Source organism: Halocatena pleomorpha (assembly GCF_003862495.1).
GTDB lineage: Archaea > Halobacteriota > Halobacteria > Halobacteriales > Haloarculaceae > Halocatena > Halocatena pleomorpha.
Map to the genome: position 1 here is coordinate 1 of NZ_RRCH01000006.1, position 44,161 is coordinate 44,161.

At 58.1% G+C, this 44,161-nt stretch carries 51 protein-coding genes, 3 tRNA genes and 3 pseudogenes; 29 read left to right on the forward strand and 28 right to left on the reverse strand.

Going from position 1 to position 44,161, the window contains the following annotated elements; translation table 11 throughout:
• Positions 1 to 546 precede the first annotated feature (546 nt).
• The 4 genes from EIK79_RS03875 (at position 547) to EIK79_RS03890 (ending at position 3,080) form a co-directional block, all read left to right on the forward strand.
• Positions 547 to 1,080, forward strand: a complete 534-nt coding sequence (locus tag EIK79_RS03875; RefSeq protein ID WP_124953833.1) for a CBS domain-containing protein — start codon at positions 547 to 549, stop codon at positions 1,078 to 1,080.
• A gap of 194 nt (positions 1,081 to 1,274) precedes the next feature.
• On the forward strand, positions 1,275 to 2,468 hold the full coding sequence (locus tag EIK79_RS03880) for a phosphoglycerate kinase (RefSeq protein WP_124953834.1): 1,194 nt from the start codon (positions 1,275 to 1,277) through the stop codon (positions 2,466 to 2,468).
• Positions 2,469 to 2,474: 6 nt separating this feature from the next.
• Positions 2,475 to 2,984: a GNAT family N-acetyltransferase gene (locus tag EIK79_RS03885; protein ID WP_124953835.1), complete on the forward strand. Its 510-nt coding sequence runs from the start codon at positions 2,475 to 2,477 to the stop codon at positions 2,982 to 2,984.
• 20 nt (positions 2,985 to 3,004) lie between these two features.
• Positions 3,005 to 3,080 (forward strand) — tRNA-Thr (locus EIK79_RS03890).
• A 98-nt stretch (positions 3,081 to 3,178) separates the two neighbouring features.
• Here EIK79_RS03890 and EIK79_RS03895 read toward each other — a convergent pair.
• Genes EIK79_RS03895 through EIK79_RS03900 form a run of 3 tightly spaced genes read right to left on the reverse strand, consistent with a single transcriptional unit; the run spans position 3,179 to position 6,533 of the window.
• Positions 3,179 to 4,465 carry a tRNA pseudouridine(54/55) synthase Pus10 gene (locus EIK79_RS03895; protein ID WP_124953836.1) on the reverse strand — a complete coding sequence of 429 codons (1,287 nt, stop codon included), beginning with the start codon at positions 4,463 to 4,465 and terminating at the stop codon, positions 3,179 to 3,181.
• 51 nt (positions 4,466 to 4,516) lie between these two features.
• A complete protein-coding gene (locus tag EIK79_RS18935) occupies positions 4,517 to 4,639 on the reverse strand; it encodes a hypothetical protein (protein ID WP_267900520.1) in 123 nt (40 codons plus the stop codon).
• Positions 4,640 to 4,688: 49 nt separating this feature from the next.
• A complete protein-coding gene (locus tag EIK79_RS03900; protein WP_124953837.1) occupies positions 4,689 to 6,533 on the reverse strand; it encodes an ArnT family glycosyltransferase in 1,845 nt (614 codons plus the stop codon).
• A gap of 128 nt (positions 6,534 to 6,661) precedes the next feature.
• Here EIK79_RS03900 and EIK79_RS03905 point away from each other — a divergent pair, with 128 nt between their 5' ends.
• The 3 genes from EIK79_RS03905 to EIK79_RS03910 are packed head-to-tail and all read left to right on the forward strand — an operon-like array spanning position 6,662 to position 7,914.
• Positions 6,662 to 7,315: a potassium channel family protein gene (locus EIK79_RS03905; RefSeq protein ID WP_124953838.1), complete on the forward strand. Its 654-nt coding sequence runs from the start codon at positions 6,662 to 6,664 to the stop codon at positions 7,313 to 7,315.
• 10 nt (positions 7,316 to 7,325) lie between these two features.
• On the forward strand, positions 7,326 to 7,460 hold the full coding sequence (locus EIK79_RS18940) for a hypothetical protein (RefSeq protein ID WP_267900521.1): 135 nt from the start codon (positions 7,326 to 7,328) through the stop codon (positions 7,458 to 7,460).
• Positions 7,453 to 7,914: a DUF7384 family protein gene (locus tag EIK79_RS03910; protein WP_124953839.1), complete on the forward strand. Its 462-nt coding sequence runs from the start codon at positions 7,453 to 7,455 to the stop codon at positions 7,912 to 7,914. The genes EIK79_RS18940 and EIK79_RS03910 overlap by 8 nt, the downstream gene beginning before the upstream one ends.
• Positions 7,915 to 7,937: 23 nt before the next feature.
• On the opposite strand, the gene EIK79_RS03915 is transcribed toward EIK79_RS03910, so the two are convergent.
• From EIK79_RS03915 to EIK79_RS03940, 6 genes and pseudogenes are all read right to left on the reverse strand, one after another.
• On the reverse strand, positions 7,938 to 8,582 hold the full coding sequence (locus EIK79_RS03915) for a non-canonical purine NTP pyrophosphatase (RefSeq protein WP_124953840.1): 645 nt from the start codon (positions 8,580 to 8,582) through the stop codon (positions 7,938 to 7,940).
• Positions 8,583 to 8,628: 46 nt separating this feature from the next.
• Positions 8,629 to 8,898 carry a DUF5808 domain-containing protein gene (locus tag EIK79_RS03920; RefSeq protein ID WP_124953841.1) on the reverse strand — a complete coding sequence of 90 codons (270 nt, stop codon included), beginning with the start codon at positions 8,896 to 8,898 and terminating at the stop codon, positions 8,629 to 8,631.
• Between the two features lie 78 nt (positions 8,899 to 8,976).
• Positions 8,977 to 10,557: a bifunctional N(6)-L-threonylcarbamoyladenine synthase/serine/threonine protein kinase gene (locus EIK79_RS03925; RefSeq protein ID WP_124953842.1), complete on the reverse strand. Its 1,581-nt coding sequence runs from the start codon at positions 10,555 to 10,557 to the stop codon at positions 8,977 to 8,979.
• Positions 10,558 to 10,581: 24 nt separating this feature from the next.
• Positions 10,582 to 10,896, reverse strand: a complete 315-nt coding sequence (locus EIK79_RS03930) for a 30S ribosomal protein S24e (RefSeq protein ID WP_124953843.1) — start codon at positions 10,894 to 10,896, stop codon at positions 10,582 to 10,584.
• Between the two features lie 45 nt (positions 10,897 to 10,941).
• Positions 10,942 to 11,990 (reverse strand): annotated as a pseudogene (locus EIK79_RS03935) (NAD(P)-dependent alcohol dehydrogenase).
• 78 nt (positions 11,991 to 12,068) lie between these two features.
• Positions 12,069 to 12,638: a thioredoxin family protein gene (locus EIK79_RS03940; protein WP_124953844.1), complete on the reverse strand. Its 570-nt coding sequence runs from the start codon at positions 12,636 to 12,638 to the stop codon at positions 12,069 to 12,071.
• A 284-nt stretch (positions 12,639 to 12,922) separates the two neighbouring features.
• On the opposite strand from EIK79_RS03940, the gene EIK79_RS03945 reads away from it, so the two are divergent.
• Positions 12,923 to 13,627, forward strand: coding sequence for a hypothetical protein (locus tag EIK79_RS03945; RefSeq protein ID WP_124953845.1), 705 nt, complete (start codon positions 12,923 to 12,925; stop codon positions 13,625 to 13,627).
• 138 nt (positions 13,628 to 13,765) lie between these two features.
• On the opposite strand, the gene EIK79_RS03950 is transcribed toward EIK79_RS03945, so the two are convergent.
• Positions 13,766 to 13,945, reverse strand: a complete 180-nt coding sequence (locus EIK79_RS03950) for a DUF7317 family protein (protein WP_124953846.1) — start codon at positions 13,943 to 13,945, stop codon at positions 13,766 to 13,768.
• A 115-nt stretch (positions 13,946 to 14,060) separates the two neighbouring features.
• On the opposite strand from EIK79_RS03950, the gene EIK79_RS03955 reads away from it, so the two are divergent.
• The 4 genes from EIK79_RS03955 (at position 14,061) to EIK79_RS03970 (ending at position 16,631) form a co-directional block, all read left to right on the forward strand.
• The gene (locus EIK79_RS03955) at positions 14,061 to 14,549 is read left to right on the forward strand and encodes an Lrp/AsnC family transcriptional regulator (protein WP_124953847.1); all 489 of its coding nucleotides are present in this window, start codon (positions 14,061 to 14,063) and stop codon (positions 14,547 to 14,549) included.
• Positions 14,546 to 15,691: a pyridoxal phosphate-dependent aminotransferase gene (locus tag EIK79_RS03960; protein WP_124953848.1), complete on the forward strand. Its 1,146-nt coding sequence runs from the start codon at positions 14,546 to 14,548 to the stop codon at positions 15,689 to 15,691. Before EIK79_RS03955 ends, EIK79_RS03960 begins: the two co-directional genes overlap by 4 nt.
• Before the next feature lie 370 nt (positions 15,692 to 16,061).
• A complete protein-coding gene (locus EIK79_RS03965) occupies positions 16,062 to 16,361 on the forward strand; it encodes a DUF7315 family membrane protein (RefSeq protein ID WP_124953849.1) in 300 nt (99 codons plus the stop codon).
• Between the two features lie 9 nt (positions 16,362 to 16,370).
• Positions 16,371 to 16,631, forward strand: a complete 261-nt coding sequence (locus EIK79_RS03970; protein WP_124953850.1) for a DUF7314 family protein — start codon at positions 16,371 to 16,373, stop codon at positions 16,629 to 16,631.
• Between the two features lie 131 nt (positions 16,632 to 16,762).
• Here EIK79_RS03970 and EIK79_RS03975 read toward each other — a convergent pair whose 3' ends face one another.
• The 4 genes from EIK79_RS03975 to hpt all read right to left on the reverse strand — a co-directional run bounded on the left by EIK79_RS03975 (position 16,763) and on the right by hpt (position 19,991).
• Positions 16,763 to 17,203: a DUF7313 family protein gene (locus tag EIK79_RS03975; RefSeq protein WP_124953851.1), complete on the reverse strand. Its 441-nt coding sequence runs from the start codon at positions 17,201 to 17,203 to the stop codon at positions 16,763 to 16,765.
• 24 nt (positions 17,204 to 17,227) lie between these two features.
• Positions 17,228 to 18,016 carry an NAD(+)/NADH kinase gene (locus EIK79_RS03980; RefSeq protein WP_124953852.1) on the reverse strand — a complete coding sequence of 263 codons (789 nt, stop codon included), beginning with the start codon at positions 18,014 to 18,016 and terminating at the stop codon, positions 17,228 to 17,230.
• Between the two features lie 24 nt (positions 18,017 to 18,040).
• The gene (locus EIK79_RS03985; RefSeq protein ID WP_124953853.1) at positions 18,041 to 19,366 is read right to left on the reverse strand and encodes a M28 family peptidase; all 1,326 of its coding nucleotides are present in this window, start codon (positions 19,364 to 19,366) and stop codon (positions 18,041 to 18,043) included.
• Positions 19,367 to 19,427: 61 nt separating this feature from the next.
• Positions 19,428 to 19,991, reverse strand: coding sequence for a hypoxanthine/guanine phosphoribosyltransferase (gene hpt / locus EIK79_RS03990; protein ID WP_124953854.1), 564 nt, complete (start codon positions 19,989 to 19,991; stop codon positions 19,428 to 19,430).
• Positions 19,992 to 20,266: 275 nt separating this feature from the next.
• Here hpt and EIK79_RS03995 point away from each other — a divergent pair, with 275 nt between their 5' ends.
• Positions 20,267 to 21,013 (forward strand): DsbA family protein, encoded by a 747-nt coding sequence (locus EIK79_RS03995; protein WP_185715499.1) that lies wholly within the window; start codon positions 20,267 to 20,269, stop codon positions 21,011 to 21,013.
• 19 nt (positions 21,014 to 21,032) lie between these two features.
• On the opposite strand, the gene EIK79_RS04000 is transcribed toward EIK79_RS03995, so the two are convergent.
• Both EIK79_RS04000 and EIK79_RS17935 read right to left on the reverse strand, forming a co-directional pair.
• The gene (locus tag EIK79_RS04000; protein WP_124953856.1) at positions 21,033 to 21,230 is read right to left on the reverse strand and encodes a hypothetical protein; all 198 of its coding nucleotides are present in this window, start codon (positions 21,228 to 21,230) and stop codon (positions 21,033 to 21,035) included.
• A 93-nt stretch (positions 21,231 to 21,323) separates the two neighbouring features.
• A complete protein-coding gene (locus tag EIK79_RS17935; protein WP_185715500.1) occupies positions 21,324 to 21,740 on the reverse strand; it encodes a type IV pilin in 417 nt (138 codons plus the stop codon).
• A gap of 194 nt (positions 21,741 to 21,934) precedes the next feature.
• Between EIK79_RS17935 and EIK79_RS18945 the strand changes: the two genes are divergently transcribed.
• Positions 21,935 to 22,063: a hypothetical protein gene (locus tag EIK79_RS18945; RefSeq protein ID WP_267900522.1), complete on the forward strand. Its 129-nt coding sequence runs from the start codon at positions 21,935 to 21,937 to the stop codon at positions 22,061 to 22,063.
• Positions 22,064 to 22,186: 123 nt separating this feature from the next.
• Here the strand turns inward: EIK79_RS18945 and coaBC are convergent, their stop codons facing one another.
• A complete protein-coding gene (gene coaBC, locus EIK79_RS04010) occupies positions 22,187 to 23,341 on the reverse strand; it encodes a bifunctional phosphopantothenoylcysteine decarboxylase/phosphopantothenate--cysteine ligase CoaBC (protein ID WP_124953858.1) in 1,155 nt (384 codons plus the stop codon).
• Between the two features lie 115 nt (positions 23,342 to 23,456).
• On the opposite strand from coaBC, the gene EIK79_RS04015 reads away from it, so the two are divergent.
• The gene (locus EIK79_RS04015) at positions 23,457 to 23,987 is read left to right on the forward strand and encodes a type II toxin-antitoxin system RatA family toxin (RefSeq protein ID WP_124953859.1); all 531 of its coding nucleotides are present in this window, start codon (positions 23,457 to 23,459) and stop codon (positions 23,985 to 23,987) included.
• Between the two features lie 15 nt (positions 23,988 to 24,002).
• Here the strand turns inward: EIK79_RS04015 and EIK79_RS04020 are convergent, their stop codons facing one another.
• From EIK79_RS04020 to EIK79_RS04055, 8 genes are all read right to left on the reverse strand, one after another.
• Positions 24,003 to 24,791 (reverse strand): plastocyanin/azurin family copper-binding protein, encoded by a 789-nt coding sequence (locus EIK79_RS04020; RefSeq protein WP_124953860.1) that lies wholly within the window; start codon positions 24,789 to 24,791, stop codon positions 24,003 to 24,005.
• Between the two features lie 51 nt (positions 24,792 to 24,842).
• On the reverse strand, positions 24,843 to 25,904 hold the full coding sequence (locus EIK79_RS04025) for a M42 family metallopeptidase (protein WP_124953861.1): 1,062 nt from the start codon (positions 25,902 to 25,904) through the stop codon (positions 24,843 to 24,845).
• A gap of 89 nt (positions 25,905 to 25,993) precedes the next feature.
• Positions 25,994 to 27,058: a polyprenyl synthetase family protein gene (locus tag EIK79_RS04030; protein WP_124953877.1), complete on the reverse strand. Its 1,065-nt coding sequence runs from the start codon at positions 27,056 to 27,058 to the stop codon at positions 25,994 to 25,996.
• Between the two features lie 107 nt (positions 27,059 to 27,165).
• Positions 27,166 to 27,240, reverse strand: a tRNA-Met gene (locus EIK79_RS04035).
• 59 nt (positions 27,241 to 27,299) lie between these two features.
• Positions 27,300 to 29,009 carry an ArnT family glycosyltransferase gene (locus tag EIK79_RS04040; protein ID WP_124953862.1) on the reverse strand — a complete coding sequence of 570 codons (1,710 nt, stop codon included), beginning with the start codon at positions 29,007 to 29,009 and terminating at the stop codon, positions 27,300 to 27,302.
• A 90-nt stretch (positions 29,010 to 29,099) separates the two neighbouring features.
• On the reverse strand, positions 29,100 to 30,467 hold the full coding sequence (locus tag EIK79_RS04045; RefSeq protein ID WP_124953863.1) for a glycosyltransferase: 1,368 nt from the start codon (positions 30,465 to 30,467) through the stop codon (positions 29,100 to 29,102).
• 283 nt (positions 30,468 to 30,750) lie between these two features.
• Complete coding sequence (locus EIK79_RS04050; protein WP_124953864.1) at positions 30,751 to 30,996, reverse strand: HAH_0734 family protein; 246 nt, start codon at positions 30,994 to 30,996, stop codon at positions 30,751 to 30,753.
• A gap of 127 nt (positions 30,997 to 31,123) precedes the next feature.
• Positions 31,124 to 31,378 (reverse strand): winged helix-turn-helix transcriptional regulator, encoded by a 255-nt coding sequence (locus tag EIK79_RS04055; RefSeq protein ID WP_124953865.1) that lies wholly within the window; start codon positions 31,376 to 31,378, stop codon positions 31,124 to 31,126.
• A 263-nt stretch (positions 31,379 to 31,641) separates the two neighbouring features.
• Between EIK79_RS04055 and pan1 the strand changes: the two genes are divergently transcribed.
• From pan1 to gcvPB, 9 genes and pseudogenes are all read left to right on the forward strand, one after another.
• Complete coding sequence (gene pan1, locus EIK79_RS04060) at positions 31,642 to 32,856, forward strand: proteasome-activating nucleotidase Pan1 (RefSeq protein WP_124953866.1); 1,215 nt, start codon at positions 31,642 to 31,644, stop codon at positions 32,854 to 32,856.
• Between the two features lie 72 nt (positions 32,857 to 32,928).
• A complete protein-coding gene (locus tag EIK79_RS04065; RefSeq protein ID WP_124953867.1) occupies positions 32,929 to 33,354 on the forward strand; it encodes a DUF7541 family protein in 426 nt (141 codons plus the stop codon).
• Positions 33,355 to 33,398: 44 nt separating this feature from the next.
• A complete protein-coding gene (locus tag EIK79_RS04070; RefSeq protein WP_124953868.1) occupies positions 33,399 to 33,635 on the forward strand; it encodes a DUF6684 family protein in 237 nt (78 codons plus the stop codon).
• A 171-nt stretch (positions 33,636 to 33,806) separates the two neighbouring features.
• A pseudogene (ctaD, locus tag EIK79_RS04075) lies at positions 33,807 to 35,566 on the forward strand (cytochrome c oxidase subunit I).
• A gap of 93 nt (positions 35,567 to 35,659) precedes the next feature.
• Positions 35,660 to 36,130: a GNAT family N-acetyltransferase gene (locus EIK79_RS04080; RefSeq protein ID WP_124953869.1), complete on the forward strand. Its 471-nt coding sequence runs from the start codon at positions 35,660 to 35,662 to the stop codon at positions 36,128 to 36,130.
• Between the two features lie 170 nt (positions 36,131 to 36,300).
• Positions 36,301 to 36,573 carry a DUF7520 family protein gene (locus EIK79_RS04085; protein ID WP_233737933.1) on the forward strand — a complete coding sequence of 91 codons (273 nt, stop codon included), beginning with the start codon at positions 36,301 to 36,303 and terminating at the stop codon, positions 36,571 to 36,573.
• 43 nt (positions 36,574 to 36,616) lie between these two features.
• Positions 36,617 to 37,006 (forward strand): universal stress protein, encoded by a 390-nt coding sequence (locus tag EIK79_RS04090; protein ID WP_124953870.1) that lies wholly within the window; start codon positions 36,617 to 36,619, stop codon positions 37,004 to 37,006.
• A 133-nt stretch (positions 37,007 to 37,139) separates the two neighbouring features.
• Positions 37,140 to 38,468 carry an aminomethyl-transferring glycine dehydrogenase subunit GcvPA gene (gene gcvPA, locus EIK79_RS04095; protein ID WP_124953871.1) on the forward strand — a complete coding sequence of 443 codons (1,329 nt, stop codon included), beginning with the start codon at positions 37,140 to 37,142 and terminating at the stop codon, positions 38,466 to 38,468.
• Complete coding sequence (gcvPB, locus tag EIK79_RS04100) at positions 38,465 to 39,904, forward strand: aminomethyl-transferring glycine dehydrogenase subunit GcvPB (RefSeq protein WP_124953872.1); 1,440 nt, start codon at positions 38,465 to 38,467, stop codon at positions 39,902 to 39,904. The genes gcvPA and gcvPB overlap by 4 nt, the downstream gene beginning before the upstream one ends.
• Positions 39,905 to 39,934: 30 nt before the next feature.
• On the opposite strand, the gene EIK79_RS18395 is transcribed toward gcvPB, so the two are convergent.
• Positions 39,935 to 40,243, reverse strand: a complete 309-nt coding sequence (locus EIK79_RS18395; protein WP_221621678.1) for a DUF7577 domain-containing protein — start codon at positions 40,241 to 40,243, stop codon at positions 39,935 to 39,937.
• Between the two features lie 105 nt (positions 40,244 to 40,348).
• Here EIK79_RS18395 and EIK79_RS04110 point away from each other — a divergent pair, with 105 nt between their 5' ends.
• On the forward strand, positions 40,349 to 40,549 hold the full coding sequence (locus tag EIK79_RS04110) for a hypothetical protein (protein ID WP_124953873.1): 201 nt from the start codon (positions 40,349 to 40,351) through the stop codon (positions 40,547 to 40,549).
• Between the two features lie 34 nt (positions 40,550 to 40,583).
• A tRNA-Gln gene (locus EIK79_RS04115) sits at positions 40,584 to 40,688 on the forward strand.
• Between the two features lie 77 nt (positions 40,689 to 40,765).
• Here the strand turns inward: EIK79_RS04115 and EIK79_RS04120 are convergent.
• On the reverse strand, positions 40,766 to 41,494 hold the full coding sequence (locus tag EIK79_RS04120; protein ID WP_124953874.1) for a GNAT family N-acetyltransferase: 729 nt from the start codon (positions 41,492 to 41,494) through the stop codon (positions 40,766 to 40,768).
• A 358-nt stretch (positions 41,495 to 41,852) separates the two neighbouring features.
• On the opposite strand from EIK79_RS04120, the gene EIK79_RS04125 reads away from it, so the two are divergent.
• Positions 41,853 to 42,548 carry an HD domain-containing protein gene (locus tag EIK79_RS04125; protein WP_124953875.1) on the forward strand — a complete coding sequence of 232 codons (696 nt, stop codon included), beginning with the start codon at positions 41,853 to 41,855 and terminating at the stop codon, positions 42,546 to 42,548.
• A gap of 8 nt (positions 42,549 to 42,556) precedes the next feature.
• Here EIK79_RS04125 and EIK79_RS04130 read toward each other — a convergent pair whose 3' ends face one another.
• Positions 42,557 to 43,225, reverse strand: coding sequence for a LysE family translocator (locus EIK79_RS04130; RefSeq protein ID WP_185715501.1), 669 nt, complete (start codon positions 43,223 to 43,225; stop codon positions 42,557 to 42,559).
• Between the two features lie 279 nt (positions 43,226 to 43,504).
• Here EIK79_RS04130 and tnpA point away from each other — a divergent pair, with 279 nt between their 5' ends.
• Both tnpA and EIK79_RS04140 read left to right on the forward strand, forming a co-directional pair.
• The gene (tnpA, locus tag EIK79_RS04135; RefSeq protein ID WP_124953876.1) at positions 43,505 to 43,894 is read left to right on the forward strand and encodes an IS200/IS605 family transposase; all 390 of its coding nucleotides are present in this window, start codon (positions 43,505 to 43,507) and stop codon (positions 43,892 to 43,894) included.
• Positions 43,891 to 44,161: pseudogene (locus EIK79_RS04140) on the forward strand (RNA-guided endonuclease TnpB family protein); the annotation flags it as partial. The gene tnpA and the pseudogene EIK79_RS04140, both read left to right, overlap by 4 nt.

Sequence of the window (44,161 nt, forward strand, 5' to 3'; positions counted from 1 at the left end):
GCGCGAACGAAGTGAGCGACCGTCTCGCGCGGGAGTGGTGGCCAACGGCCACCCGAGCGCAAAAAAGGTGGAGGGTCATCGCCGGCCCTCCAGTAATGGACATCCCACCCGATGCGCGTACCGCGATCGAATCGGCCGCCCGCACCGAGGACATCGCTGGCGCTGTTTAGTTTTCTGATACGATTCGACACCGTTACATGTCTCTGCTTCGTTCCCAATCATGGGTGTTCTGCGAGCTGAGAACCCCAGCGTCGGGTGGTAGTGACACCCGGCGCGTTTCCATGAACGCGCGGCCGCGGTGTGCTGGCGTTCTCGTTTATCGTTGCCTTCCCCTTCACACATAAAGGTACTGATGCAATGAGTAATGTCGTGTCAAACTGACAACTCGTTCCGCAAGAGACGTTCTCGGATGGGATCGATCCCGTCCGGCCGATGACCGACTCAATCTGTGACGCCGGCTGCGCTGAGCGAATGTGGAAACTACGCGTTCTTGTTTCATAATGTTATTGGATCACATTTTACTTCCTCTACCGACTACCTCTGGATATGGTCACACACGATACGGTTCGAGATGTGCTCGTGCCCGACTTCGTCGGCGCGAGCGAGAGCGATCCCGTCCCAGCGAGCGCCCGACTGTTACTCAACGAACGCACCGACCACCTCGTCGTGCTTCGGGGTACCGACCCGGTTGGTTTAGTGAGCACACACGATCTCCTCAGACGGTTTCTCACCGGCGACGCAGCCGACGCAACGCTCGGTGATGTCATGACGACCGACTACGAAACTATCACGCCAGACGTGTCCGTGGAGGCAGCCGCCGAGCGGTTCGTTGGTTCCGCACAGCCGCTACTCGTTGTCGAGAACGGCAACCTGATGGGACTGTTGACCGAGCGAGATCTTCTGACCGCTCCACAGGGAGATCCCTACGAAGAAGCGCTCCCGATCGATGAATCGGCGGACAACACCGACATCAACGCCGATGCAGCGAGTCAAGGGATCTGTGAAGGCTGTGGTGCGTTCACGCGATCGCTCACTGTTGCTGGCGGACGATCGTTGTGTTCGGACTGTCTCGACGTGTGACAATTGTCAGCGTCCAAAGACGAGCTAGATCTCGGAGGCACCATCCGAAAATCGGCGTTTGTGATAATATCCTGATAAACACGCATCCATCCACAGTCAATCGTTTACTCGTGGTCGAAATAAGATGTGTGACGTTCCGCGGAGATCGGGCAGCAAACACAACACCTTTCGTAGACCGCACAGGAACCTCGGGCATGATACGGACGCTCGATGATCTCGACGCCAGCGGGACAGCGGTAGGGGTACGCGTCGACATCAACAGCCCACTCACGGATGATGGGCAGTTGGCGGATGACGCTCGACTACGGGCGCACGTCGACACCCTGTCGGAACTCACGGAGCGTAACGCCCGCGTCGCTGTGCTCGCTCACCAGGGCCGGCCCGCGGGTGATGAGTTCATGCCGCTTTCCGCGCACGCTCGTCGACTCGACGAGTTGCTCGATGCGCCCGTCGAGTACATCGACGCCACGTTCTGCAAGGCGGCCCGAGACCGGATCGAGGCGCTGGAGAATGGATCGGTGCTCGTGCTCGAAAACACCCGGTTTTACAGCGAGGAGAACATGTCGTTCGACCCGGCGAGCGCAGCCGAGACCCACCTCGTTGACCGCCTATCGATGGTGCTCGATGTTTTCGTCAACGACGCGTTCGCCGCCGCGCACCGATCCCAGCCGTCGATCGTGGGCTTTGCCGAACGGCTGCCGAGCTTTGGAGGGCGGGTGATGGAGCGCGAACTCGAAGCGCTGGGTGAGATCAGAGAGCGCCCGTCTCCTCGGGTGTACGTTCTGGGTGGCGCGAAAGTCGACGACTCGATCGAGATCGCAGAAACCGTTCTCCAGTCGGGCATTGCTGATACGGTTCTCACAACGGGGGTCGTCGGGAACGCGTTCCTCCACGCCAGTGGGGTATCACTCGGAGCGGAGACAGCGTCTGTCGTCACCTCGCGCGCCCGTGATCGACTCGACTTGGCCGCGGACCTACTCGAACGGTATCCAGAGCGCATTCAGACCCCTGTCGATGTCGCTGTCGAGCGTGATGGTGAGCGCGTCGAGCACTCGATCGAATCACTCCCGGTCGAACAGCCCGCGCTCGACGTGGGACAGGAAACGATCGACGCGTACACTGAAGTGTTCGAAGCCGCCGGAACGGTGGTTCTCAACGGGCCGGCCGGGGTGTTCGAGGACGAACGATTCGCCGTCGGGACGACTGAACTGTACAGTGGTGCTACCGACGCCGGGTTCTCGATCGTGGGCGGTGGCGACACGGCGGCTGCGCTCCGTCAACTCGGATTATCCGGCTTCGACCACGTCAGTACCGGTGGCGGTGCGGCGCTCGCGCTGTTGACCGGCGAACAGCTCCCGGCGGTTACGGCGCTTGACTCCAAGACCTGATAACGGATGGACATCGACACGCCCGACCGGAACGAGGTGGACGTGCTCGCGGACCTGTGGGTGGCGCTCGCTCGCGGGCAACAGGAACACGGCTCACACCTCGCTGCAGAATCCAACCGCACGCCGATCCGGGAGTCGATTACGCAGCATCTGGTCACTGGTGGACTCCTCGTCGCTCGGGCCGACGACGCTGTCCATCGAACCGAGTTCGATCGGGTCACCGATGTCATCGGATTCGTGATGTTCAGCGCCCAGTCGGGACGGTACGAGGAGACAACGGCTGCCGGACTGATCGAGAACCTCTATGTGGTTCCCGACCATCGCGGAGACGGTATCGGCTCGTCGCTGCTCGTGGCAGCAGAAGAGTCGCTACACGAGCAAGGGATCGAGACGATTACGCTCGATGTGATGACAAATAATGCGGGTGCACAGCAGTTTTACGAGCACCACGGCTACACGGCACACCGGATCACGATGGCGAAACACGAAACCGATATACACTCAAAGGACGAGTAACTAATAGACAGATACACGCTGCCAAGGGAGCTTGGGTCCGGTCCAAGCACTCGATTTGTAATCGAGAATTCATGGGTTCAAATCCCATCCTTGGCTCTGCTGAAAACTGTCCTCAGATTTGTCGCTCTCAAGATTCCCGTACGACACAGCAGACTACATTATTGTACGACGATAAATACTCCTGACCGATCAATTCACTGACTGACGAAATATTCAGGCTGTTCGAACGGTTCAGTTTCGCCTTCGACGCCGGTCACGTCAAGCGCCGTCACGACGGCGTCCACGTCGAGCAGTCCCGTGAGGCTCGGTTCGGTTCGTCCCGCATCACTGCTGATGAGTTCTTTGACGTACAGGCCACCCTCCCCGTGGAGTTCGACCGTTGCGTGGCGCTCATCAGTTAGTTCTCCGTCGATATCGTACACCGTCCGCGTTCGATCGATGTCGGCCCGTCGGTGGTCGACGCGGTTGGGTGTGCGCTGTTCGATTGTCGCGCCTTCGAGCGCGTCGAGTGCGTCCTGGAACACCGCCGCGTCGATCGGCGTGTCGAATTTCACGTCCATCCGGTACGTCTTCGAGGCGTCCAGTTGCTTGACGCGTTCGACCATTTCGTGTGTGGCGGCCCGGAGTCCGGACACCTCGACGGCGTCGGCTTGTTCGTTGATCGCCGTTTCGAGCCGGTCGAGATCCACAGATCGCGTGCGCGGCTCGTCGATTTCGATGACGAACGGCCGCCCGTCCCCGAGCATCCGGGCGTCGACATCCTCGCGTCCAGCGCCGTGAAAGACCGCCTCGCTGCCGTCCATCGCCTCTCGGAGGACTGGTGCCGTCTGCTGTTCGACGCTCGTTCCGTACCGATAGCCCGTTCCGTCACACGCTGCACACTGTTCCCCTCGTCGCATGCCTGTCTGCCCACAGTCCGAACACGGCCACTTGGTTTGGGGCACATCGCGCTTGAGTTTGCGATACCGCCCGTAAACGAACGCCGAGTTCACCTGCAGTTCGATCTCATCAGTCGCCAGATCGAGAAGAACGAGCGCGTCGGGCCGCTCCAGATCGACATCGGCGTCGATCGCTGCCCCGATCCGCTTTCCGACTTCGCGGTTGAGTTCCCGTTTCAACGGTGCACCCGCGTCCGCGTCGAGTCCCACGTCCTCGCGCAACAGCCGATCGTTCTCTTCGAGCAGCGGCGGAACGCGGGTTCCGACCTGGTAAGTAGCGATCTCCCACCCCCTGAGCGCCGCAATCGCCCGCTCTGCGAATGAGTCCACACGGGCGGACTCGCCTTCACACACCCAACACGACGCCTCATCCGCGTGTGGCTCGTACGGATGATCGTCAACAAGAGCAACAGTGATCCGAAGCGAGCGGCCACGCTGGGAGTTCGTGAGACCGAACCCCCGATCAGCGACGAGTCGGCCGAGACAGGCGTCACACAGCGGACCGGTGTCCAGTGCCGCCCGAGTAAGCCCAAGAAGATCCATGGTGTTACTCTCACCAATCGCGCCGACGGCTTGTCCCTTCCGAGTCCAACCTCACACGACAGCGTCGTGTTCGTCCCGAGCGTGCTCTCTGAGTTGCTCGGCCGACTCAAACGTCATTCCACAACTGCATCGGTGTTTTATTTTCACCGTTTTGTCAGACCCGTTGCTAGCCATGTTTCCATCTTGGGCCACACCGCTTTGTACGTTATGTTTTTCCATGCCACTACAGTTCCTCCGGTGGTGGGGAGCAGGCACCAGTGCGTTCAAGGATCACGGTGTACTGATTCTGACCGAAATCCTGCGGATCGCCGTACTGAATCGACCGGGGATTCACGCCGACGCCGAGGAGATCCAGCCAAGCATTTTCCTTGGGCGTTTCATCGAGGAACGCCGGGCGAGAACCGAACGTTGCCGCGACGGAGTAGGGATGGGTGTCCTCAGCGAGCAACGCCCTGTAATACTCGGTCTGTCCCGACAAGGAGAGCCGTTCAGCCCGGACGCTCCAGTCATCCGGAGCGAGATGGAGAATACCGTTGTGATACGTGAGTTCGATGTACGCCGGACAACGGTTTGGCATCTTCTCTATCCATTCGGTGTAGGCCTCCCGTGCCACAGGATTGCCGTTTTCGTTCATGTGGTCATATGAGGGGCGACTGACGGTCATCCCGTGAGGGATGGCAGCCTCTTGGGGATCGGCCACGTACGTTTCGACCACCGCGTCCTCGTCGGCGTGTGTCCGGAGCCAGTCGGTTGCCTCGTCTCGGGGCTGGCTCGCGTAGCCGAGCACGCCGACACCGGCGTACACGCTGCTTGAAACCACGAGCACAGCGATGATCGGGCGCGCAAGTGAACGATTGTGATCGTGAAGGCGTGCCAACCACACCCCGACGAGGAGCACGACCAACGGGAACGTTAACAGGAGATGATGGGTTCGGATGTAAGACCAGCCAGCGAACACCAGAAGAAGCGTCGTGATACCGACTAGTGACAACACAACGCCGTTGGTTTCGGGTGATCGCTTCCGGAGTCGGGGAAGGTTCATCACCGTGCTGATGAGTCCCGCACTGAACAATGGCAATCCGAGCCCGTTGAGATAACCACGAAGAAGCCACCACCAGCTTGGTCTGTCGAGCCAGCCGTAAACGTTGCTCTTGTTCGACGTACCGCGTTGCATCCGGTGAATGATCCGTTCGATCCCGTCACCGAACACGCTGGGATAGCCGACGACGATGACCGTCACACCGATGATCAGTCCGAGACTCAGTAGGCCCGGCCGTATCAGCGCGTCACTCCACTCCGTCTCCGGTTCGAATCCGTATAGGACGTACGCGATGCCGAGCAAAATCACGCCAATGCCGGCGGTGAGTTTGAACGCGATGCCCAGTGCTCCGAACACACAGCCGGCCAGAAACACCGCCCGATCGCCAGTCTCGGCGTACCGAAGCCCACAGTACACGACGAGCAAGAAACACAGCAGCGCTGGAGCGTCCTCTCCGATTTCGTGGGCCATGACGAGGACCCCCCACGTGACTGTCAACAGAAGCGCCGACAGCCGTCCAGCCAGCCGGTCACGCATCGTAACCCCGATCCGGTAGGTGACGTAGACGCACGCGACGACCACCACGACGTTGATGAGACGCGCGAACAACAGTCCCCACGTCCAGATCCAGCGCGGTGTATCGAGCCAGTGTGCCCACAGGCCGACCGCTTGTTGCTCGGGTAGCGTCGTGAACGCCTCAAGCTGTCCGAATATGAGAGCTGCGGCGAACACCGGCAACAGGGCGACACCGAAGAGATAAAACGACGCTCCGTACGCTCGTCCCCGCGCAATCCCGTCGAGAAACGATTCAAGCGTCGGCTCTTCGACGTAGTACCCGACCGCAACCATCACGTTGTTGATGCGCCACCGCTCATCGCGTGTTGCGAAGTTCGGAATTCGGTGCCAGAACCAGAACCCCGCGAGCACTGTTGCCACTATAAGAATATACGGCAAATACGGATCACTTCTGAAGTCATCGATGAACTGCCGTTTCGTCCGCCCCAGCAGTTCACCCGTCGCACGCCACATACTGGCGCTTCAACGAGGAGTACATATAAACGATGTTAGTTTGACTTTTCGGCTCCACGACTTCGATTCCGATAATGACGGAATAGGTCGGACGAACGTTTTTATTATCAGTTGTTCTTTCCCACCGTATGAGGTTCGTAATTGTGGGCTACGGACGGGTTGGAATCAGAACCGCAGACATCCTTCGGTTAGAAGATCACGAGGTAGTGATCGTCGATACTGATCCAGAGAAGGTCGAGCGCGCCAAAGAAGAAGGGTTTGAGGTGTACGCAGGGAGTGGAGACGCGGAGTCAGTGCTGATGGAAGCCGGCGTTGAGTCGGCCGACGCGGTCGGTGGGTTGACCGGCGATCTGAACGTGAACCTCAGTGCGTGCGTTATCGCGGACCAATACGACTGTCGAACGGTGCTTCGAATCGACGACGACTACCACGCCGACATCTACGAGAAGTATGCCGCAGAGGTGGACGAAGTCGTCTATCCTGAGCGGCTCGGCGCGGCAGGAGCGAAAACCGCCCTCCACGGCGGTGATTTCGACGTGCTCGGGGCGCTGACGGAAAACCTGTCTGCCGGCAGCGTCACCGTCGGGGACGACGCAGCTGTCGTTGGGGAACGCGTCATAGGTGTCGATTTGCCCGGAGAGTCGCTCATCTACGCCCACGGCCGGGAAGACGAGTCAATGACGATCCCGCTCCCACAGACGACGATTGAGTCCGGGGACACGATCGCGTTCATGGCTGATCCCGATCTCGTTTCTGAGGTTCGCGGACTGCTCAGCGGCTGAGCACGCTTGCGTGACCGATGGACGTTTGGACGTAGAGAACGACTGGAAACGTATGGGCTGGGAAGCACTGTTCGACCGTGCCGAGGCGTACGACGTGTCTGTCGAGGAGATCGAGTCTGCGCTCAGTGCTCGTCGAGATGACTGAGATAACGCGAATCGTCGCTGACAGCGACGTGCTCACAGCGGATCTCCTCATCGGGGGGAGTGCCCGCGAGGCGCTTGACATCGTCCGGTCGCATTCGTGGCTCGAATTGGTAGCGAGCGATCCCCTCCTTGCTGACGCACAGGCAGTCATCGCGGAACTCGCTTCAGAGGAACTCGCCACGGTGTGGCACGAGACGATCGACGCCGAACGGATCGCCGTTGATAATCCATCCGGAGACCACCCAGCACTCGCCTCAGCGTACCACGGAAACGCGGCACACGTCCTTTCCTTTGATGATCGCCTCAGGAGTGCGAAAACCGGGATCGAGATCAGGAAACGAATGAAAGCGAGCGTCAAATCCCCCGACGCGTTCGTCGCCCTCTTCGATCCCGAACGCTTCTATGAAACCGCCTTCGACGAGCCGTATCCGGGACCGGACTCCGACTCGCGCTGATGGGTCGATCACGCTTGCCGATCTCAACGCTCCGCAAACCACTCGGAAAACGTGGCGAGCGCCCGCCCACGGTGTGAGACGGCGTTTTTCTCATCAGTGGACATCTCCGCGAATGTGGTGCCATCGTGTTCGAAAATGGGATCGTAGCCGAAGCCGCCAGTACCCCGTGGCTCGACGATCCGGCCGGGAATCACCCCCTCAAACAGTTTCACTGGTACGCCCGCCGTATCGACGGTATCGTCAGTCGTCGCGGTGGCGCGCTCCTCGACAGCCAGATCATCCCCGCGCCGACCCTGATCGACCGAGTCGGGCGTGGCCGAGAACGGCTCACCGTCGCAGTAGGCGATCACACACCGAAACGTGGCCCGACTCGCTCCGGCGTCGCGGGCGAGTCGGCCGACGCGCTCGACGCCCAAGGTGTCTTCTGCGAACGCGGAGTACGGACCGGGAAAGCCATCGAGACCGTCGATGAACAGGCCAGCGTCGTCAACGATCACCGGCTCACCGACGTGATCAAACGCCGCGCGCGCGCCGTGGGCGGCGATCGGAGCGAGCGTTTCGGACTGGATTTCGGGATAGTCGTAGTCGAACGCAGTCACTGCGTCGTCACCGAGATACTCGCGTGCCTCTCGAACCTTCCCGGGGTTCGTCGTCACGTAATGGAGCATACTAACCGCTCGAACCCCGCTCAGAAAATGACCATCGGTTCCCGGCTCAGTCAACGATGACTTCAACCGGCTCGTCGTCGCTCGATATCTCATCCTCCTCGCCGCTTTGCTGGTGGTAGAACAGAGCGCCCGCTACGGCGAGGACGATCCACGACCGCCAGTTGGAGAGGTTCAGCGTGTATCCGATCCCAAACGGCTTTTCGACCAACATACCTTCATCGGGTCGCCAGTAGGCCGACAGCATCCGACCGAGACTCGGACGCTCGAAATTGTATGGCACACCGAACAGTTCACCCGACTGTGGCTTATCGACCATAATCTGTGGTATGTCCGGCATGGTTAAACCATTTACCACAACCTATCACTGATTATTAAAATGCGTCAGCCGAGCGAGTTAGGACTGATACCGGCCGCGTCCCTCGATCGTCCGCAGTTGATCAATGACCGCCGGATCACCGGCGTCACGGTAGGATTCTTCGAACGCGCCGAGTAGTGGATCGGGAGTACTCGCGGTTCCAGCGATGCTTTGGGAGAACACGTGGAGATCCATCGCGTGATCCTCGATCGCCTCGGAGTAGTAGGCGAGTCCGAAATCGATGAGCCACGTTCGGTTGCCGACGCGGACGTTTCTGGTAGTGGGATCGCCGTGGACGATGTCCGCCGCGTGAAGCGTGGCGAGGAGACGACCCACATCCCGCACCTGTGCCTCGGTCGGGTCGTCTCGGAGGTCTGCGGTGCCGACGTGTTCAAAGACGATCCGAGGCTCGCGTTCGTCGATATCCCGGAGCGCTGGCGTTGACACCCCGAGCCGCCGCGCATCGCTCGTCACTCGGGCCTCCGCACGGGTACGCTCCCGACGAAGCCGCTCGTCGAGTTGGGGATGTCTGTAGGCCTTCGGCACCCGTGTTTTGATCACGTTTCCGTCGTCGATCTCGACGGTCGCCTCCGCACCGCGCTGAGGATCGTCAGTGACTGCGCTCGTTGTTTCTGTCGGACGACGATCGGAGCCAGTCCGCCACGTGACAGGCACCTCGTCAGGCCGAAAGTTCGGGCGCACTCGCGACTCCTCGATCGGGATGTCATCACCGGCAGCGGCCATTTTCGCCCCGAGCACCGCGATCATGCCGGCGTTGTCCCGGAGAAAGCGTGGTTCCGGGGCATAAAAGGACGCGCCTCGGGCAGCGCACATCGTTTCAAGCATGTCCCGAAGGCGGCCGTTCTGTCCGACGCCACCGCCGAGAACGAGTTCATCCGCCCCAGTCAGCGACAGCGCTCGTTCCGAGACCTCCGCGAGCATCGCAAAGATCGTTTCCTGAAGCGAAAAGCAGACATCCTCGATCGCCACGCCGTCGTCGTATGCCTCTTTGGCCGCGCTCATGATCCCCGAGAAAGAGAAATCCATTCCCTTGACCACGTAGGGCAGATCGGCGTATTCGCCGTCGGCCGCCGCGGCTTCGACCTTTGGACCGCCGGGGTGTGACCAGCCGACGTGGCGAGTGAACTTATCGATCGCGTTGCCGACACCGGTGTCCATCGTCTCACCGAGCACGCGATACCGACCGTTGTGATAGCCGAGAATGTGGGCGTTGGCACCGCTCGCATTCAAACACACCGGAGCATCGAACCCCGACCGGTGGCGACCGATCTCGAGATGAGCGAGCATGTGGTTGACGCCGACAAGCGGAACGTCAAGCGTTCCCGCCAGCGCCCGCCCGGCAGTCCCGACAATACGGAGACACGGCCCGAGTCCCGGACCCCGAGAAAAAGCGACAACATCGATCTCGTCGGTCGAATCGCGGGCGCGGCCAACCACCTCGGGGATCGCCTCGCGCATGTGCTCTGCGGCCTCGCGGGGGTGAATACCGCCGCTCTCCGGTTGATACTCGTCGGTGAAAATCGACACCGTTTCGGCCGTCGAATCGTACACCGCGGCACTCGCGGCCCACGCTGTTCCCTCAATACCGAGAACGCGCATCTGTTTCAGGTTCCAGCCGGCAGCTCAGGCCTCTTCGGTCTCAGCGTCCGATTCCATTTCAGCGCCGATCTTGTTTCGATCGAGCATGTACGACTGCTCGACATCTCGGGCGTGTTCGGCAGTCTGATACACTTTGGCGTAGCCGATGGTTTTGCGCATTCCGTATTTCGTGTCGAGTTTGTGAATAACAACCTCATCGGCGTCTTTGTTCAGCATGGCCGCAAGGCTGTCACGCACCGACAGCCGCGATGGTGTTGCGTCCTCGTGAACAACCCGAAACCGAACATCCGAACGGTGTAACATCGGATTATCCTCTTCGTTGATGATTTCGATGTCCATGTTACCGATACTTGCCTCCGAAACAGCTAAAAGGATTTCGAAGCACTAACCGTTCGGTCTGATAACGGCGCGGCCCTCGATCTCACCGTGTTCGAGTTTCTCTGCGACGGTATTGATCTCATCGAGCGGATAGTGGGTGGTGTGGAGCTCGACAGCACCGCGATCAACGAGCGCCATGAGTTCCTGTAACTCGGTGTACCGACCGACGAGCGCTCCGCGGTAGGCGAGTTCACCATCAACGAGTGCCTGTGCGGGTTGATGGACGTGACCACCGTATCCGACGACGTGGAAATCACCGCCGGGTGCGACGATGTCCGGACCAGTCGCAGTCGTCTCGTCGCTGCCGACGAAATCGAGCACCTGTGTGGCTCCCGTCCCATCTGTTATCGAATCGATGGCTGAGACGAGATTTTCCTCACCCGAATTGATGGTGTGATCGACGCCGAGGCGCTGGGCCAGATCGAGGGCGTCCTGTTTGATATCGACGGCGACAATCGTCGCGGCCGACATCGCCAAAAGACATTGGACTCCAATGTGACCGAGTCCACCGACGCCGATGACGACGGCAGTCGATCCGGGTACGAGTTCGGTGGTCGCCTTCTTCACGGCGTGGTAGGCGGTGATGCCCGCGTCGGCGTGGGGTGCAATCTCTGCCGGATCGACGCCATCTGGAAGCGTGATTACTGACCGTTCGTTGGTGAGCAGATACTCCGCAAACCCGCCGTCGGTACTCAGCCCAGGAAACGAAAGATTCTCACAATGCATGTCCTCACCCAATCGACACGCCCGACACACGCCACACGTCCGAACAGGGTGACAGATGACCTGATCACCTTCTACCACCGTTGTCACTCCTGCCCCCCCACTTCGACGACGGTTCCCGCGTTCTCGTGGCCGAGTGTCATCGGCAGCTCTTGGGGCACATACTCCGTCCACATCCCTTCGATGACGTGGTTATCGGTTTGACACCACCCCGCCCCCTCGGTCTCGATGAGCAGCGCGGTGGGATCGGTCACAACTGGCCGATCGATCTCATCGATGGTGAGCGCGGTGCTCATGTCGTCAGTGTAGTCGTGGAGGCGCGCAGCTTGCATGATACTGTGTAACAATCGGTGGGGGACGGGTAAAAAGTATTGTTGGTTATTATACACGATGGCCAGAGGGTCCGTCGGTCACTCTTTCCATTTGATCGAACAGCCCCGTGAGGGACGGAACGCCGTTTCGACCGGTTCGTCAGCGAGCACGGCGTCACTGACGGCGCGCATCTCAAAGCCAGGCTCACCGGATGGATCCTCGTCTGGACTCATCGCGTCGTCGAGTCGACCGTGGTATGCGAGCGTGAATCCGGCGTCGGTGTTCGAAAACAGGAATGGATCGGGTGTACACGTCGCCCCGTAGGCGCGGGCGACGGTTTGGCTTTCGTCACGGAGATACGCGTCGTATGCGATCGTTCCCTCCGAAACGAGTTCACGCATTCGTTCGAAGGAGTCACCGGGATACTCCTCGGCGTCGTTGGGGTTTATGCCGACGACCGCTACCTCCTCGTAATCGGCGGCGATCGCGTTCAGCGCGTCCATTTTGGCCTTCGCGTACGGGCAGTGGTTGCACGTGAACACCAGCAGTAGGGCCTCATACCCCTCGAAATCCGAGAGCGAATACTGTTCATCGTCCGTTCCCGGTAGTTCGAAATCCGGTGCCTGTTCGCCGCGTTCGAGTTCCTGTGTTGATTCTTCGAGTGCCATACGAGAACCCTTGGACCCGAGCGGAAAAAACGTGGGCGAAAAAAGCTGCTCGCTCCCGCTCGCGGTGCTGCGTTTTGTCCGCTCCGCCACCGCACCGCGATGCACCGCCACCGCACCGCGACCGCACCGCCTCCGCCTGCTAGCAAACATGTTTGTGAGTGGTGTATTCTGGAGATATCTGTGGGTGGAGACAATAGTTAGGACAGCAGACAGCATAGGGTCCTCTCTAGCTACCATACGAGAATAGTAAACACTCTTTTACTTCTACGTCAGAGCGTGTACTGATGCCGTTTACGCTCTACCATCTCGGTCCAGCACTACTGATCGGCCTTCCGCTTCGCCGCTGGATCGATCTCCTGACACTCTGCACTGCCAGCGTGGTTCTCGATATCTGGCCGTTGCTTGCGGGGTTGGGAGTGTTACCGGGACCGTACCACAGGGTTGAACACACGTATCTCGGCGGTGCTGTCGTCGCTGGTATGCTCACAGTCGGGATGGTACTGGGTGCGCACCAGTTCCCAACGCAGTTCGATCGATGGCGATCTGATACAGGCGGCCTCACTGGTCTCGTTGTTCCGGGGCTTATCGGCACGCTGCTTCACGTCACGCTCGATAGTGTTACTCATCCAACAATGGATCCGTTCACGCCGATCGCTGGCAATCCATTTTCCCACCTCTTCACACTTATGGAATTAACAATTGTTTGTGCAACTCTCTTGTTCATCTGTCTTGCGTGGCTCGTGCTCCTACACACAGCAAGAAGGCGTAGTTCTGAGGAGAGTTCAGGGTTGTTTGCGATCGGCCCACTGCACATGCTCAGCATCTCATCCAGACACCGGCTAGCTGGAGTCAGCATTGCCGGCCTCGGCATTATTATGCTTCTATTGGTCAGTCGTACCGACATTTTCATCGCGAAGGTCATATGGGGCGCGTCCGGCGGGATCATCCTGTTCAACGGACTGTACCTCAACGGCGTCCGGTTTCGATAGCAACGCAAACACGATGGTGGTGGCACACCCGACCCCTGTCAAATACAGTGGCATGATGCGCTCTCATCCTCAGGGAGGCTATGCAGAACGCTCCTCACAGAAAAATGCCGCTATCCACACGCGAAAACTAAAGGAGCGTTATTTCGCGGTCACGGGGTCGCTCGCCGGAGCCGTCGTCTCCCGAACGTCGACACCCTTGCCCCGAAGGCGCTTGTGCATCGTTTCCGGTGTCACACCGGCGTAGCCGGCCGCCTGTTCGAGCGTCAGCGTTCCCGACTGGTACAATGATATCGCAGCCACGACCGCGTGTTGGCGCATACTTCGTAATGTGTCCCAATACCCTATAAGTATACTGTGAGATTATATCTCATTATATGCCGTGGAATCCCATTGTGTAGCAAGGCTTTTTGCCAGCGTCATCGCCAATTCCGGCATGGACACACGCGCCGAACTGCTCGGTCTACTGCGCGAGAACGCCCGCTATTCCGTGAGCGATCTCGCGCGTCTCACTGGCCGAGACGAAAACGAGATCGAGGAAGCGATAGCCACCTTAGAACAGGACGGTGTTCTTCAGGGGTATCAGGCCGTCGTGGACTGGAGTCAGGCCGACTCGGAGCCGGTTCGGGCCACCGTCGAACTCAACGTTGCGCTCGATCGCGAGACAGGGTACGACGACATCGCACAGCGGATCGTGAAGTTCGAGGAGGTGCGTTCGCTCCGTCTAGTGAGCGGGGATTTCGATTTCGCCCTCGATGTCGAAGCTGATTCGATGGGTGCGGTGTCCCGGTTCATCAGCGAACAAGTGGCTCCAGTGCCGGAAGTCACCCAAACGGTTACCCACTACGTGATGGAGAGCTACAAAGAAAACGGGATCGAATTCGGTGACGGGCACGACGATGACCGCCTGTCAGTCACGCCATGACGGGACCGTCGATCGCTGAGCGCGTTCGTCAGGTTCCCCCCTCGGGGATCCGTCGGTTCTTCGAGTTGGCCGAGGAGATGGATGACGTGATCTCCCTCGGCGTGGGTGAACCGGACTTCACGGCTCCCTCGCGGGCGCGAGAAGCAGCTATCAGTTCCATCGAGCAGGGACGCACCTCGTACACGGCCAACCGGGGGAAGCGAGAACTGCGCGAGACCATTGCAGATCACATCGGAAAGTGGGATCTCACATACGATCCAGCCGAGGAGATCCTCGTAACGGCAGGGGCGAGCGAAGCGCTCGATCTGACGTTTCGTGCACTCGTCGATCCAGGCGACATCGTCGCCGTCGCACAGCCCTCGTACGTCTCATACGTTCCGAGTGCCATTTTTGCGGGCGGAACAGTACGGCCTGTCCAAACGAAGGCCCAAGACGAGTTTGTGCTCACTCCTGAGGTGCTCGAAGAGGCCGATGCTGGGGATGCCGATCTGCTCGTACTCTGTTATCCGAACAACCCAACCGGCGCAACGATGACGGAAGCGGAACTCGCTCGGGTGGCCGCGTTCGCCCGCGAGCACGATCTCACAGTGCTCTCCGACGAAATCTACGCGGATCTCACGTACGCCGGAGAACACACTTCCATCGCCAGCTTCGAGGGGATGAAAGAGCGCACAGTGGTGTACAACGGCTTTTCGAAGGCGTACGCCATGACGGGACTCCGATTGGGGTATGCGCTCGGACCAAGCGAAGTAATCAACGCGATGAACCGCGTTCACCAGTACACGATGCTGTCAGCACCAACGACCCCGCAGTACGCCGCCATCGAAGCCCTCCAATCGTGTGATGCGTCCGTCGAAGCGATGCGATCACAGTACGACCACCGACGGAAGTTCGTGCTCTCGCGCTTTTCGGAGATGGGCATCGACTGCTTCGAAGCGACCGGTGCGTTCTATGTCTTCCCAGAATGTCCGTGGGACGACGCCGAAGCGTTCGCCCAAGCGCTCCTCGAAGAACAGAACGTCGCCATGGTGCCGGGGACGGCGTTCGGGGACAGCGGCTCGGGGCACCTCCGTGTGTCGTATGCGACCGGATTGGAGGAGCTTCGAACCGCGATGAACCGCCTCGAACGGTTCTTGGAGTAGTGCATCCGCTTCTAGTCCTGTCTATTCCATTACTAGCCATGGAATACGTATCAATCGGATATCTTTAAGGAATATTCACCCATTACAGGAAGAGCTTAAATACAACCATCGTGGTACTTTGTGACACAATGAGCGATGAAACGCTAAAGGACATATCTCACACACCACCAGCGGGAGAGTCGGTTGAACGGGTATGGACCCGAGGAGACGAAATGGACGCCGAGTGACATCCTCGCCCGTCCTAAAGGACGGGGCTTCCTACAAGGGAAGCCTCACGTCGAGGGAGATGATGCGGGGTAGCGATCGACAGCGGAGATAGTTGGGGGTTCGAAGTGGGGAAGTCAAGTGGCCCGGCCGCGTCAGTTCTCGTATGGCCAACACCAACGGATCCGAGCAGTCGACAGAAGACGGTGACGTGATCGTCCCGCTTTCGGTGTACAAGATCGTTACCGTTTTCTCGACGCTCATTGCCGGGGCCGCAGTCGTGGCGGGGTTCGCTGTGTTGGATACGGCGACCCAGCAGGCCCAAGCCCCTGCAGACGAGATCAACGTTCCGCTCGCCCTGCTTGGAATCGCGGCGATCGTCACCGGATCGGCGGTGTACGTCTTCTCAACCCGATTCCGGACCGCTGGGATGGGAATGGGAAACGCTAAAGACGACGGTGACTAACAGCCGATAATGGCCGACGAATTCATGAAGGGGTTCGCCATCCTCACAACTAGTATGCTCGGGTGGATGGTTATCGCTGGCTGGTACAACACGCCGAGCTTCACTGAGTCCCAGCTTTCGGGGCCAGCACCGGAAAATCTACAGATGCTCGATCAGCTCGCGCTCACATTCAAAACCGGGCTGCTGTGGTTCGCCCTTCTGGGCGCGCTCACGTTCTGGGTACTCATCCCCGCCGGGCGAGAGCTGCGAAAGGCGATGGCTACCGAGTGAGAGCAGTTGTATCGGCTCGATCCACACCGACTCCGTCTTTGAAACTTGGTTGTCGACAGCGGTCGAAACACAACATTCAGGAATAATGTCCAGCCGTGGTGACAGCGCGGATCGCGTTGCACACCACCGAGTCACACGATCTGGGACCAGTACGGTTGGATGAGGAAAAACACACTGAGGTATCCAGCGTATAAGACAACCAACAGGGAAGCAACGATCGCGCCTTTCGGGCGTTCGATCGGGAGTTCCTGTCGAGCTTCGACCTTTCTGGACTCGAATTCGAAGAAATCAGTGAGAGCCATACCGAGTACGAGCGTTGAGATCACGATACCGGCGTGATACTCAAGCGTCGTATAGTAGAACACACCGAGTATGAGCAGTAGGTTCGTCCCGAGGAGCACGGGGTGGCGTTTGATCGCTTCTGCGCCGCCTGATTCGGCCTGACGAACGACCGTTCGATGCCCGACAGCACGAGCTATGACGTTCACCACTGCAAGAACGAAAAGCACGTGTTCGATCTGCGGACCGATGATCGTGTCGATCGGACCGAACAGCGAAGCCGCTAGTACCATACCTACATCGGGGGGGTGCTTCCATTAGAGCCTTTCCAATCCTCGTTGGATGTCGATCGTTTCGATCGACGCCACCGACTGCAAACGGAGGGACTCTGCGGGTGAAACGGTTCCGACCTGACGACCATCAACGCGGAGTTCGACGGCCGTATCGTTTCGATCGACAGTGAGTCGAACATCCGACAGCGAGACCACCCACTGGTCGGCGTCGATCGAAAACGGCGCGATGGGAACGACCACACCGACGCCGGTTTCGGCCGCGACTCGTGGACCACCGGCGTCATGGGCGTAGCCGTGGCTTCCGGCGGGAGTAGCAATCACGACGCCGTCGGCTCGAACGCTCATGATCCGCTGCCGGCGCTCACCGTGAGTAGCGACAACAGTGTACTCCGAAATGCGCGCCGATTCGACGGTGACCAGTGTCACGTCCGCGAGCGCGTAGACGCGCCCATCGGGTCGGTCGATGCCGATCACCGGGTGAGTGACAGTGAGCTGCCGGGGATCGGTGTCTGGGTAGTCATCGGTTCGGTTTCGATCGGACGAAAACAGGTCGAGTAGCCAGGGGAGTTCCGTTTGCAGTCGGTCTCTGGAGATCGAACTGAGACCGGGCGTATCGATATCGATCGGCAGGATGGGGACTGACGGATCCGGAATGAGCGACCGGAGTGCCGCGTCTTCCACAACGATAATGAACGCAGGATCGGCGTTCTGTCCGGTGGGACGATCGACGAGCGGAGTCCCGCCATTGGATTCGACCGCGGTTACTATCGGCTCGACCGCATCGCCGACGATACCAACTCGTGGGTCGGTCATCAGTAGCGTTGTTGGTCCGCCTCGCTAAACGACTTTCGAGGACTCATCTTCCGGAAGATCACCGATGAGCGCCAGCCCCTCTGCTTTATCCTCTCGCCGTAAAGCCGCGATGATATCCGATCGTGGTCGGTGATCGAGTGTTGTGTCATCGCGTGCGAGCAACACGAGGAGTTCAGTGACGAGGATTGCGCTCTCGCGGAGCGTTCGTTGTTCCAACTTATCGAGTGTGTCCGCACGAGTGTGCCCCCATCCTCGGCCTCGACTCTTAGTTTCGCTCCGGAGATGCAGTCCGGGAACACCACCCGCAAGCACGAACGGCCAGTGATCGCTGTGAGGGTTTTGGTGTGGGATTTTTGAGATCGGATGATCGAATCGATCTGCGATCTGATCGAGGGCGTCAGCGAGTCCGGCAAACCCATGGGTGAACGCCGAAATCGTTCGATTCCGTGCGACGCCGTCGTTGTTCACGACGGCTTTGATCCGATCGAGATCAGCCTGGCCGGCTTCGTGTTCGGACCCACACAGTCCGACTTCCTCTGCACCGAACGCAACGAACCGCACCCGCGTTTCGAGCTCGTCTTCGCGCATAGCGAGCGCGGCGGCGAGTTCGACGACCATGGCCGTCCCCATCCCGTTGTCCATCGCTCCCTCAGCGATGTCATGGGCGTCGAGGTGGCTCGTAACGAGGATCTCCTCGTCTGTGTCCGGTCCGACTACGGCGTGAACGTTCTGACTGGTCGCGGAACCGACGTTGGCGGTGACATCTACCGTAACTTGCTCGTCTTCGAAGCGTCGGATGAGCCGTTCACCAACCTCCGTGGACACGCCGACGGCAGGGATCGCACCGATCGGTTCAACAGGCGTTCCGACGCTGCCGGTCGGGGCGAGACAGCCCTCGATGTGATTTTTGAAAACGAAGCCGGCTGCGCCCGCGTCAACCGCGCGGTAATACTTCTCGCGGCGGTGAATGAACCGATCGTACCACTCCGGGACAGTGCTCGACACCAGTACGATCGATCCGCTCAGGTCGGTCTCGAAATCAGTGGGGAGACCGTACCCCAGATCGACCAACTCACCGGTAGCGCTCTCGGCGGGGCTGCGCGGTAACGCGATGCTTTCGTGGTGACGACCGCCCGCGCGGACGGCGCTTGATTGTCGCTCCCATCCGTGAATATCGAACGCATCGAGACGGACATCCCGCGCACCGACCTCTGTGAGCGCCTCGCGGGTCGCCACGGCCGCCTCGCGTTCACCGTCGCTGCCAGCCATCCGGTTGTCGATGTCGACCAGCCGTTCAAGATGATCCCACCCGACAGTGCTCGTAAACGTCGTACCGATCCAGTCGGTCATACGGTACACACGACAAACACGATGATAATCAGTGCGGTGACCGCATTCGAACCGCGAAAAGCTATCCGTCGCCGTTTTCGTCGACGATCACAACCGAACCGGAGACGACATCGACGTTAATCAGCGTTTTCACGTTGTGGTCGTCCATCTTATTCTCTCCGCCGACCTTTTTGATGACCGCAACGATGTCCGCGATGTCTGCGCCGATCTCTTCGAGTGCGCTGGTGATGCTGTGGAGCGTTCCCCCCGTTGACAGCACGTCATCGAGCAACAGCACCCGATCGTCGGGTTCAACGTCGTTCAGGTACATCTCGTTTTCCGAGTAGCCCGTTACTTGCGCGAGCGAAACTTCGCCCTCTAACCCGTACTGGCGCTTCCGAATGACGACGAGCGGGATATCCGTCATTAACGACACGGCTGTCGAAATGTGAATGCCCATTGCAGCTGGTGTCACGATCTTGTCGACGCCGTCGAGATCCACCTTTCGGATGATTCCGATGACGATTTCCCGGAGCAACTCCGGTTCCAACATCGGAACCCCGTCACTGATCGGATGGACGAAGTATTCGTACTCCCCCTTTTGGATGATTGGCGCGTCCCGAAGCGACTGAGAGAGCCGTTCCATGCTGCCCGTACATGGTGAAGACGTAAAAGTACAGCTTGTTGTAACTCCGTTCGATATCCGTTCTCACATATCGAGCGTTGGTCGATTTTGTTGTGTCTGAATCGTATGACTCGGGTGACAGAATTTCTGTGTTCGTCAAATAGGGATAGAATGTAACACAAGAGTTAGAGGGGGACACTGACACTGGGATGTATACAGGAACGGCGATTCAACGTCGCTCCGAACCAACAATGTCCGATATTCGATCGAACCGGAGACGGACAGTGCTTCGTAGTATGAGCCTCGTGCTTGCTAGCAGCGTTGCGGGCTGTATGAGTCTCCTGGGCGATAATTCGGATGGATCGATCCCTGAGCAGACGCCGGCGATCAACGAGGCGACCGAATCGACGGTAGCCTCACCGAACGGTGCGGCACCCTACATGCAGCCGGCGAGTGGGACGACCGACTACGGCGTTGCATTGGATAACAGTCCCGTGATGGGATCGAACGACGCGCCGATCGATATGTACTACTGGAGCGATTATCTCTGTCCGTTCTGTTCGAAGTTCACACTGAACATCCATCCGGAGATAACCAGTACCTTCGTTGCAGAAGGATCTCTGCGGGTCGTCTTCTTGCAACTACCGAACATCGGACCGAATTCCCTGCCGGCTGCCCTTCTCTCGAAATGCGTGTGGAACCAGGTTGTCGACAACGACCCCAATCGGTTCTGGACGTGGCACCGTACCATCTTCGAACGGCAGGGCGAAGAAAACAGTGGATGGGCCGACATCGAGAACCTCCTCACAATCACAGACAGCGCCGGTTTCGATACCGATCCGCTCAGGGACTGTATTCAAAATCGACAGGACAGCATCAAAGAAGAGATTCAAGCCGAAATCGATACCGCCGATCAAGCGCACATCAAACGAACGCCGGCGTTCGTTTTTGTAAACTATAATACGGACACTACACGGAAGATCACTGGCACCCAACCGTACAACGCGTTCGAAAGTACGGTACAGGCGATGAAAAACGACTGAACTGATCTGTCGTCGCTTGTCACAAATCGTGTTCGACCTCCTCTTGGTCTGCTTTTTGGATGATGATTTTGTCTTCGCGGACCCGGACAAACACCTCATCGCCGATCGACATTCCTGCGACCGTTAACTCGTCCTCGTGTAGATTGAGGTGAGCGTTGTGGTACTGACCGTCTGCATCCTTGGTCCCACTGGGACTGAGTTTCTTCTTTCTCACCATCGGACTAACCGTTAGCCATTGTCGGGGAAGCGTCCATTTAACTCTTTTTAGGCGATCTCATCTAGATATTTTCCATTTCGTTCGTGGTCTTACTTACGGCATCGTGGAATGGAACAGTGTCGTAGTTCTATCGCTAGTTGGACTGCGCCAAACGACGAGGATTTCAGTACCACTGTCGACGCTCCCGGTGTAGATCGTTTCACCCGCCGTGTATGCCTCGTCGGATCCACCCGGCTCAAGTGCTCCCGACCCGATCGACGATCCATCGAGAACGATATCCATGGTTCGAACAGCGAGTGCATCCCCGCTATCGTGGCGAAGCGTCACCTGTTCACCGTTGACGGCGAGATCGAGTCGGGCTTGGGGCGGTTGTTCCTGTTCGCCCCCAAGCCCGAACACGAACGCACCGATGACTGCCGCCAGTATCACAGTTATGGCGACCATCACGATTACACCGATAACTGGCGATACCCCCCGTTCCTCCCCGTACAGCAATTGTTTCGTTCTCATTGTATCGATGGCTTCGACGTATGGTCCGCCCCCCGACAGACACCAAACAGCCGAGAATCGCGCGACACAGGAGAGATCCCAGTCGGCCCGTGACGATCTGATACACGGACTGGCTGGATCGACCTCGCAACGCGTCGATCCCCTCCGTTTGCGTTTCGATGCCTCTTCAACCCAAAAGGGTGATCGCACATGCGATGAGGACCCACTCACCGTTGCGAGTTGAAACGACCGACTGGGACCGTAAAACGTCGCTCCAGAACCGAGTCGACCCGAGTCGACTCGATCGCAACAGCACCGTCGCGTTCCGAAAGGGGACACGATGAGCGTGTCGAAGGATGAATCGATCCGTCGCATGTGCAAGGCTGAGTGCTCCCGTTTTTCAATATAAACCTTTGTGTCTCGTTCAGTGAGCACAGCCGTCTTTTTGGCGTCAGCGTTGCAACCGATCAGCGCAGTTCGGCAACGAGTCGGTCAACGACGGTGAGACCGAGTCCAGTTTTTGATCCAACGTACTCCGTATGGTCGTTTGGCCCGACGAGCAGCGCACGAGTTTGTCGTTCACCCAAAACAGTCGTGTCGTTTGCGACGACAAAGGAGAGGTCAGCCCGGTTGAGTGGACCACGAGCTGCGTCGATCAGATCGTCGTCGTTACCACCGCTTTCGAGTTTGAATCCGACAATCGGGAGCTCCGGATGCGCATCACGGACGGTGTCGATGAGTTTCGGTGTCGGTTCGAGATCGATTGTCAGCTGCTGACCCGACCGAACCTTTTCCGAGCGTGTTTCTGTGGTGTAATCGGAGATGGCTGCCGCCGAAACGAGCGCGTCAGCCATCGGAACGTGGCGTTCGACAGCGTCGATCATTTCGTCCGCGCTCTCGACGTGCTCGACAGCGGCATACGATACGTCGTCTCCATCGTGGACCAACGTGACGTTCCCGCCACGGACGTAACACGCGCGCGCGATAGCTCGCCCAGTGCGTCCAGACGCGCGGTTCGTGATTGTCCGGACCGGATCGATCCGCTCGGTCGTTGCACCACTTGTCACGACGATGTGCTTGCCAGCTAGTGGATCAGCTCCCGTCTGCTTCGCCAGCGACAACACGATCGAATCGTCGGCGGCGATCTTGGCCTTTCCTTCTTCGATGCGGGGAGCAACGAACGTCACACCCCACGATTCGATCCGTTCGATGGCTTCGAGGACGCCGGGGTGATCGTACATGGGTTGGTGCATCGCTGGGGCGACGACGATCGGAATGTCGGTTCCGAGCGCGGTTGTCACACACGTCGTCACCGGCGTGTCGTCGATAGCGGCCGCGATCTTTCCGATCGTGTTTGCCGTCGTGGGTGCGATGAGTACCACATCTGCCCACCCGTCGTGTCCACACAACTCGACGTGTTCGACTGATCCGGTGATCTCGGTAACAACAGCATGATCCGTAGCGAATTCGAGCGCCCATGGATGGATAATGCCTTGTGCGCTCTCGGTCATCACCGTTCGCACGGTCGCCCCACACCGCCGGAGTTCGTGGGCAAGTTCGACGGTTCGAACCGCCGCGATCGACCCAGTCACACAGAGCGCGACGTTCACTCCTTCGAGCATTGTTCAGTCATGCGTGCTAAACTGTTGTAAATGGTCCCTCTTGCGGGATCGACTCGACAGCAGGCGCACATCGAGAGAACAGTATACTTAGGAGGATGGCAGATAGACAGGAAGTGTGGACGCCGTTGAAGCCAGCACCGTAGTGTATCTGCCGCCCGAGGAGGTGTACGAGTTTCTCGTGGATTTTCCACGGTACGCGAACTATTCCGAGCACATCACTGAAGTCCGCCAGTACGGCGACGGGAAAACGGGGACGACGTACGATCTCGTGTTTTCGTGGTGGAAGCTGTCGTACACCGCTCGTTCGGAAGTCACTACACTCGATTCGCCTACCCGCATCGATTGGGAACTGACCAAAGACGTTGACGCCCACGGCTACTGGAGGGTCGAACACATACCGGAGCAAGCACCGGACGATGAACCAGACGCCTCGGAGGTCCGCCTTCGAGTGGAGTTCAACCCCCATTCAGCGAACAAAGACGCGATCGATCTGCCTGCACTCGTCTCGCTTGATTGGGTGATCGAAAAAGTGACGCCGAAAATCGAAGGGGAGGCGAGAACCATCGTTCGGCGGATCGTTGCCGATCTCGAAGGCGAGGAGCGACCCGTAGAGGTCGATATTCACGCTGCGCCCGATTCTGTGTGACCGGCCCGGCGTACGCTACTGCTCGTAGTCGCCGCCGTACCGAAGGAAGAAGTACGCCAGCCCCAACGTCGAGACCATCGTGGCGAACGTCGCAACCCCGAGGTTTTTCGTGCCTTGGCTGACAGCCGGCGTGACGGGACCGGCAGGCTCTTTCCGTGGCACCTGACCGACGGCGAGCGCGCCCAACATTCCTTGGCCTTTGTGCGGTTGGCAGAAGTAGGGGATCACGCCCTTTTCATCGGCAGTGTACTCGAAGGTGCCTTGGCCTTTGGTCTCGCTTTTGAATTGGCCATCCTCGGCTTGGACGTTGTGGCCGGGGCCCTTCCACTCCCAGATGATCTTCGTGCCGGGATCGACGTGGACCGCCACCGGATCGAACTCGTTCGAGTTGTCCGGACCGACCTTGATAGTGACTTCGCTTTTGCCAGTCATATCAGTTGTGCTACCGTCACCCTGCCAGCCGTTCGCGTCCTCCAGATACCCACCGTAGTCGATCGGACCGGAGCCACCACCGCCCGACCCACCGCCGGACTCGGTGGTTCCATTGCCCGTCTGATTTCCGGTTCCAGTTCCGTTGCCGGTCTGGTTCCCGGTTTGGTTTCCTGTCTGATTGCCAGTCCCAGTTCCGTTGCCGGTCTCGTTACCGGTCGGTGTTCCGGTTTGGTTTCCTGTCTGGTTCCCGGTGGTGTTGTTCCCTCCTTCTTGGGCGACCACAGTGCCGCTCGCACCAGCGACGCCAGCGGTTGCGGAGACGCCGGTCATCCGTAGGAAGTCGCGGCGGTTCATTCCCTCGTCCGTAGTCATGGTGGGGGCTAGGCAACCGGCCGTAGTGAATACTTTGATTCTCCTATCGGCTTACAGGCGGTAGTCGTGCTCGCCGGTTTCGCTCTTCAAAAAGGCCGTCAAGAGGTCGATTGTCGCGGTGAGGTCGGCGTGGTGGACGCTCTCGGTAACGGTGTGAAGATACCGCGTCGGCACGGAAATCGCCCCAACCGGCTTAGCTCCGTGCGTGGTTTGGAACCCAGCGGTGTCCGTTCGTCCACTCGGGAGAATCTCCAGCTGGTGTGGGATCTCCGTCTCTTCAGCGACCGACTGGAGCCGACGGTGGACCTTCGGGTTCGTGATGACGCCCGAATCTTTGAGTTTGATCGCCGTTCCCTCACCTAGTTCAGTGACGTGTTCTTTCGCTTGATGAGTAGGAACGTCGTTTGCGACGGTCGTATCGAGCGCGATGGCTAGATCTGGATCGAGATCGACACCGAGCGCGCTCGCACCGCGCAGTCCGACTTCCTCCTGAACGGTGGCAGCAAAGTGAATCGTCACGTCGGGCGCGGTGAGCTGCCGGGCAGCGGCCACCATCGCACAGACTGAGACGCGATTATCGATCGCCTTGCCCGTAACGTGGTCACCGACCTGCCGCGTGCTCTGGTCCATCGTGATGAGATCACCGACGTTCACGCGCTCTTCAACGGTTTCGGCGTCCAATCCCAGATCAACGTACACGTCCTCGATCGACTGCTCGTCTGAATCATCGCCGTCCGTGTGTGGCGGCGTCGATCCGATGACGCCCGGTAGATCGCCGTCGTCGGTGTGGACAGTCACCCGCTGGGCGCGAAGCACGCGCGGATCCCAGCCGCCGAGCGCGTCCATCGTGAGAAATCCCTCATCATTGATGTGCCGAACCATGAACCCGATCTCGTCCATGTGTGTCGCCACAACGACGTTGTAGTCACTCGTGCCGTCAAGCGTTCCGATCACATTGCCCATCGCGTCGGAGCGAACCGTGTCCGTCGCAGCCGACAGCTCCCGACGAACGATCTCCCGAATGCGGTCCTCGTATCCGGGGACACCACTCGCTTCTGTCAATTCCACCAACAAATCGGTATCAAATTCGAAGTCCGTCTCGAACGCACTCATATTCCCCCATTAGATGAGCGTTCATATCAGGGTCCCGTATCGAATATGCATCACACTACGAGCAATTGAGAAACGAGAACGCTATCGGTTCACACGTTGCGGTCGATCACGAAGCGTGTGAACGCGGCGAGCTGGTCAACGATATCGGGATCGAGATCAAGTTGCTGTAGGCACGCACGCGCATCATTTGATAGCTGTCGTGCCTTTTCACGGGCGTAGTCAACGCTACCGGTTTCATAGAGGAGATCAACGACCGCCTCGATCTCCTCTGTGGTGTTCTCTTCGGCCCAAAGAATCTCCTCCATACGCGCGACCTGTTGGGGCGAGGCGTTGTTCGCGGCATGGATGACCATCAGCGTCTTTTTCCCCTCACGGATGTCGTTTCCGGCGGCTTTGCCGAACGCTCCGCCATCTTCGTCGCTCGTCTCGATGTCGAGTATGTCGTCACCGATCTGGAACGCGACGCTCATCAGCTCAGCAAATTCCCCGACGGTTTGCTCGGTTGCGTCGTCCTGCCCCGTGACGATGGCAGCGAGCCGCGCGACGATGCGCCCGAGACAGCCGGTTTTGCACGCACACATCTCCAGATACTCCGCTTCCGTGATGTCAATGGTCTGCTTGTTGTGCCAGTAGATATCCATACCCTGCCCGAGATGCGTCCGATTGAGTTCGTGCATCAACATCTCGTAGGCGGACAGCCTGCGCTCAGCAGAGAGATCAGCTGGGTTGTGGGTGAGAATCTTCAACGGGAAAAAGTACATAGCGTTTCCCGCGTTGAGTGCGACATCCTTCCCCGAAATGTGGTGCAAAGCGGGCTCGCCGCGCCGCATATCTGCCTCGTCTTCCACATCGTCGACGATGATCGTTCCGTTGTGGAGGATTTCTGGGATACATGCGTACTGCAGATATTCGTTGGGATCCTCACCGAATCCCTCGACCAACAGTAAAAATACGATAGCTCGCCACCGTTTCCCACCCCGATCAAGGAGGTTCCAAACGGGATCAGACAGGGCACGCTGGATGCCGTTAGAATCATATTCGTAGCGTGCTGAACCGAAGAACTCCGAGAGATACTCCTCGTCGATGGTTCGTGGTAGCAAACGCTCGATCTCCCTGTCAACGACCGGCCGCCACTCTTCAAACACCTCCCGCATACCCTGCCCCACTCCGTCCTCGTTCAAAAGCATCGTTATTTCTCTCCGCCAATGAGTGCAGCAGGACGTTCGGGACCGTGATGACAGAAACAACGAGACCAGAAATATAGCGGGAGGTAGATTTGAACTACCGATCTCCGGGTTATGAGCCCGGCGGAATCTCCTGGCTATCCCATCCCGCTACTGTCTGTTACTTCGGACACGGTAGTAAGGGTTATGATTCGATCGCCGTCTGGTACACCTACCCACTCCCCCGATAGGTGATCGGTTGATCGTTCAATAATAAAGAACGGTTCGATGTGGTGTTCGAGCCAGTGGTGTTCGAGCCAGTGGTGTTCGAGCCGTTAGGAACCGATGTGTCGGTATCGGCGTTGGTCAGTTCGAATACGGCCACACCAGGATTTTTATACTGAAGCGAATATCTCTCTGAGGCGTTCATCGAATGGAACAGCCTTGGATTCGCGCTGTACTCATCCCCGTGGACAGTGTACACGTCACGGGGGATGTACACGTAGTCAGGATGGCGGTCTGAAAGGCCGAACAGCACGTTGAGACAGTTGACGTTTGAGCAGGTGGCGATATCACGAAACAGTTCGTACTCAGTGTAGTAGCCCGACGTGGTTGTCCATTCTGCGCCCCACGGGCTGAGGATCACCGTCCGTTCGGAGTAGTAGGGCACCCACTCGGCGGCGTCACTGAGAACCACGAACGTCTCGTTCGGTCCTGTATCGTTTTTGATCCACTCCACTGCTCGGAGATCGTCGTCGTCGACCGTCTGTGGCTGCGTCCGACTGTCGTCGTGAACGGTCGTCAGTTCACTGCCCGCAAACCCGATACCAGTGCCGACCGCGCCGATGACGAAGATGATCGCCAATCCGATCGAGATAAACTTCTTGTAGCCGGTCGGAACCGGAACTGACAGATTATTCACCGTAACTGATATCGCTGGAACGATGACCTCGACGATGAGGAGAGCGCTCAGTATGGAGCCAGCCACGAAAGTGAACCGCTGTTTGCCGATGACGTAGCTGGCGAGCACCATCCACGTCGGAAGGAAGTACCGTCTCCGAAACAGAGCGTACACCCCGCCCGCGAACGCGACGACGTAAAACGGTGTGACGATATCCATATCCCAGATCGGGTAGACGAACTGTGACGCAAGGCGGTCGGGACCGCCGAAGAGTCCAGTGTGTGTACCGCTTGCTGAGAGGTAGATGTCCAATCCGTGGGTGGTTACGACCTGAACCCACCACGGCGCGGTGAGCACGATTCCCCCGATAGCGACGACGGCACCCGCGAGCAGCCCACGCCACGTTCGATCGTAGAAAACGAACAATAGAAGATAACTCCCGCCGAAAAACACCGTGTACACAGGATGGGTGAGCATCGTCAAGGAGAACAGCACCGTGCCGAACAGCACCCACCGTCGGTCACCGCTTTGGAACAGTTTCACCCCGACGTACATCCCGAGTAACGTGAACAACACGGCAACGGCTCGGACGATCCCTCCTGCCGAGATGTGCCACCGGAGCACTGGCGGCGTGACGGCGAAAAGCATGGTCCCAATACCGGCCGTCTGCGGCGAGCCGACCAGCTCTTTCGCAAGGTAGTAAAACGGAATCAGATACACGATCGCTATCGCACCCGGGGCGTACAGTTCGAGCGCCACGGGATCAACACCCGTGACATCGGTGACGATAGCAATGAGATAGAACACCAGCGGTGGATACGCGAACGGGATCCCTCCTGTGAGGTAATAGGGGATCCGTTCGGGCAACGCGTACCCGTTCTGGATGATCTCCTCAACGAACTGTAGGTATAGACCACCCTCATACGCCGGATGGGTGTGGGTCAGAAGATACGCGACGTACACGCCGCTGCCGACGAGCAACGCAGTAGCGAGCCAAAAACGATCATTGAATCGAGAACTAAGTATCATCCTATCGCTCATATGAGACCTTCGCTTCCGATTGCGTTCACGGTCACTTTCTCGTTTCGATTCGCTGTGACGTTCTCTCCCAAGCGACGAACGCAGGAGAGCTCACCGGGGATGACTCTGACTTTGGTCCGACCGCGAGGTAGTCACGTAGATGCTGTCTTTGTCGAGAATGAACTCGTCAATGAATGCGGCCACGAACACGGCGGACTGGAACACGAGATACGGCCAAAGAGTGAACGCAGCGATGTATTCGGAAAGGTGGTGCGACTCTCCATCCCGCCAATCCTGTAAGAAGATGATATACGATACGATGATGGGAGCGATCGATATGAACGTCCATATAGCCCAGCCATTGGGAATGAGCGTCGTCGTCGAAACGCCGGACAGTCCATTGAACAACGGCATTGGGAACACAAGAATGAACAACACAGGAAGAATCGCGTAAACGAAGGTGTACACGGCGTCGATCTTCTTCCGGGTTGAGACCGCCCGCTCCTGGGGCAAAAGCGGGAGATACCGAACTGCTACCTGCATCCAGCCCCGCGCCCACCGTTTGCGCTGATTCCACCACGCAGACAGCGTCGCAGGGTTCTCTTCGTAGGTGATCACCTGCGGATCGACGTGCAGTTCCTTGCCGAACTGATGGATCTTCGAAGACATATCGATGTCCTCAACGAGAATCTCCTCATCGAACTCACCGAGTTCGTCGAACACCTCCGCACGGAAGAACGCCTGTCCCCCACCGAAGATGGTGAATCCGTCCACTACCTCCCGAGCGAACAGATCGGCCTTCTCAGCGATGTGGCGCTCAACAGTTGCGTGGAGCGCCAACAACGAGTCTGTCGGATTGTGTCCGTAACATCGCCCTTTCACACACCAGGTGTCGTCGTCCGCGAGGAACCACGCTACTGCGCGCCGGATTGCGTTGGGTTTGAACTGGTGGTCGGCGTCAATACTGGCAATGATGTCTCCAGTGGCGTGTTTCAGAGCGTAGTTCGTTGCCTTAGCCTTTCCACCACCCGGCTCATCGCGCTCAACAGCTACGAATCGGGGATCGTCGTCGGCAGCTTGCTGGGCGATTTCGGCGGTTCGGTCCGTCGAGCCCGCTTCATAGCAGAGCACCACCTCCAACTTCTCTTCTGGGTAGTCCACCTGCTTGCACGCCTCAACCGTCCCCGGCAACACCGGTTCTTCGTTGTAGGCTGGTATCACCACTGATACAGTGGGTAACGCTGCGTCGTCGTTGATTTCCGGCGGATCCGCTCTCGAAAACGCGAGCACTGCAGACAGAAGCGTTCGTCCAACGAGTCCGATCAATCCAACCAGCAACACCGTATTGAGTACGCTACCGTATCCCTCAACGTACGGAATCGGGAGCAAGATGCCGACAACGAGTAGCCCCGTTATCGTCGCATACGTCGTCATTTTTTTGAGAGATAACGACGTCTCTTCGACCGTCTTGACTTCCATAGGAAAGAAAGCAACCGCTTACCTAATAAATCAGTGAAATCGTTCCGGTTCGTTGCATGCTCGAAGCGTCGTTGCAGACCGTTTCGTCACCTCGTATAAGTTTTCTAAGATAAGAATGTCCGCATCGGCGTACATCCACAGACGCCAAGGTACCACGGATAACCACCTATTAATGCGATTACGGTGTCGATAAACACCGACGAATATGATCTAGTACTGATATTATACAGAGATGTGTGAATGATCGTGACGATACCGCCCAAGAAATATCAAAAATTATATATTAGCTGTGAACGACAACCGTTTCGGAATCAGTGTGGTCAGTCTCTAAGTACATTGGAATGTACTCACGACGCTCGTAGGTTTCACGCTCGTCCTCCGTTCCAACCGTACACCACAACTGAACCCGTTCGGGACCGTGCCAGTCGCCTTGTCGTTTCACCGAAAAACAGACGACCTCCTCCTCGTCGTACTCGATGACTGCGTCTTTTCGGATGCCGGGATCCCCATCGATGATGAGATGCTTCATGTTCGTTCTCGATCCAGCGTCGGATTAAACTTTACCAAGGAGAATTCCGGTATTCCACGCAGACTGAATACGACGGCCGCCCGCCACAGCACCGTGTTGATGGAGAAATCCGCCAACAAGAGGCGTTTCACTCCGTTCTGAGGCTGTATACACGTTTTCTGGCGTCGGTAAAGGAAAACCGTGAGTGGACGAGACCGATCTCATCCAGTTGCGAGACCGCATATCGAACCGTCCGCGTCGGCAACAGCGTCTCTTCAGCGAGTTCCTGCTGAGTGAGCGGTCCGTCGTATTCGAGTACCTTCGCTACCAACTTCGCACTCGGTGGACAGTCCTGCAGCGTCCCTCCACCGATCTCTTCGTCTCGATCCTCTGTGGCGCTCATACCGTCAGTTAATAATGCAACTATGTAATATTTTCCATTTCAAAATTACCAATAGTAATCTGGAAATGGACATTCGTTATCAAGAGCGAGAGTCAACGAGGATGTCGCCTCACTGTCGTTCGATGCTCTCAGTCTGATATTAGAGCGCTGAAGGACACCTCTGGAAGACCGTCGTGACTGTGTTCAGGTGCTCCTCGATACTGACCAAATACGGTGTAGACGACCCGAAACCTCTTATGAGAACGACCGCTACTCCTGTGTAGATGACCGACATCGTTGACGACGTCGAGTGGCCTTACGAACCCGACGCGTCACAACAAGAAAAGATCGAGTCACTTCAAGAACGGCTCGAAATACTTGAAGGGCAAAACGAGGAGATGCGGGACGAACTCCTCGACGCAAACGCTAAGAAAAACAAATACCAGCAGAAGCTGGAGCGGCTGACGCACGAGAACAAGAAGCTCAAACAGTCGCCGCTGTTCATAGCGACGGTACAGGAGATCTCCGAGGACGGTGTCGTGATCAAACAGCACGGCAACAATCAGGAGGCGCTCACTGAGGTTACGCAGGAGATGCGCGAACAGCTCGAACCTGATGACCGCGTCGCGGTGAACAATTCCCTATCGATCGTTCGTGTGCTCGACGCTGAGACCGACGTTCGCGCGCGGGTAATGCAAGTAAACCACGAGCCAGAGGTGGCGTATGAAGATATCGGTGGTATCGGTGAACAGATCGAGGAAGTCCGTGAGACTGTCGAGTTGCCGTTGACCAGTCCGGACCGGTTCGACGCGGTGGGGATCGAGCCGCCGTCGGGGGTGTTGTTGCACGGTCCACCAGGAACAGGTAAGACGATGCTAGCCAAAGCGGTCGCCAACCAGACCGAAGCGACGTTCATCAAGATGGCTGGCTCGGAGCTCGTCCACAAGTTCATCGGTGAGGGCGCGAAGCTCGTCCGGGATCTGTTCGAACTCGCTCGCCAGCATGAGCCAGCAGTGTTGTTCATCGACGAGATCGACGCGATCGCCGCAAAGCGCACCGATTCGAAAACCTCCGGGGACGCTGAAGTCCAGCGCACCATGATGCAGTTGCTCTCGGAGATGGACGGCTTCGACGACCGTGGTGAAATCAGCATTATCGCCGCCACCAACCGCTTTGACATGCTTGATCGCGCCATCCTCCGTCCCGGACGGTTCGACCGCCTCATCGAAGTCCCGAAACCGGATCACGAGGGCCGAGAGATGATCTTCCGCATCCACACCCGTTCGATGAACGTTGCGGACGACGTGGATTTCGAAGCGTTAGCCGACGACACCGGAAACGCCAGCGGTGCGGACATCAAAGCGATCTGTACCGAAGCAGGGATGTTCGCAATCCGCGACGACCGGAAAACGGTCTCCCGTGCGGATTTCGAGAACGCGTGGGAGAAGATCAACGACGAGGAAAACGGCGGTAACGAGATCAGCCAGACGTTCGCCTGATCGTTTTTGATTCCGATCGCGTGATAGGTGTCGTATCGACGTTCATTTGAACGCGTGTTCCGTAGCCGCTGTATGGACGATCAACCGGGATTGAGCGATCAGTACCGGATGTCGAGTCCGTGGCCGGTTTTCGTCGCGCTTGGACTCGTCCTTTCGGAACTCGGGGTGCTGTTCGGGATCATTCCGCTGTCCGTTGGGGGATTGCTGTTGTTCGCGGGATCGACTGCAGGCATTCTCACCGAATCCGGCTACACCTCCGATCTGTGGCGGGTCATGGGTGGCATCGGTGCGGTGCTGGTCGTGCTCGGTGCGATACTCACCGGGACGCAACTTGGGCTATCCGCGCCTAGTGCGATCGTATCGGAGTTGATCGCCGCGTTCGGTGGGCAGCCGAACGGAATCATCATCCGAGGAGTGTCGATCGTCGCTGCAGGCGTGATTACAATCGGTGTGGGTGCTATCGCGCCGTTCGTACAGTCGGATATAGAGACACCGTAGCGAAAAATCGACACTCTATTTACCCATCCACCCGGAAGCCCGATATGGCATCGAGCGTTTTCGACCGTGAAGCACTACTCGATCTCACGGTCAACATCATCCCGCTAGGTATCCTCTTGTTTTTCATCGCGGTGTTCGCCATCCTACCGGGATTCGGGTACGATCCGTTCGTAACAACAATCCAGATGAGTTTGTTAGTGATCCCGTTCATCGGACTGGCAGCCCTCACGTACGTCTCCGGGAAGGCGATCACACAAGCAGAACGAGAGCTCGAAGAGTGACCGTCGCGGGTGTCCAAGACACAACGAACTGGATCGAATGGGCAGCGTGAGAGGGTCGTAGCGAACGAGTGTGGCAGGAAGCGCCCCGTGATAGTTCCATAACCTTTCTAATCACCCGGTGCCGATAGGTCGTATATGGACCTATCAGCACAGCTCGCGCTGACTGTTTTGATGGGGTTATTTCTCGCTGCTGTAGCGATGGCCCTGTCGCGCATAGAGGACTGGCGGTCGTACACGCCGCTTGCGGGCGGGGGAGCCGCAGTAGGCGGGGAGACGGGATACGTCTCCAAAGAGAAACCCGCCGGACTCACGCGTTGGTTGACATCAGTCGATCACAAAGACATCGGGATACTGTATGGTGTGTTCGCAGTCATCTCCTTCGGGTGGGGTGGCCTCGCCGTCCTGTTGATGCGAGCGGAGCTTATGACGCCCGCGATGGATGTGCTCGCCGGACTCGGTGGTGAGAACTTCTACAACGGGCTGATGACCAGTCACGGCATCACCATGCTGTTTCTGTTCGGGACGCCGGTGATCGCGGCGCTCGGAAACTACTTCATTCCGTTGCTCATCGGAGCCGACGACATGGCGTTTCCCCGGATCAACGCGATCGCCTTTTGGCTGCTGCCGCCGTCTGCCCTCCTCATCTGGGCGGGCTTCTTCCTCGATCCGATGACGGGCGGGGCCATTCAGGCGTCCCAGACGAGCTGGACGATGTACCCACCGCTTTCGGCCGCACAAGCCAACCCGGGTGTAGATCTGTTCTTGTTGGGACTGCACCTTTCGGGTATTTCGACCACGATGGGCGCGGTCAACTTCATCGCAACCATCTTCACTGAACGCGCTGAGGACGTGAACTGGGCCAACCTCGACATCTTCTCGTGGACGATGCTCACCCAGTCGGGACTGATCCTGTTTTCATTCCCGCTGTTGGGGAGCGCGCTGATCATGTTGTTGTTGGACCGCAACTTCGGGACGACCTTCTTCGCCGTCGAGGGCGGGGGACCGTTGCTGTGGCAACACCTGTTTTGGTTCTTCGGCCACCCCGAAGTGTACATCCTCGTCTTGCCGCCGATGGGGGTAGTGAGCCTCATCCTCCCGAAGTTCTCGGGGCGGAAGCTGTTCGGTTTCAAGTTCGTCGTCTACTCGACGCTTGCCATCGGTGTGCTTTCCTTCGGCGTGTGGGCACACCACATGTTCGCGACGGGATCGATCCCCGCATCCGGCTGAGTTTCATGGCGGTGTCAATGGCGATCGCCATTCCGAGTGCGGTCAAGACGTTCAACTGGATCACCACGATGTGGAACGGTGATATCCGGTTGACGGCACCGATGCTGTTCTGTATCGGCTTCGTCTCGAACTTCATCATCGGTGGCGTGACTGGGGTGTTCCTCGCGTCCATTCCGGTCGACCTCATCTTACACGACACGTACTACGTGGTCGGTCACTTCCACTACATCGTCATGGGCGCGATCGCTTTCTCCGGCTTTGCGGCCATGTACTACTGGTATCCGATCTTCACGGGTCGCATGTACCAGCGGACGCTCGCTCGATGGCACTTCTGGCTGTGGATGCTCGGTTCCAACATCACCTTCTTCGCGATGTTGCTGTTGGGCTATGAGGGTATGCCGCGCCGGTACGCGACGTACACACTTTCCGGAGGCGGTCCGTTCTCGGTGATCATCCAGAACCTCCACGTGATCGCCACCGTTGGCGCATTCCTCATGGCTGTCGGAACGGTCATTTGGCTGTGGAACTTCGTTGTCTCGTGGTACGAAGGGCCAAAGGCGGGCGAAGATCCGTGGGATCTCCGTGAATACGGCATGGAAGCCCGTGAATTCGAATGGCACGCCAACCGGATCAAAACGACCGTCACTGATGGCGGTGAGGAGGAACTCCGGACCGACGGCGGAACTGAGTCTTCCGAAGAGTAATCCGGCTTCCAGAACCGACTGATTTTCCTCGTGAATGAGAGCGAGCTTTCGAAACTCGAACGGATGAGACGCACGTCTCTCCGAGCGGATAGCATGAGAACGCCGGATATTCGACAGGCGACCGTCGAAGACGCTAATGCACTCGCGGCAGTGTACCGGAGTGCGTACCAAGAGAACCGTGAACTCGGATTTCCCGCAAGCGCGGGGTCTGTATCACCAGTTACCGTCGCGGATTGGATTCGGGAGAATGAGGTCTCCGTCGCTGCGATTGACGGCGAGATTGTCGGCGGTGTACGACTCGAACGGGAAACAACGCATCGCGCAAAACTCAGCCGGTTCGGTGTTCACGAGGAGTACAAGGGTGACGGGATCGGAAGTGAGTTGCTTGCGCACGCGGAGGAACAGGCCGCTGACCGTGGCTACACGACGATCCGTCTCACGACCCCCGAGAGACATCCTTATCTCCCCGTTTTCTATCGGAATCGCGGATACGAGAAAACGGGTGACCATCCGCTCGACAATCGTTCCTACGACGAGATCATCATGGAAAAACAGCTTCGGTAGCCGTTAGGTCCACACCTCAATACGCGGCGTTTGTGATGAGTACGATGCCGGTGATAAACATCAACACAGCGATCACAGCGAGGACGAGGATGAGGAGATCCTTTTCGCGCATACGGTGGGTTGTAGACGCAGGACAAAAGGCTAATCGTACCGGTGGTCGTAGCACTACCGTGAGTCACGACGGTTCTGCCTACGACGGCCAGCGATTCGTCATTGGCATGTATCTCGTTATCGTCGGTATCGCCGCTCTGGCTGGATACATCATCGGCACACTCCGAATCGAGGGAATGGATCCCGAGCTGTTTGGAGTCCTCCAGCTCCCCCCGACGGCGATCGGGATGGCCCTGTATGGAGGGATCACAGTCGGAACACTACTAGGTGTGTTGTTAGTCGTGATGATCGTCGTTTCAAACCGGTATGCTGATCCCGACGGAGGATCGTGATTCTTTCCCCGACGTTAAACGACAGTGACCATTGTGTTCGTTCATGTATCACATCGTTACAGGGATCGGTCCCGAGGATTCACAGGTTTGCTCGAAGGTGAACGCCATCACTGAGCTGCCCGCTGTCTCCGAGTCCGTTTCGGTGACGATCGTCCACGTGACTGACGAAGAAACCGATCTCCTGACGATTCCGACGGTCGCGGCGGCCCACGAGCGCCTCACCGATCACGAGATCGACGTATCACTGCGTACTGCGGACGGAACGCCCCTGAACGCCGTGCTCTCGGTGGCCGACGACGAAGACGCGGACCTCATCTGTATCGGGGGACGCCACCGCTCTCCGGCGGGTAAAATGCAACTCCGCAGCGGCTCAAAGGCGGTCGTGCTCAACACCGACCGGCCTGTGTTGATCGCCGGGAGCGACGAAGAGTAACACTATTTAATACGATGGTCTCCGTGTGTAAAAATCACCCATCACGGAACATCCGCAAAATCGCGGGTCTGATATGCCCGGGCGCAAAATTCTCCCCTACTGGGGTGTCGACGGACACCGATCGACGCACACAATGACGAACCACGATACCGGCAGCCCCTTCGCACCACACACACCCTCTGAGACGGCAGCGATGCTCGCTGCCGTGGGGGTGGACAGCGAGGAGGAGCTGTTTGACATTCCGGAGAACGTACTGTTCGGCGGCGAGTTTGGCATCACTCGTCGGTCAGAACAGTCAGTGATCGAAGAGACAACAGAACTACTGGGCGAAAACGACGATCTGACGGAGTTTTTGGGTCGTGGCCATTACGACCACTACGTTCCGTCGTGGGTCGACCACATCGCAGACCGATCAGAGTTTCTCACGAGCTATACGCAGTATCAACCCGAAATCGCTCAGGGATTCCTGCAAGCCTTGTTCGAGTACCAGTCGATACTCGTCGAGTTAACGGGACTGCCCATAGCGAACTGCTCGATGTACGACGCCGCCACCGCACTCGGGGAGGCCGCAACCCTCACAAGTCGCGTTCGCACAGCGACAGGCGAGACAGTGCTCGTTCCCGAATTGCTCGATGCGCGCCGTCGGGACGTGCTGGAGAACTACGTGGCTGGAACCGAGTTGAACGTCGAGACGTACCCGATGAACGACGGGAACGCTGACCTGACAGCGCTCGAACGCCGGATGGACGAAGACGTTGCGCTGTTGTACGCCGAAACGCCGACCGTTCGAGGCACCATCGAGGAACAACTGTCCGAACTCGGCCGGCTCGCACACACAGCCGACGCCCTGTTCTGTTTAGGAACTGATATTGTCGCGCTCGCGCTGGTAGAAGAGCCTGCAGGCGTCGGTGCGGATATGGTCGTCGGAGAGGCTGGTTCACTCGGACTGTCCACCAGCTACGGGATGGGTCTTGGGCTGTTCGCGTGTCGGGAGCAGTTCCTGCGGCAAGTACCGGGGCGGCTCGTCGGTGCCAGCACTGACGAGACCGACAGACGGGCGTACACGCTCACGCTTCAGACGCGGGAACAACACATCCGACGAGAACGCGCGACGAGCAACATCTGTACGAATCAGGCGTGGGTCGCACTCCGCACCGCGATGTGTGTCGCGTCGCTCGGTCCCGACGGACTGGTCGAACTCGCAAACGACTGCGTGAGTGGGGCGCGAGAACTCGCTGACAGACTGAACGCCATCGATGGCGTTACAGCCCCGGTACACGACCGACACCACTTCCGAGAGTTCCTCGCTCGCGTTGCGGACGCACCGGATGTACGAAAACGACTGGAGACGCGCGGGTTCGCCGTTCACGCCATCGACGACCACCATCTACAGGTGTGTACGACCGAGACGAACGCGGACGAACGCGGCCGTCTCTGCACAGCCATGGAGGACGCCGTATGAAGTACGACCAAGCGCGGTGGACCGAAGACGAGGATCGATACGAACCACTGCTCGCAGAAAAGCGATCGACAACGGTCGATGTCGGCGGAACGGAGTCGGCGCTCCCGGAAGATCTAACGCGCGACTCGGTCACGCTGCCCGATCTCTCCGAGCCGGAGCTGACCCGACACTACACCCGGCTGTCAGCGATGAACTACGGGATCGAGAACGGGCCGTTTCCGCTCGGTTCCTGTACGATGAAGTACAATCCCTCGTTCACCGAAGATGTCGCAGCACTCCCGAGTGCGAGCGTTCATCCTGATCGATCCCAAGCAAGCGTCCAAGGAACGCTCGAACTCCTGTATCGATTGCAGGAGTATCTCGGCCGGATCGGCGGGATGGACGCGGTTACCGTACAACCGCCGGCAGGAGCGGCAGGGGAGTTCACCGGGATCCTCGTCGCCAAGGCCTATCACGACGCTAACGGCAACGACAGGACCGAGGTGATCATTCCGGACAGCGCCCACGGAACGAACTTCGCCAGCGCCGCACTCGCAGGGTACGACGTGGTGAGTCTCCCCGGTGGCGAGGACGGGCGGGTCGATCTCGACGCACTCTCGGCGGCCGTTAGCGAGGATACCGCCGCGCTGATGTTGACGAACCCGAACACGCTGGGGCTGTTCGAACGCGATATCACTGAGATTGCGGATATCGTGCACGACGCTGGAGGGCTGTTGTACTACGATGGCGCAAACCTGAACGCGCTGCTCGGACGAGCACGCCCTGGTGATATGGGCTTTGACGTGATGCACTACAACGTTCACAAGACGTTTGCGACGCCCCACGGTGGTGGTGGACCTGGAGCTGGTCCCGTCGGCGTTACTGAGGAGCTCGCGGAGTTCCTTCCAGAGCCGCGGGTGAGACAGACGGACGAACACGGTAACGACTTCGAACTGTTCACCCCTGAGCGGTCGATCGGACGTGTTCACGGCTATCAGGGCAACTGGCTCGTGTTGCTCAAAGCCTACGCGTACATCGCCCGGCTCGGTGACGCCGGCCTTCGGGACGCGAGCGCCAAGGCGGTGCTGAACGCGAACTACCTCGCCAGTCAGATCGAATACGAGGTTCCGTTCGGGCCGTTCCACCACGAATTCGTTGCCAGTGCGACGAACGACGCCGCCGACGTGGCCAAACGGATGCTTGACCACGGTGTCCATCCACCGACGACGAAGTGGCCCGAAGCCGTTGAGCAAGCACTGATGACCGAACCGACCGAAATCGAAAACCGACGAACACTCGATCAGCTCGCAGAAGCGTTCAACGCCGTCACCGCCGAAGACGAAAACACGATCGAGACAGCACCGCAACGCACCGCCGCCCGACGGATCGACCAAGCCGCTGCCGCCAGAACCCCGCGACTATCGTGGCAGGCGCTGGCCGAACACGACAAACAGTAGAGCGAGACCGCCGAATCACGGCTCCGGGGATCACTCCCATCCTATCGCTGGGAGGCGACGAACGCAGTTCCGACAGTACGTGTAGATCGGATCGTTTTCCGTGCCGCAGTGAGGACACGTGATCAGCGCCGGGTCAATCTCCGAGGACGAGGTGCCGCCATCGAACGACAGCATCGGCTGTGGATCGTTCGGATCGATCCAATAGGGGTTTGTGGCAGGGGTTGGGACATCGTCATCGGGATCGTCCTCTTCCAGACGGCGAGCGACGTAGATGAGTATTGGGATCTGGAGCAAGGGAAAGACCGCGAGGACGAGAAGCCCCCACACCAGCGTACTCATAAACCTACTACGTTAGCTAATGACTTACACATTACGGTGTTTTTATACTTCTATTCGGGATGAACGGCGATAATCGTATAGTGATAGAACAACACACTACACGTTATGCCAGCAGAATCGGTCGTCTCGCTCGGATCGATCGGTGGCGTCACGGTTGGATTAGGCGTCCTGTTGATCGGCGTCGCCAGTCATGGGGGCGAACTGCTCCAAACCGTCGGCGGTGCGGTGGTGGTACTTAGCGTCGGTGCGCTCGCTATGTCACTATCCAGACTAGACAGTTCGACAGAACCGATCGAGAAAGGGTAACGCTATTGTACTGCCAGGAACAACCCACGTGTGCAGTCCCGTGGTGTAGCGGCCAATCATAATGGCCTTTGGACGTGAAACGGCACCGGCCGATCGCGGAAGACAGCCATTGACCCCAGTTCGAATCTGGGCGGGACTATCGGACTGTTCGTTTCTGTCGTGTTCTGCTCACGGATCAGCTAGTGACTCGCGGAAAAACTGGATCAGAGACGCTTGCTACAGATACGCTGCGTCCCATCGAGTCGCCTTGCGTTGGTTTCCACACTGGTTACATTCGGCGCGGCCCATTGCGTCCATGGCAATGTCGAGACTATCACAGTTCGAGCAGAAATAGCCGTAGCGATTGGTTCGCTCCGTGTCGTTGTAGGCAGCGAAAAACGGCGCGACGCTGCCCCGTTCTGCGTCGTCGTAGTCGATGTGTACCCCACCGTTCTCGGACGTGATGGTTTCGATATCTGTCAGCTCGTCTTCAACGTAGATGTTTTCGACGTACTGAGTACCGTCGATGTCGACGTGCTCATCGCCGGCTTTGACGAGATCGTGCTGCTCGTAGAAGTCATTGCCACTGTGGTTGTCCCGGAGCACCCGCCCACGAAGCCGCGCCGCGCCCATCGTCATCAACCGATCGTAAATGGCGTCGTACAGACGCTCGCCAACGCCGTTACCCCGGTAGTCAGGGTCGACGTGCAACCAGAGCAGATCACCGTCACCGCCTGATTCCACGACAACACCCTCCGCAAATCCAGCGATGGTTTCCCCTCGTTCTGCAACCAACACGACGTACTCGGACTCCTCAAGTTTGTTGGTGAGTTCCTCCTCGTTGTACCATTGTGTCACCGCGCTTTCGATGGCTTGCGGACTGAGTGAATAAGAAGTCTCAAGTGATCGACGCGCAACCGCACGAACCGCTGCTCCGTCCTCTAGTTTTGCTGTTCGTATGTTCATATTATGCTAAACTCATTCTGGGACAATAAACCCCCCTGCCGGTGGCGAATATCCGACAGCCACTCAGTAAGAGACCGAGGGATTTCTCCGGAAAGACGCCATAAAACCCGGAGAACGATCATTGTCTGTTCCCATGATGTGAAAATATGACATCGGTAATTATAGTGAACAGCTAAACGCAGTCGTTCACACCGCTGGATCTGTGTAAGGACTTCATTTCTATTTCTAGATGCTGGGAAACGCGTCTGTTCGCGAGTTGGAGGGACTGAGCGTCCCCTTTGTCACCCCGTAACCCTCAAGACTGTAACACCACTATCCACGTGCAACATGAATATTTGGCGGTACAGGGGGCGGTACTGTGGGGGTTGAGATACGCGAAAATCCCGTTACCGACGACGATTTCGAGGAAATGAAACAGTTCGTCCACGATTATCTCACTGCGAGTGTAGAAGGTGAAGAGGACGGCGGCCGGATGCGGTGGTATCCGTGGCATTCAGCGGAGTACCGGTTCAACCATATCCTCAACGTCGTGTCGATCGCGACACACATCGCAGAAAAAGAAGGTGCGAACGCAGATGTCGTTCGTGTGGCGGCACTGTTCCACGACATTGCGAAACTCGAAGTCGATCAGGACGTTCACGCTGACGCCGGCGCTCGCATCACGCGGGAGTATCTCCGGAGTCACTGCGAGTATCCGATCTCGTTCGTGGACGAGGTGTGCGATTCGATCAAAAACCACTCGTATCAAGGGCCGCTCACGGATCTACCACTGGAAGCGCGTTGTCTCATCGAAAGCGATCTCCTCGATAAGGTCGGTGCCAACGGGATGACGCTCATTCTTCTTCGGATGGGCTATGAGGCCCGAACCCACACGGACGCCCCGGAAATGATCAATCGAATTGTCGAGCGCGGTGAAAACGTGGTCGAGCGCATCGTGAGCGACACCGCAGAGAGCATCGCCCATCAGCGTCTGAAGCGCGTTCGGTGGTTCCGTGAATGGCTCATCTCGGAGATAGCACAGTTGGAACCGAACGACTCGGAAGCGATCGAGTAGCGTTCGAGTCAGCCAATCAACAGCGTGGCTGCGTCGACAAGAAAGTAAACGCCGAACCCACCGAGGACGACCGCGCTCGCGGCAGCGGTAAGCGGTGCGAACGAATCCATCCGTTTTCGTGCGGCGATGAGTACTGCCGGAAAGCCGACGACCCAGAGCATGATACCACCGAACAGCCCAACGAGAAGTAGCGGCGTTCCGGTTTGAACGACGAACCACCCGGCGAGCGCTGTTGACAGCGGTGCGAGTACGTCGACTGTGCCCGGATCAAGCAGCGCGACACCGGCAGTCAGCCAAAACAGGATCTGATACGGATTCGTGATCGCCAGCACGAACGCCCGACGAAAGCCACGGTCCGCTCCAGCAGCGTCTGCCGTCCGGAAGCCGCTTTGGAGATCGGTAGCTGTGTCATAGGCGAAGTACAGCATCAACACACCACCGATAGCGACCATCGCGGCCCGGAGCGTCGGCAAACGTTCGATGGCTGCTACCACGCCTAACAGTGCACCGACAAAAAAACAGATATCCGCCGTCATCGCTCCCAGACCGGCACGGACGCCCGACCGCCACCCGTGGGCAACGCTCTCCTCAGCGATGACGGCGTTCATCGGTCCCGGCGGCGCAGCGAGCGCGATCCCGAACACCACGCCCGCAACGAACGTTACTACCTCGGTCACAGAGAGTGTAGGATCGAAACTGCGAAAAAACGAACGGATATCGATGAGTTGTCGTGTGGACGAGCATCGCTGTGACCGGTAGCGTCGAATCCGAGAATGAGAGAACGCTCTCCCCGATGGTTCACATATCAACCACTGATACAGTTACGAGCGCATACCTGCGTCTTTAGGCGCAGGTCAAGCGGACCATAGCGTACACAACCACATTCGATAGCTCTACTGGATTTCCAACGTTCTTTCGGTGGTTTTATAGTCGCTCAGGGTATAGTGTGCAGTACGATGAAGACCACACGGCACGCGACCTACAACCTCAACTACCACATAGTGTGGATACCGAAGTACCGCCAATCGGTACTTGTCGGTGAGGTTGCGCGCCATGTGGAAACCATTCTCCACGAAATAGCCGACGATAAGGGATTGGAGATTATCGACCTCACCATCCAACCCGACTACGTTCACCTGTTCGTCAGTAGCCCACCGAAACACGCTCCATCGCTCCTTGCCAACTGGTTCAAGGGGATTTCGTCACGGAAGTACAACCACCGTCACGTTACTCGTGACAGTGACAAAATACAGTGGGCACGTGGCTACTACGCAGGAACGGCAGGCCACGTCTCCAGCGAGACTGTCCAAGAGTACATCCAACGTCACGCGGTGAACGAACCGTGACGGAAGTCACTGAGACGTTGGAACTGAAACTTGTAGACCCGAATACCCACAAGCATCGTAAACTCTGCGAGACGAAAACTGCCTACCAGCGTGCGCTCAGTGCCGCATTCAACGCGAACTGTACCACGCAGTCCGCGACGAACGACATCGTGGTTGACTACGACCTGAGCGGCTACGCGAAGAACGCGCTCAAAAAGTACGTCCCACAACTCTGTGGCGGGAGTTACGACGCGAAAGAGTTGTCCGACGACCACCCAGTTCGATTCA

Bases quoted from the DNA above. Each gene is read 5' to 3' on its own strand.
- EIK79_RS03875 (WP_124953833.1), top strand. From the start codon at position 547: ATGGTCACACACGATACGGTTCGAGATGTGCTCGTGCCCGACTTCGTC.
- EIK79_RS03880 (WP_124953834.1), top strand. From the start codon at position 1,275: ATGATACGGACGCTCGATGATCTCGACGCCAGCGGGACAGCGGTAGGG.
- EIK79_RS03885 (WP_124953835.1), top strand. From the start codon at position 2,475: ATGGACATCGACACGCCCGACCGGAACGAGGTGGACGTGCTCGCGGAC.
- EIK79_RS03895 (WP_124953836.1), bottom strand. From the start codon at position 4,465: ATGGATCTTCTTGGGCTTACTCGGGCGGCACTGGACACCGGTCCGCTG.
- EIK79_RS18935 (WP_267900520.1), bottom strand. From the start codon at position 4,639: ATGGCTAGCAACGGGTCTGACAAAACGGTGAAAATAAAACACCGATGC.
- EIK79_RS03900 (WP_124953837.1), bottom strand. From the start codon at position 6,533: ATGTGGCGTGCGACGGGTGAACTGCTGGGGCGGACGAAACGGCAGTTC.
- EIK79_RS03905 (WP_124953838.1), top strand. From the start codon at position 6,662: ATGAGGTTCGTAATTGTGGGCTACGGACGGGTTGGAATCAGAACCGCA.
- EIK79_RS03910 (WP_124953839.1), top strand. From the start codon at position 7,453: ATGACTGAGATAACGCGAATCGTCGCTGACAGCGACGTGCTCACAGCG.
- EIK79_RS03915 (WP_124953840.1), bottom strand. From the start codon at position 8,582: ATGCTCCATTACGTGACGACGAACCCCGGGAAGGTTCGAGAGGCACGC.
- EIK79_RS03920 (WP_124953841.1), bottom strand. From the start codon at position 8,898: ATGGTCGATAAGCCACAGTCGGGTGAACTGTTCGGTGTGCCATACAAT.
- EIK79_RS03925 (WP_124953842.1), bottom strand. From the start codon at position 10,557: ATGCGCGTTCTCGGTATTGAGGGAACAGCGTGGGCCGCGAGTGCCGCG.
- EIK79_RS03930 (WP_124953843.1), bottom strand. From the start codon at position 10,896: ATGGACATCGAAATCATCAACGAAGAGGATAATCCGATGTTACACCGT.
- EIK79_RS03940 (WP_124953844.1), bottom strand. From the start codon at position 12,638: ATGGCACTCGAAGAATCAACACAGGAACTCGAACGCGGCGAACAGGCA.
- EIK79_RS03945 (WP_124953845.1), top strand. From the start codon at position 12,923: ATGCCGTTTACGCTCTACCATCTCGGTCCAGCACTACTGATCGGCCTT.
- EIK79_RS03950 (WP_124953846.1), bottom strand. From the start codon at position 13,945: ATGCGCCAACACGCGGTCGTGGCTGCGATATCATTGTACCAGTCGGGA.
- EIK79_RS03955 (WP_124953847.1), top strand. From the start codon at position 14,061: ATGGACACACGCGCCGAACTGCTCGGTCTACTGCGCGAGAACGCCCGC.
- EIK79_RS03960 (WP_124953848.1), top strand. From the start codon at position 14,546: ATGACGGGACCGTCGATCGCTGAGCGCGTTCGTCAGGTTCCCCCCTCG.
- EIK79_RS03965 (WP_124953849.1), top strand. From the start codon at position 16,062: ATGGCCAACACCAACGGATCCGAGCAGTCGACAGAAGACGGTGACGTG.
- EIK79_RS03970 (WP_124953850.1), top strand. From the start codon at position 16,371: ATGGCCGACGAATTCATGAAGGGGTTCGCCATCCTCACAACTAGTATG.
- EIK79_RS03975 (WP_124953851.1), bottom strand. From the start codon at position 17,203: ATGGTACTAGCGGCTTCGCTGTTCGGTCCGATCGACACGATCATCGGT.
- EIK79_RS03980 (WP_124953852.1), bottom strand. From the start codon at position 18,016: ATGACCGACCCACGAGTTGGTATCGTCGGCGATGCGGTCGAGCCGATA.
- EIK79_RS03985 (WP_124953853.1), bottom strand. From the start codon at position 19,366: ATGACCGACTGGATCGGTACGACGTTTACGAGCACTGTCGGGTGGGAT.
- hpt (WP_124953854.1), bottom strand. From the start codon at position 19,991: ATGGAACGGCTCTCTCAGTCGCTTCGGGACGCGCCAATCATCCAAAAG.
- EIK79_RS03995 (WP_185715499.1), top strand. From the start codon at position 20,267: ATGAGCCTCGTGCTTGCTAGCAGCGTTGCGGGCTGTATGAGTCTCCTG.
- EIK79_RS04000 (WP_124953856.1), bottom strand. From the start codon at position 21,230: ATGGTGAGAAAGAAGAAACTCAGTCCCAGTGGGACCAAGGATGCAGAC.
- EIK79_RS17935 (WP_185715500.1), bottom strand. From the start codon at position 21,740: ATGAGAACGAAACAATTGCTGTACGGGGAGGAACGGGGGGTATCGCCA.
- EIK79_RS18945 (WP_267900522.1), top strand. From the start codon at position 21,935: ATGAGGACCCACTCACCGTTGCGAGTTGAAACGACCGACTGGGACCGT.
- coaBC (WP_124953858.1), bottom strand. From the start codon at position 23,341: ATGCTCGAAGGAGTGAACGTCGCGCTCTGTGTGACTGGGTCGATCGCG.
- EIK79_RS04020 (WP_124953860.1), bottom strand. From the start codon at position 24,791: ATGACTACGGACGAGGGAATGAACCGCCGCGACTTCCTACGGATGACC.
- EIK79_RS04025 (WP_124953861.1), bottom strand. From the start codon at position 25,904: ATGAGTGCGTTCGAGACGGACTTCGAATTTGATACCGATTTGTTGGTG.
- EIK79_RS04030 (WP_124953877.1), bottom strand. From the start codon at position 27,058: ATGCGGGAGGTGTTTGAAGAGTGGCGGCCGGTCGTTGACAGGGAGATC.
- EIK79_RS04040 (WP_124953862.1), bottom strand. From the start codon at position 29,009: ATGAGCGATAGGATGATACTTAGTTCTCGATTCAATGATCGTTTTTGG.
- EIK79_RS04045 (WP_124953863.1), bottom strand. From the start codon at position 30,467: ATGGAAGTCAAGACGGTCGAAGAGACGTCGTTATCTCTCAAAAAAATG.
- EIK79_RS04050 (WP_124953864.1), bottom strand. From the start codon at position 30,996: ATGAAGCATCTCATCATCGATGGGGATCCCGGCATCCGAAAAGACGCA.
- EIK79_RS04055 (WP_124953865.1), bottom strand. From the start codon at position 31,378: ATGAGCGCCACAGAGGATCGAGACGAAGAGATCGGTGGAGGGACGCTG.
- pan1 (WP_124953866.1), top strand. From the start codon at position 31,642: ATGACCGACATCGTTGACGACGTCGAGTGGCCTTACGAACCCGACGCG.
- EIK79_RS04065 (WP_124953867.1), top strand. From the start codon at position 32,929: ATGGACGATCAACCGGGATTGAGCGATCAGTACCGGATGTCGAGTCCG.
- EIK79_RS04070 (WP_124953868.1), top strand. From the start codon at position 33,399: ATGGCATCGAGCGTTTTCGACCGTGAAGCACTACTCGATCTCACGGTC.
- EIK79_RS04080 (WP_124953869.1), top strand. From the start codon at position 35,660: ATGAGAACGCCGGATATTCGACAGGCGACCGTCGAAGACGCTAATGCA.
- EIK79_RS04090 (WP_124953870.1), top strand. From the start codon at position 36,617: ATGTATCACATCGTTACAGGGATCGGTCCCGAGGATTCACAGGTTTGC.
- gcvPA (WP_124953871.1), top strand. From the start codon at position 37,140: ATGACGAACCACGATACCGGCAGCCCCTTCGCACCACACACACCCTCT.
- gcvPB (WP_124953872.1), top strand. From the start codon at position 38,465: ATGAAGTACGACCAAGCGCGGTGGACCGAAGACGAGGATCGATACGAA.
- EIK79_RS18395 (WP_221621678.1), bottom strand. From the start codon at position 40,243: ATGAGTACGCTGGTGTGGGGGCTTCTCGTCCTCGCGGTCTTTCCCTTG.
- EIK79_RS04110 (WP_124953873.1), top strand. From the start codon at position 40,349: ATGCCAGCAGAATCGGTCGTCTCGCTCGGATCGATCGGTGGCGTCACG.
- EIK79_RS04120 (WP_124953874.1), bottom strand. From the start codon at position 41,494: ATGAACATACGAACAGCAAAACTAGAGGACGGAGCAGCGGTTCGTGCG.
- tnpA (WP_124953876.1), top strand. From the start codon at position 43,505: ATGAAGACCACACGGCACGCGACCTACAACCTCAACTACCACATAGTG.